General features: G+C 31.6%; 48 protein-coding genes (1 of these 48 running past the window's edge). 43 read left to right on the forward strand and 5 right to left on the reverse strand.

The genetic code is table 4. The annotated features are described in order from the left end of the window. The first annotated feature begins 133 nt into the window (after window positions 1-133). From QPK10_RS05155 to pflB, 13 genes are all read left to right on the forward strand, one after another. Window positions 134-1804, forward strand: a complete 1671-nt coding sequence (locus tag QPK10_RS05155; protein WP_368486937.1) for a PTS transporter subunit EIIC — start codon at window positions 134-136, stop codon at window positions 1802-1804. Between the two features lie 14 nt (window positions 1805-1818). Continuing rightward, window positions 1819-2688 carry a hypothetical protein gene (locus QPK10_RS05160; protein ID WP_368486938.1) on the forward strand — a complete coding sequence of 290 codons (870 nt, stop codon included), beginning with the start codon at window positions 1819-1821 and terminating at the stop codon, window positions 2686-2688. Next, on the forward strand, window positions 2666-3196 hold the full coding sequence (locus tag QPK10_RS05165; protein WP_368486939.1) for a hypothetical protein: 531 nt from the start codon (window positions 2666-2668) through the stop codon (window positions 3194-3196). The genes QPK10_RS05160 and QPK10_RS05165 overlap by 23 nt, the downstream gene beginning before the upstream one ends. Beyond that, window positions 3186-4244 carry a M24 family metallopeptidase gene (locus QPK10_RS05170; protein ID WP_368486940.1) on the forward strand — a complete coding sequence of 353 codons (1059 nt, stop codon included), beginning with the start codon at window positions 3186-3188 and terminating at the stop codon, window positions 4242-4244. Before QPK10_RS05165 ends, QPK10_RS05170 begins: the two co-directional genes overlap by 11 nt. A gap of 22 nt (window positions 4245-4266) precedes the next feature. Then, window positions 4267-5079 carry a MurR/RpiR family transcriptional regulator gene (locus QPK10_RS05175; protein WP_368486941.1) on the forward strand — a complete coding sequence of 271 codons (813 nt, stop codon included), beginning with the start codon at window positions 4267-4269 and terminating at the stop codon, window positions 5077-5079. 19 nt (window positions 5080-5098) lie between these two features. Further along, window positions 5099-6298 (forward strand): MalY/PatB family protein, encoded by a 1200-nt coding sequence (locus QPK10_RS05180; RefSeq protein WP_368486942.1) that lies wholly within the window; start codon window positions 5099-5101, stop codon window positions 6296-6298. 1 nt (window position 6299) lies between these two features. Beyond that, the gene (locus QPK10_RS05185; protein ID WP_368486943.1) at window positions 6300-7676 is read left to right on the forward strand and encodes a M17 family metallopeptidase; all 1377 of its coding nucleotides are present in this window, start codon (window positions 6300-6302) and stop codon (window positions 7674-7676) included. Between the two features lie 216 nt (window positions 7677-7892). Then, a complete protein-coding gene (locus QPK10_RS05190) occupies window positions 7893-8747 on the forward strand; it encodes a hypothetical protein (RefSeq protein WP_368486944.1) in 855 nt (284 codons plus the stop codon). A 100-nt stretch (window positions 8748-8847) separates the two neighbouring features. Beyond that, complete coding sequence (locus QPK10_RS05195) at window positions 8848-9546, forward strand: hypothetical protein (RefSeq protein WP_368486945.1); 699 nt, start codon at window positions 8848-8850, stop codon at window positions 9544-9546. Between the two features lie 17 nt (window positions 9547-9563). After that, window positions 9564-10355, forward strand: a complete 792-nt coding sequence (locus QPK10_RS05200) for a TrmH family RNA methyltransferase (protein ID WP_368486946.1) — start codon at window positions 9564-9566, stop codon at window positions 10353-10355. 2 nt (window positions 10356-10357) lie between these two features. Next, complete coding sequence (gene yihA, locus QPK10_RS05205) at window positions 10358-10951, forward strand: ribosome biogenesis GTP-binding protein YihA/YsxC (RefSeq protein ID WP_368486947.1); 594 nt, start codon at window positions 10358-10360, stop codon at window positions 10949-10951. A 115-nt stretch (window positions 10952-11066) separates the two neighbouring features. Further along, entirely contained in the window at window positions 11067-12221 is a 1155-nt protein-coding gene (locus QPK10_RS05210) for a formate/nitrite transporter family protein (protein WP_368486948.1), read from the forward strand. Between the two features lie 325 nt (window positions 12222-12546). Then, window positions 12547-14631, forward strand: a complete 2085-nt coding sequence (gene pflB, locus QPK10_RS05215) for a formate C-acetyltransferase (protein ID WP_368486949.1) — start codon at window positions 12547-12549, stop codon at window positions 14629-14631. 42 nt (window positions 14632-14673) lie between these two features. On the opposite strand, the gene QPK10_RS05220 is transcribed toward pflB, so the two are convergent. Further along, window positions 14674-15429 carry a hypothetical protein gene (locus QPK10_RS05220; protein WP_368486950.1) on the reverse strand — a complete coding sequence of 252 codons (756 nt, stop codon included), beginning with the start codon at window positions 15427-15429 and terminating at the stop codon, window positions 14674-14676. A gap of 223 nt (window positions 15430-15652) precedes the next feature. On the opposite strand from QPK10_RS05220, the gene QPK10_RS05225 reads away from it, so the two are divergent. From QPK10_RS05225 to QPK10_RS05300, 16 genes are all read left to right on the forward strand, one after another. Next, window positions 15653-17173, forward strand: coding sequence for a prolipoprotein diacylglyceryl transferase family protein (locus tag QPK10_RS05225; RefSeq protein WP_368486951.1), 1521 nt, complete (start codon window positions 15653-15655; stop codon window positions 17171-17173). A 29-nt stretch (window positions 17174-17202) separates the two neighbouring features. Continuing rightward, entirely contained in the window at window positions 17203-18333 is a 1131-nt protein-coding gene (locus tag QPK10_RS05230; RefSeq protein ID WP_368486952.1) for an NADH-dependent flavin oxidoreductase, read from the forward strand. Window positions 18334-18421: 88 nt separating this feature from the next. Further along, complete coding sequence (locus QPK10_RS05235; protein ID WP_368486953.1) at window positions 18422-18946, forward strand: ferritin-like domain-containing protein; 525 nt, start codon at window positions 18422-18424, stop codon at window positions 18944-18946. 125 nt (window positions 18947-19071) lie between these two features. Then, a complete protein-coding gene (locus QPK10_RS05240) occupies window positions 19072-20283 on the forward strand; it encodes a hypothetical protein (protein WP_368486954.1) in 1212 nt (403 codons plus the stop codon). Window positions 20284-20453: 170 nt separating this feature from the next. Then, entirely contained in the window at window positions 20454-21983 is a 1530-nt protein-coding gene (gene rny / locus QPK10_RS05245; protein ID WP_368486955.1) for a ribonuclease Y, read from the forward strand. Window positions 21984-22106: 123 nt separating this feature from the next. Beyond that, on the forward strand, window positions 22107-23786 hold the full coding sequence (locus tag QPK10_RS05250; protein ID WP_368486956.1) for a hypothetical protein: 1680 nt from the start codon (window positions 22107-22109) through the stop codon (window positions 23784-23786). A gap of 31 nt (window positions 23787-23817) precedes the next feature. Next, entirely contained in the window at window positions 23818-25254 is a 1437-nt protein-coding gene (locus QPK10_RS05255; protein WP_368486957.1) for a hypothetical protein, read from the forward strand. Window positions 25255-25429: 175 nt separating this feature from the next. Further along, complete coding sequence (gene ffh / locus QPK10_RS05260; protein ID WP_368486958.1) at window positions 25430-26779, forward strand: signal recognition particle protein; 1350 nt, start codon at window positions 25430-25432, stop codon at window positions 26777-26779. 144 nt (window positions 26780-26923) lie between these two features. Then, the gene (gene pyrH / locus QPK10_RS05265; RefSeq protein WP_368486959.1) at window positions 26924-27646 is read left to right on the forward strand and encodes a UMP kinase; all 723 of its coding nucleotides are present in this window, start codon (window positions 26924-26926) and stop codon (window positions 27644-27646) included. A gap of 4 nt (window positions 27647-27650) precedes the next feature. After that, window positions 27651-28199 (forward strand): ribosome recycling factor, encoded by a 549-nt coding sequence (frr, locus tag QPK10_RS05270; protein ID WP_368486960.1) that lies wholly within the window; start codon window positions 27651-27653, stop codon window positions 28197-28199. Window positions 28200-28301: 102 nt separating this feature from the next. Then, window positions 28302-29042, forward strand: coding sequence for a glycerol-3-phosphate acyltransferase (locus QPK10_RS05275; RefSeq protein WP_368486961.1), 741 nt, complete (start codon window positions 28302-28304; stop codon window positions 29040-29042). Between the two features lie 115 nt (window positions 29043-29157). Next, window positions 29158-29838 carry a polyprenyl diphosphate synthase gene (uppS, locus tag QPK10_RS05280; RefSeq protein WP_368487036.1) on the forward strand — a complete coding sequence of 227 codons (681 nt, stop codon included), beginning with the start codon at window positions 29158-29160 and terminating at the stop codon, window positions 29836-29838. Further along, window positions 29831-30913 (forward strand): phosphatidate cytidylyltransferase, encoded by a 1083-nt coding sequence (locus QPK10_RS05285; protein WP_368486962.1) that lies wholly within the window; start codon window positions 29831-29833, stop codon window positions 30911-30913. Before uppS ends, QPK10_RS05285 begins: the two co-directional genes overlap by 8 nt. Continuing rightward, window positions 30913-32058 carry a 1-deoxy-D-xylulose-5-phosphate reductoisomerase gene (gene dxr, locus QPK10_RS05290; RefSeq protein WP_368486963.1) on the forward strand — a complete coding sequence of 382 codons (1146 nt, stop codon included), beginning with the start codon at window positions 30913-30915 and terminating at the stop codon, window positions 32056-32058. Before QPK10_RS05285 ends, dxr begins: the two co-directional genes overlap by 1 nt. A gap of 36 nt (window positions 32059-32094) precedes the next feature. Further along, entirely contained in the window at window positions 32095-33414 is a 1320-nt protein-coding gene (locus tag QPK10_RS05295) for a site-2 protease family protein (RefSeq protein ID WP_368486964.1), read from the forward strand. 32 nt (window positions 33415-33446) lie between these two features. After that, complete coding sequence (locus tag QPK10_RS05300) at window positions 33447-37820, forward strand: PolC-type DNA polymerase III (RefSeq protein WP_368486965.1); 4374 nt, start codon at window positions 33447-33449, stop codon at window positions 37818-37820. A 25-nt stretch (window positions 37821-37845) separates the two neighbouring features. Here the strand turns inward: QPK10_RS05300 and QPK10_RS05305 are convergent, their stop codons facing one another. Both QPK10_RS05305 and QPK10_RS05310 read right to left on the reverse strand, forming a co-directional pair. Beyond that, complete coding sequence (locus QPK10_RS05305; RefSeq protein WP_368486966.1) at window positions 37846-38205, reverse strand: hypothetical protein; 360 nt, start codon at window positions 38203-38205, stop codon at window positions 37846-37848. Next, a complete protein-coding gene (locus tag QPK10_RS05310; protein WP_368486967.1) occupies window positions 38205-38993 on the reverse strand; it encodes a polysaccharide deacetylase family protein in 789 nt (262 codons plus the stop codon). The genes QPK10_RS05305 and QPK10_RS05310 overlap by 1 nt, the downstream gene beginning before the upstream one ends. Before the next feature lie 160 nt (window positions 38994-39153). Here QPK10_RS05310 and era point away from each other — a divergent pair, with 160 nt between their 5' ends. From era to QPK10_RS05345, 7 genes are all read left to right on the forward strand, one after another. Beyond that, window positions 39154-40050: a GTPase Era gene (gene era / locus QPK10_RS05315; protein ID WP_368486968.1), complete on the forward strand. Its 897-nt coding sequence runs from the start codon at window positions 39154-39156 to the stop codon at window positions 40048-40050. 6 nt (window positions 40051-40056) lie between these two features. Next, complete coding sequence (gene recO / locus QPK10_RS05320; RefSeq protein WP_368486969.1) at window positions 40057-40812, forward strand: DNA repair protein RecO; 756 nt, start codon at window positions 40057-40059, stop codon at window positions 40810-40812. 61 nt (window positions 40813-40873) lie between these two features. Continuing rightward, window positions 40874-42244 (forward strand): glycine--tRNA ligase, encoded by a 1371-nt coding sequence (locus QPK10_RS05325; protein ID WP_368486970.1) that lies wholly within the window; start codon window positions 40874-40876, stop codon window positions 42242-42244. A gap of 20 nt (window positions 42245-42264) precedes the next feature. Beyond that, a complete protein-coding gene (gene dnaG / locus QPK10_RS05330) occupies window positions 42265-44118 on the forward strand; it encodes a DNA primase (RefSeq protein WP_368486971.1) in 1854 nt (617 codons plus the stop codon). A gap of 6 nt (window positions 44119-44124) precedes the next feature. Further along, window positions 44125-45483 carry a sigma-70 family RNA polymerase sigma factor gene (locus QPK10_RS05335; protein WP_368486972.1) on the forward strand — a complete coding sequence of 453 codons (1359 nt, stop codon included), beginning with the start codon at window positions 44125-44127 and terminating at the stop codon, window positions 45481-45483. Between the two features lie 4 nt (window positions 45484-45487). Then, complete coding sequence (locus QPK10_RS05340; RefSeq protein WP_368486973.1) at window positions 45488-46150, forward strand: tRNA (adenine(22)-N(1))-methyltransferase TrmK; 663 nt, start codon at window positions 45488-45490, stop codon at window positions 46148-46150. Window position 46151: 1 nt separating this feature from the next. Further along, window positions 46152-46919: a Nif3-like dinuclear metal center hexameric protein gene (locus QPK10_RS05345; RefSeq protein WP_368486974.1), complete on the forward strand. Its 768-nt coding sequence runs from the start codon at window positions 46152-46154 to the stop codon at window positions 46917-46919. 10 nt (window positions 46920-46929) lie between these two features. Here the strand turns inward: QPK10_RS05345 and ispH are convergent, their stop codons facing one another. Together ispH and QPK10_RS05355 are read right to left on the reverse strand one after the other, a co-directional pair. Continuing rightward, complete coding sequence (gene ispH, locus QPK10_RS05350) at window positions 46930-47811, reverse strand: 4-hydroxy-3-methylbut-2-enyl diphosphate reductase (protein ID WP_368486975.1); 882 nt, start codon at window positions 47809-47811, stop codon at window positions 46930-46932. A gap of 135 nt (window positions 47812-47946) precedes the next feature. Further along, on the reverse strand, window positions 47947-48255 hold the full coding sequence (locus tag QPK10_RS05355; RefSeq protein ID WP_368486976.1) for a hypothetical protein: 309 nt from the start codon (window positions 48253-48255) through the stop codon (window positions 47947-47949). A 316-nt stretch (window positions 48256-48571) separates the two neighbouring features. On the opposite strand from QPK10_RS05355, the gene QPK10_RS05360 reads away from it, so the two are divergent. From QPK10_RS05360 to QPK10_RS05390, 7 genes are all read left to right on the forward strand, one after another. Next, window positions 48572-49756, forward strand: coding sequence for a hypothetical protein (locus QPK10_RS05360; protein WP_368486977.1), 1185 nt, complete (start codon window positions 48572-48574; stop codon window positions 49754-49756). A gap of 173 nt (window positions 49757-49929) precedes the next feature. After that, window positions 49930-52953, forward strand: a complete 3024-nt coding sequence (locus QPK10_RS05365; RefSeq protein WP_368486978.1) for a hypothetical protein — start codon at window positions 49930-49932, stop codon at window positions 52951-52953. 93 nt (window positions 52954-53046) lie between these two features. After that, window positions 53047-53628, forward strand: a complete 582-nt coding sequence (locus QPK10_RS05370) for a hypothetical protein (protein WP_368486979.1) — start codon at window positions 53047-53049, stop codon at window positions 53626-53628. Between the two features lie 141 nt (window positions 53629-53769). After that, complete coding sequence (locus QPK10_RS05375; RefSeq protein ID WP_368486980.1) at window positions 53770-54522, forward strand: hypothetical protein; 753 nt, start codon at window positions 53770-53772, stop codon at window positions 54520-54522. Window positions 54523-54551: 29 nt separating this feature from the next. Continuing rightward, window positions 54552-55259, forward strand: a complete 708-nt coding sequence (locus QPK10_RS05380) for an ATP-binding cassette domain-containing protein (protein WP_368486981.1) — start codon at window positions 54552-54554, stop codon at window positions 55257-55259. After that, on the forward strand, window positions 55249-56121 hold the full coding sequence (locus QPK10_RS05385) for a hypothetical protein (protein WP_368486982.1): 873 nt from the start codon (window positions 55249-55251) through the stop codon (window positions 56119-56121). Before QPK10_RS05380 ends, QPK10_RS05385 begins: the two co-directional genes overlap by 11 nt. 6 nt (window positions 56122-56127) lie before the next feature. Further along, on the forward strand, window positions 56128-57671 hold the 5' portion of the coding sequence (locus QPK10_RS05390) for a hypothetical protein (protein WP_368486983.1). Its footprint extends 1156 nt past the window's final position; only the first 1544 of its 2700 coding nucleotides appear in the window; its start codon is at window positions 56128-56130; its stop codon lies beyond the right edge, outside the window.

A 57671-nucleotide genomic window follows, 5' to 3' on the forward strand; every position in this document is an offset into this window, starting at 1 on the left:
ATAAAAAGAATACCTTTCAATAAAATTATTACACATAAACTTATTTTTTACGTGTCTATTTTATTTTAGATATTCAAAATCAGTTGGGGATTTCAAAAAAGTCAGTAATTTTTTGCAACGATGGTTTGCACCAATGCGTAATAAGAAACCCCGTACCGATAATAAATTTTTTGGTTTCATGCAGCAATTGGGTGGGACATTTATGTTACCAATTGCTGTATTATCAGTAGCCGGAATTTTCTTAGGAGTTGGGAGTGCTTTTGGAAGTGATGACTTTTTAAAAATGTGTAATGTTGCTGTTAATAGCGGCAGTTGAAAAGGATTAAAAGGCTTTTTTGGTTTTATTGAATTAATTGGGTCATTTTTCTTTGATATTTTACCATTAGCATTTTGTATGGCAATTCCAATTGGACTAGCTAGTGATAATAAAGGAACTGCTGCGTTTAGTGCTTTTTTAGCATATGTTGCAACCGAAGCTACTATTAATTGATTCTTAGGAGTGCTACCCCCAGAATTTAGTGACTGAATTTTAAACAGTGGGGGAATTAAAGCAAGTGATATTAAAATTGTTAAAAATGTTTTTGGTTATCCCAACGGAATGGACTTAAATGTTTTAGGGGCAATGATTATTGGAATTATTGTTTGAAAAATGCATGAACGTTTTCAATACCAAAAATTACCCTCAGGGATTGCATTCTTTAGTGGGAAACGTTTTACCCCTGTCTTATGTTTATTTGTTTTTACTGCTTTTGGGTTAGTCTTAACAATTATTTGACCATTTATTTGTAAAGGACTATATTACTTTGGCCGAGCGTTAAAACATTTAGGGGTGTTTGGACCGGGGATCTTCATTCTAATTAGTCGGTTGTTATGTCCAGCGGGACTCCACCATATGATAAATTCAATGTTTAATTATACTGCCGTGGGCGGAACATATGATTTACAACTATTAGATGGGACAATTAAAACAGTTTCAGGGAACTATTATGCAATGAAAGAATCGCTAGCGAATGGAATTCCGCTAAGTCCTGATATTGCAAAATGATTAACAGGATCTTATATTTTACCAATTGCCTTTGGATTACCAGCTGCTGGGATTGCCATGTATGTAACTGCTAAACCAGAACGCAAAGCATTTGTTAAAGGAGTTATTATTTCAGGAATTGTTGCTACTGCCGTGGGCGGAATTACTGAAACAATTGAATTCTTATTCTTATTTATTTGTCCGTGATTATATATTTTCCATGCTTTTATGGTAGCGGTGGGCTATGTCGTATGAGGAGCGATTGGAGCCTCAGTTGGGGTTGGTGGTGACTTGATTAGTTTTATAGTTTACGGACCATTACAAGGAATTGGCACAAAATGATGATTAGTCTTTCCATGCGGGGTAGTTGATGCCGCAATTTACTTTGCTGTCTTCTACTTTGCAATTAAAAAATTCAATATTAAAACAATTGGTCGCGAAGATGAAACCCAATCAACTAAAATGGGGGCAATTTTAGATACCGGAGCTAAAGATACTAATTCTAAAAAAAGAGACAAAGCAACCAATAGCCCTAACTATTTAATGGCGCAAAAAATTTTAAAACTATTAGGTGGCTGAGCTAACATTGCTAAGTTAGAAAATTGTTTTTCCCGATTACGGATCACTTTAAAAAACCCGTTAGAAATTTCAGATGCGGATGTTAAAGCGGTTGGTGCTGTGGGAGTAAAAACAATTTCGCCAACTAGTCATCAAATTATTGTCGGCATTCAAGTTGAAGATGTCAAACAGCAAATGATTAAGATGAAATCCGAAAGTTAGAAGGAGATGACATAATGATTTTTATTAATGATCAATCCCAAAAATATCAGGCAACATTAAAGTTTTTAGGAAAAGAAGACCCACAGTACAATAATATTTTTGTGGATAAAACACCAGGGGCTATTTCATTTTTAGATAGTACCCATACTTTTTACTTAGCAGGTAAACTTAGCGATCCGGATTGTTATCAAACCATGAGGGCAAGTTTAAAAAAATTTATTCAGCGTAATAATTTTAACTTATTAGTTGACATTGATTCTTTTACGCTTGATAACATCGAAATTATTAGTGCAATTATAGAAGCAATTTTAGAGGCTACCCATCCCGCCTGAACAATGCGATCAAATGTTCAACCAAAAACAGAACATTATCTGCTTAAAACAAGTTATCCTGAAATTGATAGTTTATATCAGCGTTTACTAGCTGAAATTACTAGTGTTAATTTAGCCCGGGATTTACAAGATGGAGCGCCCAATATTATTTATCCAGCTGCTTTTGTGGATATTATTACTAATAAGTACCATCCTCTTAAAAACTTAAAAATTTCAGTTTTAAATTTAGAAGATATTAAAAAGTTAAAAATGGGGTTATTCTTATCTGTTAACCAAGGGAGTGTGGATGAAGGAAAAATTCTAATTGTTGAATATCATAATGATCCCACAACCACTGAAAAAACAGCTTTTATTGGAAAAGGAATTACCTTTGATAGCGGGGGTTATGTCTTAAAACCACCAAGTGGTATGGTCAATATGCGCTATGACATGTCCGGCGCGGCCAGTGTGATTAGTGCAATGTATGGAGTTAGTCAACTAGCTCCTAAAATTAATGTCGTTGCCCTCGCACCCTTAACAGATAATCGGATTGGGGGGGGCAACTACTCTTAACACATCAATTGTGCGGGCAATGAATGGCAAAACAGTCCAAATCACTTCAACTGATGCCGAGGGACGGATGGTAATGGCGGATGCCATTACTTATGCAATTCAAAAATTGCAAGCAACAAAAATTATTGCTGTTGCTACTTTAACCGGGGCTATGATTAAAGGGCTGGGGAAATATGTAACGGGGGCGATGGCAACTAGCGATGAATTATTCAATCGCTTTTACCAAGCAACTCACCAAGCCCATGAAACATTTTGACGGATGCCAGTTACCAGTGAAAACTATCAAGCGATGAGTAATACTCAATATGCTGATTTAGTTAACCATTCTTATGATAAATATAATCCCACTGGTAATTCAATGGCATTTTTAGATAATTTTACAGAAGGGTTACCATTTCTCCACATTGATATTGCGGGAACCGCTTATATTGATGATCGGGGAAAAGGGACGATGGTTAAATCAATCATTGAATATTGTTTATTAGAAGGTCAATATTATGAAAAATAAGGTTGTTAATGATTTATTAGTTACCAATGATTTAGATGCGATTTTAATCACTTCAAAAGTAAACCGGTATTGATACACTAATTTCCCATCTTCGTCGGGTTATTTATTAATTACCCGTACCCAAGCATTTTTATTACTAGATGGAAGATATCTTACGGATGCTAAAACAAAAGTGCAGAATGCAAAAATTATTGCAATTAAAGATCTTTTTAAAGATCTAAAAGCCTTAATTACCACTACCAATATTAAAAAACTTGGGTTTGAAAATGAATATTTAACATATGATTTTTATTTAATGTATCAAGAAAATCTTGGTATTCCATTAATTCCAACTTCAGTCCGCCAATTACGAATGGTTAAAACCCCCGAAGAAATTAAATTATTACAACATTCAGCTTGAATTACAGACCAGGCCTTACAACAAGTCATTGATAATTTTAATGTTGGAATGACTGAAGATGACATTGAAAATATTATTTTTGCCACGTTTACCAATCTGGGAGCGGATAAAATTTATCCCCGGGCAATTGTTACCTCCGGAGTACGGGGATCCTTACCCCATGGTAAACCAACTACCAAGCCAATTAAGCAAGGTGAATTAGTAACTATTGATTTTGGCTGTGTTTACCAAGGGTATTATTCGGATATGACGCGAACATTAGCTGTTGGTGAGATTAGTTCGCAGTTACAAGAAATCTATGAAGTTGTGCAAACTGCGCAACGTTTAGGTGTTCAAGCAATTGCCCCGGGTGTTAAAGCAGCGGATATTCATCAAATATGTTATGATTATATTAATCAAAGGGGATATGGGGAATATTTTGTCCATCAAACTGGTCATGGGGTTGGTTTAGAGGTTCATGAAGCCCCGCGGCTTGCAACATATGATAATACGCCGTTACAAGCGGGAATGGTGGTTACTGTTGAACCAGGGATTTATTTACCCAACATTGGGGGAGTGCGGATTGAAGATGATATATTAGTTACTGCTAATGGTTTTGAATATTTAACTAAACATTCCCATGCTTTAATTAATTTATTGAAGCGTTAAGAACTTAAGGAAGCAACATATTATGGCAAAACAACAACTATTGAAACAAATTAAAGAGTTAGCAAAAGATGACAATCCAATTCGGAGCTCAATTGCAAGTGTTATTTTAGATAATTTAGACCATATTAGTAAATTATCAATTGTTGATATTGCAAAATTAAGTAATGTCTCTACTACTACTGTCATTCGTTTTTGTAATAGTTTAGGGTTAAGTGGCTTTAAAGAATTAAAAATGGTCTTGAAGTTTTTAAGTCTGTACCATATTAGTGATGATATGTCGTATGCGATTGATAATAGTTTATTAAATCAATCAATGAAGTTTTTAAATCAATACAATGCAATTAAATACCAAGCTAGTTTAGAATTAAGCAATTTATATGAAGACTTAACAATTTATAATTTAGCCAAAATAATTAATGAGCGAAAAAGGATTCATATTTTTGCTTTTTCGCTAGCTTATAAAATTGCCAGTATTTGAGCAACCCGGTTGGGATGACTAAACATTCAAACTTTTTGTTTGAATGATTATAATTTAATGGAAAACCAAATTAATTTAATTCACGATGAGGATATTTGTTTGTTTATTACCCTAAGTGGACAAAATAAACAGTTAGCAAATTTTTTAGCGACTGTCGAAGAAAATACTAATAATTTACAAATCTATGTAATTACGGGTCAGTATCCAACCCAGTTCTTTAATGATGTTAAAAACAAAATTATTATTCATTGTGATGAACAACAAATTTGAGATAGTTATTCTATCACAGCCCAAACTTTAATTCAGTTTTTAGATTTAGTCTATTATGAATTATTAAATAAGGTCATCAAAAAATAAATAGAAATAGGTGAAAAGAATGAAATATAATTTTGATGAAATTGTCGATCGTAGCGGAACATATGATCGCAAATGAAATATTGAATATTTAACGCAAACTTACCAGATTAATCCCCACCAAAAAATTTATTCCGCGTGAATTGGTGATACTGATTTTAAATGTCCAGTTGAGGTTGTCGATGTTATTAAAAAAAGAGTGGAAACTAATATTTATGGTTATAACTATGTCCCCGCCCAGTTTTATCAAAGTATTATTAAATGACACCAAGAACGGTTCAAGGTTAATCTCCAACCTTCATGAATTCATTTAACTTACGGAACAGTCGGAACTTTATATTATTTAATCCAAGAGTTTAGTAATCCCCAAGATCGTATTTTAGTACAAACACCTGTTTATGGTCCGTTTGGAGAAAGTATTATTGATAATAACCGGATCTTAGTTTGTAATAATTTGTTGTACCGGGATAATAGTTATCAAATTGATTTTACTGATTTTGAAAATCAAATTATTAATAACCAGGTTAAAATTTTTATTTTTTGTTCACCCCATAATCCGGGGGGAATTGTATGAAGTAAACAAGATTTGAAAAAAATGTTAACAATTTGTCAAAAGCACCAGGTATTAGTTATTGCTGATGAGGTTCACCGTGATTTAATTATCAACCAGGAAGTAACATTTACTAGTTGTTTAGCTTTTCCTGAACATTATTCTCATTTAATAGTTTGTACTAGTCCCAATAAAGCCTTTAATTTTGGTGGTTTTAAAACAAGTTATGTTGTCATACCCGATGAAACATTAACAACAAGATTTTTAAATTGTATGAAAGTTAACCGGGTTACTTCACCAAATACCTTTGGGGCAATTGCGCTAATGGCTGCTTATGATAAGGGTGCGGACTATCTAGCGCAGTTAAATGCGTATTTATGAAATAATTTTGTGATTGTTAAAGAGTTTTTTCAAACCGAACTTCCATTTTGTCAAGTAATGCATAGTGATGCTTCTTTTTTTGCTTGGATTAATTTTGCTGAAACCGGCTTAACTGCCGAGGAACTGGAGACACTCTTTTTAAAGAAAAATATTATTCTTTCATATGGAAAAGATTTTGTTCAAAATGGGGAATTTTTCTTTCGGTTAAATTTTGGTTGTTCACAAGTATTTTTAAAAGAATTATTACTCCAAATTAAAGCTGCTTTTATGGAATGAGAAGGGAAGCGATAGGATGCTAACAATTCAAGCAACTAGTCAGCAAAAAAGTCCAGGATATTTACCAATTATTTTTATTATTCAAAAAACAAGTAAGCAGAAAATTACCTTCCAAAATATTACCAACGACGATCAACCCTACATTGAATTAGCAGTTTCCGATGATTTATTAGGCGATTTATTTCATTATAAAAAAAAGTTAATTAATGTTTTAAGCGAGATTTCAACTTCCCAAATATTATTTGATTTTAGCAATTTTTCAGTCACCCTTCCTAATTGCCCAGAGTTATTAAAAACAAGTCTGAAAGCAATTTTATATGTTTTTAATCCCCAAAAATGTAAATTTAAAAAAAGCCTTCCAAATCAGGATTATAATCTTTTAGTTTACCACCCAGCTTATCCACACTGAGAAGAACTTATTACAACTACCCAGCACCTTATGCAATGGGTTAATACAGCGCGGTATTTACAAGATATGCCAGCTAATTTAATGACCCCGGTTTTATTTGCTAATTTTTGAAAAGACAAGTTAAAAAATGCCAAGAATTTAACAATGAAAATTTATGAAAATCAAGATTTAACAACAATGGGATTAAATTTATTATTAGCAGTAAACCAGGGTAGTAGCCACCCGGCTTGTATGATTGTTGTAGAGTATCAAGGTGATAAAACTACTAGTGAATACCAGACTGCTTTGATAGGCAAGGGAATAACTTTTGATAGTGGTGGTTATTGTTTAAAAAGTAGCAGTGGTCAGTTAGGGATGAAATTTGATATGTCAGGGGCTGCCATTGTGTTAGCTGCCATTAGTGCAATAGCCGAACAAGCAGTATCCGCTAATGTACTTGCAATTGCAATGTTAACCGAAAATGCCATTGGGGGTAATGCGATTTTAACTGAAAGTGTTGTTAAATCACACGCTGGGTGATATGTTGAAATTAATAACACCGATGCTGAAGGGCGGCTGGTGTTAGCCGATGGAATTAGTTATGCCAAACAAACTTATGATCCCACCACAATTATTGATGTTGCCACTTTAACTGGTTCGGTTAAAAATGCTTTGGGAGTTAACATTAGTGGACTATTTAGCAACAATGAAAAGTTAGGAAAGAATTTTATAAAGGTTACTAAGAATACCGGCGAACCAGCTTGATGATTACCAATTCAGTTAGAGAATTATGATAATCTAATTTCTGAAATTGCTGATTTTAAAAACGCGTCTACTAACCGTGAATATGGAGTAGGGAATGGTGCTGCTTTTATTAGTAAATTTGCCGCAGAAACCCCATGGTTACACTTAGATATTGCGGGAACTGCTGATTATCATGGTCGGGGAACCGGAGTGATGGTGGAAAGTTTAGTTGAATTTATTAAAACAAAGTATTTTAAATAGTAATTAACTTAATTACTATTTTTATTTAGAAAATTCAATTATTAACTGCTATTATTATTTTAATTAATATTAAATCGCAACAAACCAAAATTTTAAAAGTTAACATAAAAAAATCAGAAAATGGTTTGTTTTTATTTTAACAATGTTATACTTAACTCAGAGAGATGCCATTGGCTTTCTCTTTTTTTATTTTAAGGAGGTAATTAAAAAAAAATAATGATTGATTTGCTATCACTAACTACCAAACACAAGATTTTAATGGCCCAATTAGCCAAATTTCATCAGATCTTTCTAGATCACCCGGTTAAACAAGATTATTTATTTTTAATGGATAAAATTTTTGATCCCTTTTTAAATAACATTCTTACCTTGGAATTATTAGCTGATAATAAGATTGATAATTATTTAATTTTATTTCTACAATGAACCCAAGAAATTGTTGATAATAAAATTATTTTTCTAGCTAGTAATTCATCTCAACCACCAAATGCTAATTATAACCATAAAATTCAGCGCCAGATCTTAACTAATTTAAAAATTCAAATTACCCAAACAATTCCCTATTTAAAAAAGATTATTAGTAGTGATGATTTAAATTATTTAGAAACTGCTTTTAATTATTCAAACTTGGTTAATTGTATTAAAAAGCTATTTTTAACCTATTATTGTGATTGAAATAAAATAATTGGGTATTTAGATCAAATGAAAAAGGAACTAAAAAATTATGATGAAAAACTCTTTAATAATAAGAATGATATTTATAGTAAATATAGCAAAAAAGTTAATGAACTTTTGAATGAAAATTATCAAAAGAAAGAACAGCAATTTTTATTGGATTTTTTCATTAAAAAGTTAGAACCAGGTAATTTTGAATTGTGGTTAGAGTTATGACATGATGTGATTTATGTGCGCAATCGGATTACCCATTATCCAGATTCATTGGTTATTCATAATAGTCTGAATTTTTTGAAAAAAGATGAGTACATCTTAATTTTTGTTTATATTGATTTTTTACTATTTATTTTAGAAAAATATGAGAACGATTTTTATCAAAATCCGCTTGAAACCTAATACCAAGGTTTTCACGATTTACTTTGACTTAAACCCTAATAAAATATAAAATATATCATATAATAGAATAACGGAAAGTTAGCAAAAAGGTGGTGCATTAATGGTTTCCTATTATACGCAGCGGATTATTAATATGAAAGAAGCTAAGTTAAAAGCCCATTTGACCCAGGATGAAAAACAACAATTTATTGATGCCTTTAAAGATTTAGTAATTTTAATTAAAAAAGATTGTGTTGTTATTAAACATGAAAAATTTGGTTATGAATTATTTAAAAGTAAATCAGATGATAAGTATTGGTCATATGCGATTACTTTTACTGAACCAATGGATCCTGTCAAGCCAATTTATAAACACCATTGAGTTGGGAATGCTTTTGTTGGTTATGGTTTTGAAACAATTGACCAAACAATTGCCCGTACTTTTAAAATGATGGAACAAGGACCAACCGCAAATACCCAGATTCGGGATTATTTAGTGGGATGAGATGAAAAAAAAGACCGTATTATTTTAGGTTGAGAAGAAAAAGAATGGTCATACCATGATTATGTTCATTTTCAAAAATGATTTAAAAAAAATAAGGTGCGAATTATGGCCAAACAAGAGGGTGTTAAAGATACGGAGGACTATAATAAAGAAAATAATAAAACAGCGTTGACAGTGTTATTAGGCAAAATGCAAGATCCGCCGAAACGTCCCCGTTCAATGGTGACTATTATGCGTAAAACAAAAGCAACGAAAAAAGATTGGGCTAATCCAACAACAAAACGCTATATTGTTGGGTTTTTATATGTTGATTAAAAAGAAAAGAGAAAATTATGGGTTATCGTGAAATTAATTCAAGTCAAAATGAATACATTAAAGAATTAGGCAAATTAAAGCATAATAAAATTCGTCACGCCAAACAGTTAGCTTTGATTGAAGGTTTGCACTTAATTAGTAGTGCCTATGATAATAATTTATTAGTGGAGATTTTAGTAACACAAGATAATTTACATCTAGTTAACCAATACCAAAATGTAAATATTATTATAGTAACTAACCAAATTATTAAGAAACTATCAACAAGTGTTACAAGCCAACCAATCTTAGGAATTATTAACTTAGCCAAATATTTTGACCACCAAAAAATTGATTATCATCACAATGCTTTAATTTTGGAAAATATCCAAGACCCTGGAAACTTAGGAACATTATTACGAACTAGTTTGGGGTTTAATTTTCCCAATATTTTTTTAGTTCATAATGGGGTTGACTTATTTAATGATAAAGTTATTCGTGCTAGTCAAGGGGCCTTATTTTATTTGAATATTCATGTAATTTCTCACCCGGTGTCGGAATTTTTGACCCAGCTAAAAAAAGAACACTATCAAATTATTAGCACTAATCTTAGTGATAACTCGACATTTTTGGAAACAACCACTTTTGATCCTGACCAAAAATATGCCGTTTGCTTAGGCAACGAAGGTAGTGGATTATCACCAATAATCCTAGATAATAGTGATTTAAATGTTAAAATTAAAATTAATGCGCAGTTAGACTCGTTAAATGTTGCCCAGGCGGGAACAATTTTAATGTATGAAATTAATAAGCAGCAGAAAGGAGATTAGGGATGTTCACAGTTAAAACAGCAACCTACCTTACTTCGGCAGTTGATAAAAAAGGCTGAATTAATGATGAGGTCAAAGAAATTTGTTTCTTAGGAAAAAGTAATGTTGGTAAATCAAGCTTTATTAATATGTTAACTAATCGTCGTCAGCTCGCCAAGGTGTCGCAAACTCCTGGTAAAACAAGAATGCTAAATTTTTTTAGTATTAATAATAACCAGTTTCGAATTGTTGACGCCCCTGGTTATGGGTTTGCCAAAGTTAATAACCAACAAAAATTAGCATTTAGTACAATGATGGAAGAATATTTATCATCGCGTGCTAACTTAGTTTTTGTTTGTTTATTAGTTGATTTACGCCATAACCCCACCAGCGATGATATTACGATGTATGAGTATTTACAGCATTATCAAATTCCAACCGTTATTATTGGAACCAAATTAGATAAGTTAAAGAAAAATGATATTAAAAAAAATGAACAAAAAATTAAAACAATGTTAAATTTTAACCCCGCGGATTATTTTATTAAAACTTCTAGTGAGAAAAAACAAGGTTTAGAAGAGTGTTGGGACCTTTTTACAAAATTACTAAATTTGTAAATTTTTTATTTTTTATTGTATAATATTACCGGTATTTATTTATCTGAGGTGCAAATTCTTTTATTTGTAATTAGATAAGTACATACTAGCGTAATACAGAGAGGAAAATTATTGAATGGATAAGAAACTTACGCAGATTGTAAAATATCAACAACAACTAACTAAGTTGTCAACAGTTGATCTAAGTATTCTTGATGAACATCACTCTTATTCAGAACAAGCAATTATTGGTGCTTTTGAAGCATCAAATAAAAAGATTAATGCTAGTGTGATGAATACAATTATCAACGGAATCTTAGGTGGATTGTTTATTTCGTTGGGTTACATTGTGGCGTTGTTTGCAATGCAGGGTGTTACGACAACGGGAGTTAAACAATTAATTTTTGGAATTACCTTTCCAATTGGGCTAATTTTAGTGACCTTTTTAGGAGGAGGATTATATACTTCCCATTGTGTCGGATTTATTAATAGTAGCATTGGTGCTGCTAGTCCGTGAAAATTTTATCGCAACTTAATGCTAGTTTTTTTAGGAAACTTTTTAGGAAGTTTATTAGCCGCAGTTGTGATTTATTTTGCCGTTGTATATGGTCACATCTTAACTGGTGATAAAGCAGTGACTTTAAATACCCATGGTGATTCATGAAGTGCTGAAACAATGCAAATGATTGAACACAAAATGGGATTTGTCGGAAGTGCCCTGGCTGAGGGGTTAACGCCAACTGGTCAGCAAATTGGCCAAACCTTTTTAAATAATTTAATGTCGGGAATTTATTGTAATATTTTAGTGGGGGCCACTTTATATTTAACTTATTCTTCAAAAAATGCGGCCGCTTCATTTTTAGGAATTTTCTTAGCCCTGTTTGCTTTTTGTGTGGCGGGGTTCCAACATGTTGTGGCAAATACCTTTATTTTTTGAATGAATATTTTTATGGTTGGTGATCAGTTATCAGCCACCCATGTCCTACCAGCATCTTCTGTGGGATATTTTGTCCTAGTTAATTTAATTCCTGCTTTTATTGGTAATTTTATCGGGGGGGGATTATTAATCCCCGTACTATGTTATTTTATTGCCCGGAAAAAAATCAATGCTGTGGCGGTTAAGGGACAAAAAAAATACTTTAGTGAACAAATTAAGTTATTACAATTAAAAACAGGCTTTGCCCAAATTATTAATCATGAATTTGTGTTAGATGAAACCAAATTTAACCAAGCAATTCAGAATCTTGACAGTAAGCCCCATCGCCAATGATTTAAACGCCGTCAAAAATAAAAGACCAGAGTTTTTCTTGTTAAAAGGAAAATTTTCTTTTGGTAATTTTTGGTAATCTTTTGCTAGCAACTATTGCGAAAAAAGAATTATTAGGAGTATAATAAAAACAGATAGGTTTTTAAAACTTATTTGTTATTAAGCGATTACTTATAGTTAGAGATATAAACTATTAACTTAATGTGGGATTTCTGATGTGATAAAGTTATTTTCTGTTTGAAATAATGCATATTTTACAACCGTTATTTTTTTAATTTCAAAAGTAAATAATTTTGTCAAAACATTACTTTTAGTTTTATAACATATAGAGAAAAGAGGGGACAAAATAATGGGAAAAACATGATTTCCTGAGTGAGATGGTTTTACCGCTGGTAAATGAACAGATGAGGTAGACACTCGCGGATTTATTCAAAGTAACTATGTTCCATATACTGGTGATGATAGTTTTTTAGTAGGGCCAACTGATGCTACCAAAAAATTATGAGATAAAGTTATGGAATTAACAAAACAAGAACGTGAGAATGGGGGAGTGTTGGATGCTGATGAAGATTTACCAGCAACAATTACTTCCCATGCACCTGGTTACTTAGACAAAGACTTGGAAAAAGTAGTTGGAGTGCAAACTGAAAAACCGTTTAAAAGAGCTATGATGCCAAACGGAGGAGTTCGGATGGTCCAAGCTGCTAATGAAGCGTATGGTTTTAAAGTTTCTGACCGGGTAGTAGAAATTTTTACAAAATACCGTAAAACTCATAACCAAGGGGTTTTTGATGCTTATACAGAAGATATGCGTGCTTGTCGTAAGTCACATATTATTACTGGTCTTCCGGATGCTTATGGTCGCGGAAGAATTATTGGTGACTATCGCCGTTTAGCATTATATGGAGCAGATTATTTAATTGCCAAAAAAGAAGAAGATAAACGTAATACTTCCTTAGTAATGACAGAAGATGTTATTCGTTTACGAGAAGAATTATCTGAACAAATTTTAGCGTTAAAAGAAATTAAAAAAATGGCTGCTTCATATGGGTTTGATGTTTCGAAACCAGCTGCTAATGCGAAAGAAGCTTTCCAATGAACATATTTAGGATACTTAGCAGCGATTAAAGAAAACAACGGAGCAGCGATGAGTTTTGGAAGAACAAGTGGTTTCTTAGATGTTTACATTGAACGAGACTTAAAAAATGGAGTCTTAGCAGAAACGGATGTTCAAGAACTAGTTGACCATATGATTATGAAATTAAGAATTGTTAAATTTATGCGAACACCAGAATATAATCAATTATTCTCGGGGGATCCAATTTGGGCCACTGAATCAATTGGGGGAATGGGAATTGATGGGCGAACATTAGTTACTAAAACAGCGTTCCGTTATATTCATACGTTAGCAAACATGGGACCTTCGCCCGAACCAAACTTAACAATCTTATGATCACAACACTTACCAGAAGGATTTAAAGCTTTTTGTGCTAAATACTCAATTTTATATTCATCAATGCAATATGAAAATGATGATTTAATGCGCGCAACCCACGGGGATGACTATGCAATTGCTTGTTGTGTGTCACCAATGCGAGTAGGAAAACAAATGCAATTCTTTGGTGCTCGTTGTAATTTAGTAAAAACATTATTATATGCTATTAATGGTGGGGTTGATGAAATCCACAAAAACCAAGTGTCACCACGCTTTGAACCTTGTCATGGTGATGAAAATACACCATTAAATTATGAAGAAGTATGAGCAAAATTTGTGCAAATGGCGAAATGATTAGCAGGGGTATATTGTAACGCCTTAAATATTATTCATTATATGCATGACAAATACTTCTATGAAAGAAGTCAAATGTGTTTTATGGACACCAATGCTCACCGTTTCTTTGCCACTGGAATTGCCGGATTATCAGTTGTAACTGACTCGTTATCAGCAATTAAACATGCCAAAGTTTATCCATTAAAAGATAGTGACGGGGTGGTAACTGACTATCGCATTGAAGGAGACTTCCCAACTTATGGTAATAATGATGATCGTGCTGATGATATTGCAATTGAAGTTGTAAAAACTTTTATGAATGAAGTGCGTCGTCAACACCACTACCGTAATTCGGAACCAACAATGTCAGTGCTAACTATTACTTCAAATGTGGTATATGGAAAAGCAACTGGTAATTCTCCCGATGGAAGAAAAGCGGGGGTACCATTCTCACCAGGGGCCAACCCAATGAATGGGCGAGATAAAACCGGAGCAGTAAACTCCCTAGCCTCAGTCGCTAAAATTCCATTCAAACATGCCGCGGATGGTATTTCAAACACCTTTACAATTATTCCGAATGCCTTAGGAAAAGACCAAGACTTAATTATTCATGGTGATTTAAATATTAGTAGTATTGATCCCCATGATCAACATAAAAAATAACGAGTAAACAAAAATGAATTCATTTATGAATTCATTTTTTCTTTACCGAATTGATTCTGTACCTTGATTAATTTCTGAGAATGATATATCAAGGGGTGAATTTTCTTCGTATACGCTGGGACTTTCGTAATTAAACCCCGCCAGATTAGCTTGATAAAATTTAAATTGGGTAGTAATTTCTTGTGATATTGTTGGGATGTTAAATTGCTCTTTGTAACTAAGGATAAAATCATTTATTTCAGTAAATTGGAATTGTTCAGCATCCGGAAGTTTGAGATAAGCGGTTAGTAAATCAGTAATTTTAGTTAAATTTTTCTTTTTCTCTTTTTCTCAGCATTTGGTAGTTTTTTTCATGATGTTTTCATTATTTTTGATAAAATTATTAATTCTTCCAATTATTTTTTTCTCTTCTGTTGGGATTCGAGACTTACCAGGAATTTTTTGAAAATTATGGTATGTTATCTTTTTCCAAATATCATTATTAATAATTTTTAACATCGCAATATTTGTGCTAGATTGGATGGTAGTAATATTTTTAACTAATTGTTCACATATTTTGGGGACTATAGCGCTTGATTCTTCACCATTTTGCATTTTTTCTTTCACAATTTTAATTGCTAGTTGAAATTGGTCTTGAATTAATTTAACACTTTGGGTAAAAAAGATCGAGAAAATATCATTCGGATCATCAGAGACAGTGTCTCTTTGACATTTTTCCCAAGTTGCTATTAACTTATTGTCTTTAAATTCAGGAAATACAAAATTATAAAACTCTTGGTGGTTAGTATCATTGTTCATTAAAAAGACCTCCTTTTTGTGGATGATTAATAAAAAAACACCAACAAAATAATTGTTGGTGTTTTAAACAGTCTCGGTTATTAACCTCCTTTTAAATATTATCATAATCGAGATTTTAAAAACTAAAATATTTTGTTTTTTTCCGCACTTAAAATCTTTATCATATATAATAAAAGAAACAATTAAAATTGTGGGAAAAGATATCTTAAGAAAGGATGACAAAATGTTAAATCAGTTGTTATTAGCCGAACCTTCTCCAGGTTGAATTAATCCGGATAATACTCCCCATAATATTATTGCAACATATGGTGGTTGAGTTCATATGTATGCGGTATTTATTACGACCGGGATGATTTTAGCGGTTTTTGCTAGTTATGTCCGGTTGAAGACTAAGAATGTCCCTGTGGAGCCCTTAATTTGAGCAGTGTTTATTATTATTCCGTTTTCATTATTTGGCGCTAGTTTTTTTGGAAAATATAACGAGGATCCTAGTCAGCCCTTAATTGGTTATGATGGGGGGGCACCCTTCTGATCATTATTTGCCTTTTGAAAAGCCGGAATGAGTATTCACGGTGGAGTGTTATTTGGGGTTGTGGTTGGAATTATTGTCTTTGCCTTTGTCGCACGAAAATCACGAGTTTCAATGTGAGTATATATTGACTGTATTGTACCTAATATTTTATTAGGGCAGGTATTAGGAAGATGAGGAAACTTCTTTAACCATGAATTATTAGGAGATCCTGTTTCTTATGAATCATTAAAATGATTACCAGCTTTTATTCGAGATAATTGTTTCCAATGGGTCGGTGATCATCCTGAGTTAGTTCCCGGAGGGGGAACTATTCAGTGAAGAGCGCCAATCTTTTTATATGAATCATTCTGAAACTTCATTTTATGAGTAATCTTAACTTTTGTGGTTCCTAATTTTGGGAAAGTTTTAGGACCAAAACCATGAAAAAAAGATCCCCAAAAATACCCGTTTGATTTTAAGTATAGTGTTCGTCATTTCTTTAACCGGAAAATTGAAGAACCTGATAAATTAACTTGAAAAGAAGTATGGGATAAAGCTTTTTACTATAATAATCCTACCCAAAAACAGTTAGAACAAATTAAATCAAAAAAATTTAAAGAGACTTCTTCGCCAACCATTAACCGTTTAAAAAATTGGTGGGTAAATGATGCGAAAGAACTAACCCGTTTAAATAACCCGGAAGGTTACTGAATTACCCGCTCGGGAGTCCAGGCTGGTTTATATTTCTTTGGTTGAAACTTAATTCGCTTTGTTCTAGAAACACAGCGGGAAAATGGCGCCGATTTATTTGTGATGAATAACCGCCCATTAGATTATGCGATGTTATGAATGATTGCCATTTTTGGTTTACTAATGGCCGCTTATGCCCAATGATTTGCTCCAATTAAATTGCGAAAAAATGGACATTTGTATGAAAAAGAATATGTTGATTATACTAACTTGGCAAACTGAAAATTAGAGTATTATCTCCAACACCAAATTAACTATAATCAAATTTCCCAACAGCAAGAATTAGAAACCTTAATTAAAACAAAAGTAATGACATACTTAGGATATGAAAACAAAAGCTTTGAGGAATACTTTAGTTTAACTGATTTTAAAGTTTTTAGTCACCAGAACCACATTACTAGTTTTACCTTTAAGATTATGACCCACAACCAACCATCAAATATTTTTACTGATGAAATTAGTTGTGAAGTAGTAGTAGCTTAATTATTAATAAATTGAAGGAGAAATTTATTATGAATCACAAATATGAAAAATTATTTAGTCCCTTTACATTTCCAAACCAGGTTACCATTAAAAATCGAATTGTAATGTCACCAATGACAACTTTTTCTGGTTTTGAAAACGGAAAATATACCTTAGATGAATTAAATTATTACCAAGCGCGGATTGCGGGAGTCGGAATGGTAATTACTGGGTGTGCTTATGTTAACCGAAACGGCAAGGCATTTATTGGCCAACCAGCTATTGATGATGATAAGTACATTCCTAATTTAAAAAAATTAGCTGATTTAATTCACGAGAAACAAGGAGTTGCTATTATGCAACTTCATCACGGAGGGCGTGAATGTCACCGTGAAACTTTATTATTACCAGAACCATTATCGGCAAGTGCTGTTATTTCGTTACGCGAATGGGCAATAACTCCCCGTGCCATGACAACAGAAGAAATTTTGGATACCATTGAAGATTTTGGGGCAGCGACATTACGCGCCATTAAAGCCGGTTATGATGGGGTTGAAATTCATGGGGCCAATACCTATTTATTACAACAGTTTTTTTCTCCCCATGCTAACCAACGGAAAGATGAATGAGGAGGAACCCTTAAAAAACGAATGAAATTTCCTTTAGCAGTTGTGGAAAAGGTGTTAGCTGTTGTGAAAGAACATAGTACCAAACCATTTATTGTTGGGTATCGGATTTCTCCCGAAGAAATCGAAAATCCCGGTATTACTTTAGAAGACACTTGTGCTTTAATGGATCACTTAGTTAAATATCCATTAGATTATATTCACATTTCAAATTCATGAGTATGGCGCAAAAGTTTACGAAATAAAGAAAATCCAACCCCAGTTATTAATGAAATTATCAACAGATTTCATGATAAAATCCCGCTAATTGCCGTGGGGGGTGTGAAAACTCCAGATGATGCCTTAAAAGTCCTTGATAGTAACATTCCGCTAGTGGCGATGGGGCGGGAATTAATTGCAGAACCCCAATGAGTACAAAAAGTCGAAAGTGGACAGGAGTTAGTAATTCGCACTAGCATCAAATTAGCTGATTTAGCAGAATTACAAATTCCCCAGCCATTATTAGATTTATTTATTGAAGATAATAAAAATTGAAAAATGAGTATTGAAGATTAATATTATTTATAAAAATTATAAATAATATTTAAGAAAAATAAAATAAAAGTGCTATAATTGTGGCAGATAGAAAGAGAGGCTAGATAAAATGCTAACAAAAGAAATGCAAAAAGATCTGCAAGAATATTTAGATGAACATGCGAAGATGCAATTTATTTGTTATAACTTAAGTACTAATGCTGATCGCTTAGGTTATCCCGGGTTTGCTCACTATTATCAAGTTCAAGCGCAAGATGAAGTTTTACATCAACGCCGGATTATGAACTTTATAATGGATCGCGATGGTACTTTTGAAATGACAAAAGTAGAACCTGTCTTTAAAGAATTAAAATCAATTAAAGAAGTTGTGGAAGAATATGCTCATCATCGTAAGCACTTTGCGGAAATTACTAATCACTTTGCAGCAAGATCACGCGAACTAGGTGATTTAGTTACTAATAAATTCTATGATTGATTTATCATTGATTTTTATGAAGAACTAGCTGAAGTTAAAGATATCTTGGATTGAATTAACATCTCAAATGGTGATTATTATAAACTAGATCGCAAAATGGCAAAACGCGAAGAACCAGATACAAAAACAGTAATTGATCCGTTTAGTCCACATAATTAAAAAAACTGAGTAATCAGTTTTTTAATTCGGGAATAAATAATAATTCAGAAAAATTAAAACCATTTGTTTTTTTAAATTATTAAGGTATAATTTTAAAATAAAAAGGAGATTTAAAAGGGACATTTATGGAAACTAAAAATTTAGCACAATCAAAAAGTCATATGTTTGTAGCAAGTATTTTTGGTGTTACTTCGGCAATTTTTTATTCATTAACACCGTTATTTGTGTTCTTTTTTGCGGGAGATAACTCAACTAAAATTACTTATGCGATATTTTTAGCAACAATTCAAGAACTAATGTCCTTTCTGTTAGTAGCATTTGCCACTGGATTTTTAGAATGAAAAAACCTTGTGCATAATAATCATAAGTTTAAAAATTTAACTTATACCTTAATCCTTCCGTTTGGTTATATGTGTGGGATTGGTCTATACTCTTCAATTAAAAACTTAATTTTAAAATTAAAACATTTGCGAGTGTGAATTATGGCGGGTGTTGGCTTACTAGCGGGCCCAATTTCGATGGCGTTATTAATGATTGCGGCGTTATTTTTAAATGATGGAACCCTAGGAAATGTCATTTTAAACACGGCACCAATTTATTGTATGATTATTAGCCGGGTTGTGTTAAAAGAAAAAATTAACCGTTTTGGCCTAGTGGGGATTTTAATAACCACTTTATTTACCTTTGGAATGTTATTTAACTACTTCTTTATTAAAGAACATATTGATTGAAAATTAATTGCCGGAGTCTTATTATCTTTTGTTGCGGCGTTATGTTATGCTTTTGAAGGAACGATTAGTGATTATTTTCTTCATAGTAATAAAATTCAACTATCTAACTATGAAGTGGTATCGGTTAAATCATTTATTAGTTTTTGAACAATGTTAATTATTGCGTTACCAATTGCTTCTGCCATTGATAACCAACCTGGTTACCAAGGATGAGTAGTATTTAAATCCAGTTTTGATTTATATGGTTGACAAGCAATTTTAGTGTATGTATCAGGAATTGTGATGGGGACCGGTCGTTTAATGTACTTTGAAACTGTTAAATTATCAAACGGTACTTATGCTTTAGCAACCCAGTTGACAATGTTAATTTGAACTCCTGTTTTACAAATCTTAGGAAATACCTTTATTAGTGAAATTAATGTTGATAAATTACAATGATACTATTGAGTATGATCAGCGTTTATTTTACTAGGATTAGTTATTATTACCTTTAATGAAAATTTAAATAGTTATTATAACCGTTGGAAGCAAAAGCGGTTAGCCCAACGAACGCTGAATAGTTCGGCTGAACCAATCAAAAACCCCAACAAAAGAATTGATAATTAAAATTACCGAATTATGACAAAGTGCTTGACCGCACTTTTTTATTATTTTGTTTTACCTTTTCTTTTTTAAATAAAATAGTAAAATATATATTGGTAGTTAAATACTATCTTATTCCACTTATTAAAAATAAAATATTTCTTTTCTTAATTAATATTAAGAAAGGAGCTATCATGCCAGTTTATGGATGAGTAATATTATTAGGCGCTTGTGCCTTAATATTTTATTTAATTGGATATTTAGTTGAAAAATATCTACGTTTTAAATTAATTAAAAATACTGAGAAAAAAATTAAAGAAGCAGAACTAACTGCTAAAAAAATTATTAATGCGGCCAAAGCAGATGCTAAAGTTGAAGCCGCCCAAATTAGACAAGATGTACGCGAAGAAGTCGCACAAAAACGAGCAGAAATTTTAGAAAACGAAAAATTTTTTAAAGAACGTGAAAAGAATATTATTATAAGAGAAGAAGTATTGACGCAAAAAGAGCAGGAGTTATTTTATAAAAGAGAGGAATTACAAGAGTTATTAGCTAAATATGATGGTTTAATCAATAATACAATCCAGCAATTAGAACAAATTGCGGGGTTTTCGCAAGATCAGGCAAAAGATATTTTATTTAAAGAAATTAATGATAAATATCAAAAACAAATTGGGGAATTTTTAAAGAATGCCGAAGTAAATGCCCGGTTAGCAGCAAAAGAAACGGCTGTTAATATTATTACCCAGGCAATTGAACGATATTCTGCGGATGTTGTTGTTGAAAAAACAACAGCGGTTATTAATTTAGCTGATGATAATATGAAGGGAAGAATTATTGGAAAAGATGGTAGAAACATTAAAACCTTTGAAACAACTGCGGGTGTTGATTTAATTATTGATGATACTCCTAATATTGTTCAGGTGTCTTCTTTCAATCCCATTCGCCGTGAAATTGCCAAAAAAGCCTTGGAACGGTTAATTACGGATGGGCGGATTCAACCCAATAAAATTGAAGAAGCAATTCGCTTAGAAAAAACTGATCTTGATACAACAATTTTACAAACTGGAAAAGATACTATTTCAGAGCTAGGAATTTATAATATTGATTTAGAACTAATTCGTTATATTGGAATGTTAAAATACCGTACTAGTTATGGGCAAAATGTTTTAATGCATTCAATTGAAGTCGCGAAACTAGCTGGTATTATGGCAAGCGAATTAGGACTTGACCCGGAAATTGCCATTCGCGCGGGATTATTGCATGATATTGGAAAAGCAGTGGATTTTGAAAATGAAGGTAGCCATGTAACCCTAGGGGTTCAGTTAGCAACTAAATATAAAGAAAGCCCAATTGTTATTAATGCCATTCATTCCCACCATGGGGAAGTTCCGATGGATAATCCATATTCACCATTAGTAGCCGCTGCTGATACTTTATCAGCTGCTCGCCCTGGTGGTCGTAATAATACTGTGGAAAATTATATTAGCCGGATGAAAGAATTAGAACAAATGTGTATGGAAGTTCGGGGTGTGGCCAAAGCTTATGCTTTACAAGCAGGACGTCAAATTCGGGTAATTGTTAATCCTGAACGAACAACTGATATTCAAGCCCAAAAAATTGCCTTTGATATTCGTGAAAAAATTAGTCATAATAAAATTGTCCCCGGGGATATTGTAATTACAGTAATTCGGGAATTACGCTTTATTGAAACCGTAATTTAGAAAAAATTATTAACTTAAATAATAATTTTTTCTTTTATTTTACATAAAAAAAGAATAAAATAATAATATCCGAGAAGATTTTATCCAATCTAATTGTGACCGTGAACGAAGGGAGACATATTAATGAAAACACTTTTATTAATATTATCAACTTTAACAGCCGTAACTAGTTCAACACCAGTTGCTGTCGCTGTTAATAGTAATAAACAACTAAATATAAATGATAACACCAATAACCGAGAAATTATTAATCTCGAAAAACAATTTCAAGGTTATTTTAATTGGGGAACTGATCAAGTTCCTAGTGAATTTCAATTTGAAATAACTACTAATTTTAATTTAGCAAAGGTCGATGACCATGTTGATGCTCTTTTAATTAGTGAAAAAGCTGTTGGCAATGGGATTTTGTTTGGGGGATTTATTAGTAATTATGTTCAAGCTGGCTATTTAACTCGGACAGTTTATGACTACCAAACAGGAGAAACGAGCATCCATATTACACCCCATGGTAAAGATGAAAATGCTTTTTATCAAATTATTTATACAGCCAGTGAAAATCCTTATGGAATTGAACCAGGATCACAAATCAAAGTTAATATTGAATCAGGACATGGTAGTTTAATTAATATTGCAAAAATACAGCAATATATTGATGCCTTAACCAACCATAATGCCCAACCAATCCGATTTAACAATGTTGTTGATGAATATGCTTTAGCGAAAGAAGACATTGCTCGCAGAATTGACCAACAATTAATTGAATTAGGAATTGAAGGGGATGTTAGTGTTGCTAAATATGAATCTAATTTTTTATTTAACCTAATGAAAAAAGATAACATTGACACATATTTTGTCCAAGGAGTTAAAACCGCCCACCATCCTTTTATCCCGCACCGGGGAGAAACTTTACAGTATAAAATGATTATTGAAGTTTTGCAGAGTCCAAATGATAATTATGTTGATCATGCCAAAATCGAAATTCCGTTGATAGTAACTAACCCCCATGGGTATGATATTTCCTTAATGCAAAAATCATTTAATAATTTGCCAACAACAATTGAATATGGTATTGATTCGTTAGATGATTTTAAAATTAATGATTTAATGATTCACCTGGATAATGCTGCCAAAGCAATTGGTTTAGAATCAATGTATGGTGACTTTCCTCTTAACTTTTTCCAAGAAATTGTTGGAGAACCGGGATTAGCATATTATTTCAATGATAAGGGTCCGGATACAAATAGCATTACATTTCCGAATGTTCAAAAAATAGCTAAAAATAAAATTACTTTTAAAACCACTGACCCTAACCCATATAGTGATTTGGTTAGTGGTAAGGAGTTAAGTATTTATTTTAATATTAGAAATACTACTAAAACAAAAGTAATTACCCAAGCTGATACTTGAAAATCTGGATATGAATATAATACTGGATATTTACATGTTGATTTTAATGAAAATGATATGATTAATTCATTACTTCAGACAATTGATGAAGTTACTAAGCCAGAAAATACCGATTATATTGAAGGAAGTTTTCAGATTAAAGAATTTTATTTAACAAGAAATGGTGGTGATCCAATTAAATCATTTAATCCAGTTTTGGAAGCTTTAAATAATTACGTTAATGACCGGACAGTTGAAATCTCATTAACTGGGTATGAAACATACTGGTTATTTGTTGGCTATGCTTATACATGATACTTAAATGGTCAAGAAATTTATTATTCAGGAAAACATTGAGATAAAAATCCTAATTTAACTTTTCATGTTGAATGAACTTATTTAATAAAGAATAACTAAATTTAAACATACACTTAAATGGAGGATGAAAATGAAAAAAATTTTAAGTTTATTGGGTCTCGTTGTTTTAACAACTCCAGTAGTTTCGCAACTTAATGCTTGTGCTTATACTCAAGACAATAAAGATTATTTGAAACCAGCTGAAGAACCTACGTTAGGACGATTTTTTGGCCAGTGGTTAGCAACTACTTATCATAATTTTCAAATCAAAGATAATGAATTTACTTTTCGTGTTGATAAAGGAAAACTTTTTATTACGAATGAACAATTACATAATAATATTAGTAATATAGATGAACTTTTAAAAAATTTAACACCAAAATTACTTTATCAAATTATTTCACACCAAATTAAAACAAATGAAGAAGTTGTCAAAGACATCCAACATTTTCTTTTAATAGCCCGTATTTCTCTTGATAATAATGGAATTACTTTGTATGGAAATAGAAAATATCATTATGAAGATCTTAAATTTATTTTTTATAAAAATGATTTTGGCTGACATCGTGAAAGTATAGATACAATAGTTTTAAATGAGGAGGAAAATCCTAATTCTTTTGGTTCAAAAATTGTACGCCGGACAGTTAAAAATATAAGTGGTTTTGCTTCTGGTGAATATCAAGACAAAAATAGTTATCATTATAAGTTTTATCAGAATTATTATTTAACTTTGGCAATAAATAATAAAATTATTGATTATACTAATTATAATGACGAAAACATTAATATTGAGAGCACGCGTCATAATTATTACCATGGTAAAATAGATTTAACATTACCTTTTTGTCCAAAATTAATAAATAATAAGGTATTAGAAATTGATACACCCGATCGTGCTTTACCTAAATATTATTTTGAACAATTTGAAGGTAACGATCCTGATAACATCCCACTATTTTTTCGCAAGGAAGGTTTTGAAAAAATGAAAAACTTAGGAAAAATAGGTGTTGATGATAACCCTTATGATGATGGTTCAAGTCGTGGTTTCGCTGGGTGAAATATGTTTCAGGACTTTGTGAATTTATATGATTCAAATGAACTTTTAGTTAGACCTTTCATTTCAAATACAAATAGTAATCAAATTGAGATTGAAAAGGCTTGCCCCCGAGATTTAACATCTGAGCAAGTAGCAGATATAATTTATCGAAGACAATTTTTTAAATTTTATAATTATGCCTATCAAACAATTCCAGAACCCTTAAGACATACAGAATATCGTTATGTTGCATTATTTTTAATAAGTACAGAAGGGTTAACAACAATTTGAGATTTTTTTAATTATTCACCGTGATATACATCACAAGATACTGGCATTTTTCCATTTAATTTTACCAATTTAAGATGATTGACAGATTATCAAAATGATAATACGATTGTTAATCAAGTGATTGATGCCCATTATTTTAAAGTCCATTTAAATTTAGTTAATATTGATATGGATATTTGATTTCCAATAAGGATAGTATAACATTATAAAATAAAATTAATTAGTACATAATCTTGTTAAAAAATTATAAGATATGTACTATTTTTTATCCTTGTTTCACTCTTTAAAATATCTTTAAAAAGATTTTAAATTCCATTGTTTTATGTATAATTATAAAGAGTTTGATTACATTAAAAATACTAGAGGAGTTGAAAACATGATTGGTGACTTTTTAGCTGGGAAATTGAAAAAATCAATTGAAAAAAATTTAAAAAAATCAACATTAACAGAAGAAACTGTTAAAGAAACTTTACGCGAAATTCGTTTGGCATTATTAGAAGCGGATGTTAATAATGAAGTTGTTAAGGATTTTATTAAAAATGTTGAACAAAAAGCTAAAGGCGAATATATTAGTGAAGGTTTAAATGCTTCCCAAATGATGATTAAAATTGTCCATGAAGAGTTAGTTAATATTTTTGGAAAAACTGCCAAAGAAATTTCCTTAACTTCGAAACCAACAATTATTATGATGGTTGGTTTACAAGGAAGTGGGAAAACAACAACAACTGGGAAAATTTCAAAATTATTAGAAAAAAAATATCATAAAAAACCATTATTAGTAGCTTGTGATATTTATCGTCCGGCGGCGATTGATCAGTTAAAAACATTAGGAAAAAATTTAAACATTGATGTTTTTGAAAAAGGAACCCAAAACCCGGTGTTAACTGCTCAGCAAGCAATTGAATATGCCAAAACTAATAAAAATGATGTTATTTTATTAGATACCGCCGGTCGTTTGCATATTGATAACGAATTAATGACCGAGTTAAAAGAAATTAAAAAAGCAGTTAGTCCAGATGAAATTTTAATTGTTGTTGATGGAATGACTGGGCAAGATATTATTAATGTTGCTGAAAAATTTGATGACTTGTTAAAACTAACCGGAGTTGTTGTTACAAAATTAGATGGTGATGCCCGTGGGGGAGCAGCCTTATCAATTACCCATTTAACAAAATTACCAATTAAATTTATTGGAACCGGAGAAGGAATGAGTAATTTGCAAATTTTCTATCCTGACCGGATGGCTGATCGTATTTTAGGAATGGGAGATGTCCAAACCTTATTTGAAAAAGCGAAAGATGTCCTAGATGAACGTGACATTAAAAAAACCATGAACCGGATGATGATGGGACAATTTGATTTACAAGATTTATTAAACCAAATGCGCCAACTTTCGAAAATGGGAAAAATGGGCGGAATTATGAAATTAATTCCGGGAATGCCAAAAATTAGTGAAGAAAAAATCATCGAAGCTGAACGTAAATTAAAAGTTACCGAAGTCTTATTATCGTCAATGACAGTTAAAGAACGACGAGAACCACGATTATTAAAACATATCTCTCGTAAAACAAGAATTATTAAAGGTTCAGGGCGAAGCGAAAAAGAATATAATGAATTAATTAACCAGTTTGAAAAAACTAAAAAACAAGTTGATGAAATGGCTAAACAAATCAAATCTGGGCGAATGCCAACAAAAGGTTTTGGTGGTTTTGGTGGTTTTAATTAAAAAATTTTCTAAAAACTTAGAAAGTTTTTTTATGGAAAAATTGCTAATTTCCCAACAATTTTTAACCAAAAACTTTTATTCTGAAAATAAATCATTATAATATTATAGAACAAGATATTTTTTGGAAAGGAACTTATTAAGATTATGGGTTTAAAATATAAAAGAGTTTTATTAAAATTATCTGGTGAAGCTTTAGGAGATCATCAAGAACCATATGATCCCCAAAAACTCCATGAAATTGCTAAACAAATTGTCGCTTTGCAAAAAGAAGGTTTAGAAATTGCAATTGTTGTTGGTGGGGGTAATATTTGGCGTGGTAATCGGGCTGAAACAATTAATATGGACCCGATTAGTGCTGATTATATGGGAATGTTGGCAACAGTGATGAATGCCTTAGCATTAGAATCAGTGTTAAAATACGAAGGTAGTGACCAAGTGGTTGTGATGTCTAAAATTCAAGTTCCCGAAGTTTCGTCACCATATTTATTTAAAAAGGCAAAGTCACAATTAGAAAAAGGATTTATTGTGATTATGGCGGGGGGAACTGGCCAACCTAAATTTACAACTGATACAGCAGCGACTATCAGAGCAATTGAAATTGAAGCTGATGTTTTATTAATGGCTAAAAATGGGGTTGATGGTATTTACGATAAGGATCCCAAAACACATAAAGATGCCATTCGTTTCGAAAATATTAGTTTAAATGAATTACAAAACAAACAATTAAAAGTAATGGATTTAACCGCTAGTAGTTTAGCAATGGAAGATGAACTTGATATTGTTGTCTTTGATATTAATGAACCCAATAATATTTATAAAGCAGCACATGGGAGTGCTCGTTCAACATTAGTTACAGGAGGAAAGTAAAGAAATGACAAACCAAATGGTGGAAACAACCAAGTCCAAAATGGATAAGGTAATTAATAGTTTTGAAAATGAATTAATTAAAATTAGAACCGGAAGAGCTAATCCTAACATGTTAGCCCATATTATGATTGATTATTATGGAACCTTAACCCCAATTCAACAAACTGCTAATATTATGGTTCCCGAAGCGCGCCAATTAGTTATTAAACCATATGATAAGTCATTAGTTAGTGTGATTGTGGGGGCTATTAATAAATCAGATTTAGGATTAGCCCCAATTGCCGAAGGGGACTTAGTGCGCTTAAACATCCCCCCTTTAACAGAGGATCGTCGCAAAGTTTTAGTGAAAGAAATGTGAAAAGAAGCAGAACATTTCAAAGTGACAATTCGTAATGAACGCCGGGATGCCAATGACCACATTAAAAAAAGTAGTGATTTATCAGAAGATGATAAAAAATACTATGAAGCAGAAATCCAAAAATTAACTGATAATTATATTAAAATAATTGATGAAAAAGGGAAAACTAAAGAAAAAGAATTAATGGAAGTATAGTAATATACTTTTCTTTTTTTGGGAGTTTTATAATAAGCTCTTTTCTTTTCCAGGAAAAAATATTAAAATTAATACTAGAATAATTTATTAGAGGGAAGTACAATGAATGGTTATGGAATTTTAGGAACAATAATTGCCGTTATAATTGGTTATTTATTAGGATCAATTAATTTTAGTATTTTAATTGCAAAATATTTTCATAAGGTTGATATTCAAAAAGTTAACACCGGGAATCCCGGGGCAACAAATATAACAATTACCTTAGGTAAAAAATGAGGATTATTAGTTGTTTTTCTTGATGGGATTAAAACTATTATTGTAATGTTCATCACTTTTGGAATTAGTTGTATTGCCATTCCCGGGACAAGTTTTAACCTGGGTCAAACAAGTTATTATATTCCCGCGGTAGTTACAATTTTAGGTCATTGTTTTCCAATATACCATCGTTTTAAAGGGGGCAAAGGAGTAGCTTGTTTCTTAGGGTTCTTATTAATGATTAATCCGTTTTATTTTATTATCTGTGTGGGGTTATGATGAATTATTTATCCGATTACTAAACGGGTAACTTTTTCTTCCGGACTTAGTATGCTAACAATTGCCCTAGTTTGTTGGTTACCCTGAATTAGTATGATTACAACTGTTAGTGGTGACTACCATGTGATGATGACGAGCAAAGTAGTATGGTTTAATCATTTTCACCAATATAATGACATTGGGTACTGAGATAATTTTATCTTAATTAATGTTTGTTTAGATCTCGCCGCCTTATTAATTGGGATTGTGACCTATGCCAAAAGTAAAGTAAAACAAAAACAACTCCCTAATTCATCCAACATTAAATAATTATTTAATGTTTTTCTTTTGGAAAAATACGAAGTCCCCCGGCAATATATAGTATAATTTTGGTAAGTAAAATTTAGAAAAGAGGAATGATATTATTAATAAGATTCCACAACATATTGCTATTATTCTTGATGGTAATGGGCGGTGAGCCACTGCCCGAGGATTAAGTCGAACAAAAGGCCATGAAGAGGGTGCCCGCCGAATTAAAGATGTCGCATTAAAAGCTAATGAAATGGGGGTTAAATACTTAACAATTTATTGTTTTTCCACTGAAAATTGAAAACGAAATTTAGCTGAAGTTAATTATTTGATGGCAATGCCCGAACGGTTATTAAATGATGAGCAAGTTAAAAAATTTCAGAATGAAAATATTAAATTAAATTGAATTGGCAGACGAACAAAAGTTCCGGTTTCGACAGCTAATGCTTTTTTAAAAGCAATTAATGACACTAAAAATAATTCGGGCTTGGTGTTGACCTTTGCCTTTGATTATGGTTCGTTAGAAGAAATTACCCAGGCGGTTAGCACAATTAAAAACGATCCGAGCATTACGACCATTAGCGAAGAAGTTATTTTCAACCATTTATATACTAAAGATCTCCCCCCTGTTGATTTACTAATCCGTACCGGGGGTGAGCAACGGTTAAGTAATTTTTTATTACTCCAAAATTATTATGCTGAGTTTTATTTTACAAAAAAATATTGACCAGATTTTGACGGAAATGCTTTAATTGAAGCAATAATAGATTATAATAATAGAGATAGAAGATTTGGGGGAATTAAACTTGATGAATAATATTAAACCAAAAACACCAGATAATACTCAACCACCAGCAAGTGATAATCAACCACCGGTTGAGAATAACACACCAGCACCAAACCAGAAACACGTCATGTTTCAAAAAAAATATCGCCAGCGCTATATTACGTTTGGGGTGCTATTATGTTTTTTAGTGTTATATATGTTTACCGGAGCAATTACTACCGAGTGACAAACAATGGCCCACATTGATGTTGCTAATTATGTTTTTATTATTTTAAATTGTTTAATTTTATGTTTAGTTAACTATGAAATTTTAAAATTAAACGGGGGCGATAAGTGACCAATTTATACCCAAGTTATTACTTACCTGTTAATTGTATTCTTATATATTTTACCAGTGGAAAGAGTTAGCGAAGGATATGCCCCAATTAATTTTCCTTTTTATACTTATGCTAATTGAGGATGATTACAAAACTGACTAATTTTTGTAATTTACTTCTTTGTTTTCCTAGTTTATATGGTTTTAATATTAAGTGGAAAAGATATTACCTTTGGAAAAATGTTTATTACTTTTGCCTTTAGTATTTATATGATTTTTGCTTTTAAAGCAATGACCAAATTTATGTTGAATCCTAATTTTGGGTGAAGTAGTGTCTTATGGCTAGCCTTAATTATTATTTTAACTGATACTTTTGCTTTTGTGGGGGGTGTTAGTTATGGAAAACATAAGTTAGCACCAAATGTTTCACCCAATAAAACTTGGGAAGGGGCGATTACTGGTACCCTAGTTGCTAGTGCAATTGCAATTGCCTATGCAATTTTAATGTTTAAATTTACCGACCAGGCGGATGGTAAATGAGTATTTGATTTCTTTTCCAATGATAATAGTCAAAATACCATGCGCTATATTATCTATGTGCTATTAGCAATTATTTTATCAATTTTATCGCAATTAGGTGACTTGTCATTCTCATGAATTAAACGGAAATATAATATTAAAGATTTTAGTAATTTACTACCTGGGCACGGGGGAGTCTTAGACCGTCTTGATTCATTTTCACTAGTGTTTGTTGTTATGTTTATTATTAGTGCAATTTTAATGAAGTAATGCGAGAAATTATTCTTTTTGGTGCTAGTGGAAATATTGGGAGTCAGACGTTAAGGATTTTAAAAAATAATCCGCAGGATTTTTCCCTGGTTGCGATTAGTGTTGGTCAGAATGTTACTAACCTTGCCACAATAATTGCGGATTTTCCTAGTATTAAACAAGTTTGAGTTTTACCAACTGGCAAGATTGACCAGTTGCAACAACAATATCCGCACCTTGAATTTTTCAGCAATGAGCCTGGTTTTGATGAAATCTTAGCAAGTTATCCCCAGGCGCTAGTGGTGAACGCGATTTCTGGGTTTGGTGGGTTATACCCAACCTTAGCTAGTTTACAGACTAAAAACCGCCAGTTATTATTAGCTAATAAAGAATCGTTAGTTTTAGCGGGGGATTTGATTAACCAATTAATTACAACCAATAATTGTACGTTGTATCCTGTTGATTCAGAGCACTGTGCAATTTTTCAATGTTTGGAAACAAATAATCACCTTAATAAAATTCTCTTGACTGCTTCGGGAGGAATGTTTGCCAACCTTTCATTAGCAAAGTTAGCGACAATTGATGATACGGCGGCCTTTTCTCATCCCACTTGGAAAATGGGTGCCAAGATTACAATTGATTCTTCTAGTATGATGAATAAAGCATTAGAAATTCTGGAAGTTTATCATCTATTCAAGACTAAAAACATTGAGGTTTTAATTCATCCCCAATCAATTGTTCATTCTGCTGTTCAGTATGATGACTATTCAATTATTGCCCAACTATCAGTTCCTAATATGGAACAGGTTATTAGTTATTTTTTATATTATCCAATTCGGAAAAGCCAGGTTACTTTGCAACCCCTTGATTTTAGTAATTTAACCTTAACTTTTCAACCAGCCGATCCTAACCGGTGGGTAGCAATTAAATTAGCATTCCAATGCTTATCACAGCCAAACTCTCTGGCTGTTGTTATGAATGCTGCCAATGAAACGTTACGGGCATTATTTATTGCTAAAAAAATTCGGTTTTACGAGATTGTTCCGTACGTTGAATATTTTATGCAACAACATCAACCCCGAAATCTGACAAATTATCAAGAAATTAAAGAATTAAATGATATTATTAAAAGGGAAGTTAATAATTTTTTTGAAAAATCTGATTAACAGAAGCAGTTAGACAAATTGGAAATGGGTGAATAAATGTCAGCAGGAATGATTATTTTAGGGTTGTTTTTAGGAATCTTAATATTATTAATCTTAGTAACAATTCATGAATTTGCTCATTTTATTGTGGCAAAATTAGCCGGAGCCTATGTTTATGAATTTGCAATTGGTTTTGGTCCCAAAATTATTTCTTGGGGAAAGAAAGAAACCAAATATTCAATTCGAATTTTTCCCTTTGGGGGTTATGTTTACATTGCGAGTGAATTAACTGATCCTCCTAAGGGAAGAGAAGATGAAGTTGTTCCGAAAGCCCGTAAAATGGAAAATATTGCTCGCTGAAAACGCCTAATTTTTATTGTTGCTGGAGCCTTAATGAATTTTTTCATTGCGGTTTTTATTTTTACAACTATGTTTGCGGCAACTGGAATGAAAACCAATGACATGACTTATTGGGGTGCCCATTATGATGTTAATCAACCATTGTATAATGCATTAAAAGAAACAGAACCCGCAGTTAGTCAAGAAATGGTTATTTTAAATTATTGACTAGGGCCAGATGAAGCAAAGTTAAAAGCAGCTGCCCAAGAATATAAAGCTAGTGGAAAAGATACTCCTGATGTTCCCCGCGTTGATATTGGAACGGTTAATAATATTCCTAATTATTACACAACAGTTTATAGTTTTTTAGATCATTTAAAAACCCAATACGATAATAATAAAAAACATAATGATTTGATTTTACTTAATTATGTCTTAGTTAATAAATACCATGAGGTTTATCAATATCAGAACACTGGTGGTAGATTAACAGAAGCTGTTGACCTAAAACAAGGAAACAATACTTATGTGGTGGGAATTGCTCCGCCGAATCGGATTTATCAATCAACCGCGCAAGCATATGGGGCCGGATGAACAGAAACCTTTAATGAGTCAGTAACTATTTTAAAATCATTTGGGTTATTATTTACTGGTCAGTGACAACAATTATCCGGGCCAGTGGGAATTGCGAAGACAATGTCGACAATTGTTTCCCAAGGTCCAGCGCCATTCTTTATGTATGTGGCGATGTTATCTGCGAACTTATTTGTTTTAAACTTAATTCCAATCCCCCCGTTAGATGGTTTCAAATTCTTAGAAACAATTGTTGAATCATTCGGGAATGGTTATTTCCGGATTCGCCAACGAATTTTACTATTAAAATATCGTGATGATAGTGATAAAATAAAAGCAATTAAGGAAGAGCCAATTGGGAATTGACAATTACCTCATAAATGAAAGATAGTTATTAATGTCACGGGGGCAGTATTATTTATTGGGTTATTTATTGGTATTACCATTAAAGATGTCTTTTTTTAAAATCTTAATTTAATAACAAGGAGAGGAAGACGATGGATCAACAATTAATTAAACTATTTATTGCTAATGATTTAGAAGTTGACAATGCTTATTTTCAAGATGCCAAAGTAGTTAAAAGTGAATATAGTACTACAGATAGTATTTTTCGGATTGTTATTGCGGTTAATGAGTTACTACCAATTAATATTTTAGCGCACGTGGAATCAACATTACGACACAATAAAAAAATCCCCACTAAGATTGCGTTAGAAATTAATAATCTCAACTATAATATTAGTAATATTTTTGAATATATTGAATATATTCGGGCTCATAAATCAGAAGTTAAACAAAGTTATTTTAATAAGTTAAGTGCTGATAGTTTTCAGTTAGCTGATAATAAATTAATTGTGCGGGTTACTTCCGAAAGTGAACGTAAATTAGTTAATGAACATTGTTTATACTACCAAAATCATTTACGCCGCTATGGTTTTAAAGATTTGACGTTAATTGTTAAAGTTGAAGCGGTTGAAAATGATATTTTAGCAATTAACCAAGAAGAGATTGATAAAATTCGCGAAAATGTTCATCGCCAGTTAAGTGAGCAGCCCTCAGTTTCCCCAACTGCCATTAAAAGAGACAGTAATCCTAATGGGACAAAACCCCGGAATTTTTATGGCAAAGTTAATTTAGAAGTTCCCACTTATAATAAGATTAAGGACATTGACCATGATGAACCTAATGTTATTATTCATGGGAAAATCTTTGCGAAGGATCGGGTTGCAACAACAACTAAAAAATTTATTTATGTTCTAACAATTACCGATGGTAGTGATTCAATTTCAATTAAGTATTTTACCCGGGATGAAAATCCGGATGAAAATTTAGAGACCCTTAATATTAATGATTGAATCAGTGTGTATGGTGATATTCGTTATGATACTTATGCCAGTGAGCAGGTTATTTTTTCTAAAAAAATTATTAAAATTGAAAAAGAAGAAATTACCCGTTTGGATAATGCACCCGTCAAACGAGTTGAACTTCATACCCATACTAAAATGAGTACGATGGATGGGGTTGTTAACGTTCCCGATTTGTTTAAATTATTATCAAAATGAAATCACCAGGCAATTGCTATTACTGACCACTTAAACATTCAAGTTTTTCCCGAGGTTTATAATACTAGTTTAAAATACCCCGATTTAAAAGTTATTTATGGACTAGAAGCAGATGTTTTAGATGATGTTGTGTGGTATGTTAAAAACCCTCATCAACATAATTTGCGAACAGCAAAATATGTTATTTTTGACTTGGAAACAACTGGGTTAAGTAATGAATATGATGAGATTATTGAATTTGGGGCAGTCATTATGGATGGGATTAGTGGTGAACGAGAAACTGTTAACCACTTGTTTAAACCAAGTATAAAATTATCTTCGTTTACAACTGAACTTACTGGGATTACCGATGATATGTTACAAGACAAGCCAACTTTCTTAGAGTCAGTAGATAAGATTTTAGGTTATTTTCAAGATGCAATTTTAGTCGCCCATAATGCTGAGTTTGATATTGGTTTTATTCAGTCCTGAATTCAAAAAGCTGGGCATCCAAAAATCAATAATACCATCATTGATACCTTACAATTATCACGGGCTTTAGAAAGCGGGTTAAAAAATTATCGGTTAGGAAGTATTGCTCGGCGTTATAATGTTATTTATAATGAAGAAGTTGCCCACCGTGCGGATTATGACGCGATTGTCTTAGCTGACATTTATGAGCACCAACTTCGTAAAATGATTAACGAATTTAATGTAGAAATTGATGATGACTTAAATAAAATTCATAATGACCAAGTTTATCAAAAAATGCGGGCTAAACATTTAACTATTTTAGCAAAAAACCAAGCGGGGATTTTAGACTTGTTTACTTTAGTTACTAAATCACATACCGATTACTTTTATTCTTTGCCAAAATTATTGAAAAGTGTTATTAATCAACATCGCGAAAATTTATTAATTGGTTCTTCTTGTGTGAATGGGGAAATTTTTGAGTTAGCGCGAAATAAATCAAATGAAGAATTAGAAGAAGCAATGGCCTTTTATGATTATATTGAAGTCCAACCACCAAGTGTTTACAAACACTTAGTCCAACTAGGAGATTTAACACAGGAGCGGTTATTAACTGTCATCAGTAATATTATTCATATTGCTAAAAAGTTAAATAAACTAGTGGTGGCCACGGGGGATGTTCACTATTTAAACCCCGAAGACAAAATCTTCCGCGAAGTTTATATTCATTCAAAAGGAATCGGGGGAAAACCACACCCCTTATTTGACTATAAAAATCGGATTAGTGAGTATCCAGAACAATTTTTACGAACAACCAATGAAATGCTGGCAGAATTTAATTTCTTAAATGATGAAAAATTAGCATATGAAATTGTGGTGGAAAATACTAATAAGATTGCTGATCAAATTGAAAAAGTTCAAATTATTAAAGATAAACTATATACGCCCTCAATTGAAGGTAGTGATCAGTTGTTAAAAGAATTATGTTATAAAAATGCTTATGAAAAATATGGGAACCCGCTCCCAAAAATTGTCGCTGATCGTTTAGAAAGTGAATTAACTGCAATTATTAAACATGGATTTGGAGTTATTTATTGAATTGCGCATAAACTAGTTGATAAATCATTACGCGATGGTTATTTAGTTGGATCACGGGGAAGTGTTGGAAGTAGTTTTGTTGCTACAATGAGTGCTATTACCGAAGTTAACCCTTTACAACCGCATTATATTTGTGCGAACTGTCGTTATAGTGAATTTATTACCGATGGAAGTGTGCGGTGTGGTTATGACTTGGTGGATAAACCATGTCCCCAATGTCAAAATATTATGCATGGTGAAGGGCATGATATTCCGTTTGAAACATTCCTTGGCTTTGAAGCAGATAAGGTTCCTGATATTGATTTAAACTTTTCAGGAGAATACCAACCAGTGGCCCATGATTTCACCAAAGAAATGTTTGGGGAACGCAGTGTTTATCGTGCCGGAACAATTTCAACAGTGGCCCAAAAAACAGCGTTTGGGTATGTTCGCGGTTATTTTGAAACTAAAAATATCCTCCATTTAAAACGAAAAAGTGAAATTGAACGGATTACAAAAGCTTGTGAAGGGGTTAAAAGAACCACCGGTCAACACCCCGGGGGAATTGTTGTTATTCCTAACGAGTACCAAGTAGAAGCATTTACGCCGGTTAACTTTCCCGCAGATGATACAACATCTAGTTGGCTAACTACTCACTTTGATTTCCACGCTATTCATGATAATGTCTTAAAACTTGACATTTTAGGGCATGTTGATCCGACTGTTTTAAAAATGTTACAAGACTTAACTGGAGTTGATCCCAAAACGATTCCAACAAATGACCCCGCGGTGCTAAGCCTCTTTCAAAATTTAGATAGTTTAAAAATTAGTCCCGAAGATATTAATAATGAAAAAACCGGGGCGATTGGAATACCGGAATTTGGGACTGGTTTTGTTCGCAAGATGTTATTAGATACGAAACCATCATCGTTTGCAGACTTAGTCCAAGTTTCGGGGTTATCCCATGGGACTGATGTTTGAATTGGTAATGCCCAAGATTTAATTAAAAACCATAATATTACAATTTCCCAAGTTATTGGTTGTCGGGATGACATTATGGTTAACTTAATTTATAAAGGGTTACCCGCAAAAAGTGCTTTTAAAATTATGGAAGATGTCCGCAAAGGTCGTGGCTTAACTCCGGAGCACGTTGCGTTAATGAAAGAACATAATGTTGAACAATGATATATTGATTCATGTAATAAAATTAAGTACATGTTCCCCAAAGCACATGCCACAGCGTATGTTTTAATGGCGTGAAGAATTGCCTGGTTTAAAATTAATTACCCAGTTGAATATTATGCCACTTATTTTTCAACCCGCCCGGATGTGTTTGACATTAAAACAATTTTAAAAGGAAAAGCTACCATCCAAAATGTTTTACGCGACATTCAAACGCGCTTAGAATCAAAAGACTTTAATATGGTTAATAAACCTTCGCAAAAAGAAAAAGATCTAATTCCTGTTTATGAGGTTGCCTTAGAAATGTATGCCCGGGGCATTAAAATGAAAAATATTGATTTACAAACTAGTGATGTAAAGAATTTCAAAGTTATTGTTGAAAATGGTGAGAAAATAATTTTACCACCATTTGCGGCAATTGATGGTTTGGGTGAAGCAGTTGGCGAAAGTATTGTTTCAGCTCGCAATACTAAACAATTTATTTCAATTAATGATTTACAAAAACGAACTAATATTACCAAAGCCCATATGCAAGCTTTTGAAGAACTAGGAATCTTAAATCATCTCTCAGAGGATGATCAAATAACATTTAATTTTTAAAAATAAAAAAGTACTTCTCAAATTATTAGGAAGTACTTTTTAGATTATGATTGTCAGTTTGTTTTAGTTTAATTTTTCGTTTGGGAATTATGAGTACCGATGCTAAACTAACCACTAAACTACTAAAAGTTAATCAATTAGTGGTTGTTACTTCTAATTGGTAGGAACTAGTAAAGATAGTAAAGGAAACTATTTTAAAAATGACGGCGGGTATAATGAGAATTTCACTTATTATAATACTAACTAGTAAACTTCAAAAGTGAATTTTTTTCAGGGGTCTATTTTTAATTAAAAGATAAAGCAAATAACTATTTAAACTAGTAATTAAGATAAAGAATAAAAATATTAAAGTGGTATATAAAATTTCTCAATTTGAAATAATCATTAGTTCACCAACTTTCCATATTTTTGGTAGTAATGTGGACTATTAGGATTAAAGGATGCAAATTGATAACCTTTTTCTTTTAAAATCCGAACTAATTCGGGAAGCCATAATTTTGCATAGTTACGAGTATGGCAGACAAAAATCTGACCTGGGCGGAGATGCGATAAATATTCTTGCAAGATTTTATTTTTTCCTGAACGTTCTTCATTATAATCAGTTCCTAAATAGCCGCGAATGAAATACTTATTGTTAGTTTTTTGTCCGATATAATCCATCCCATTAAAATATTGTAAATATGCAAATCGTGTAGGGACTAGTTCAGGAGTAATTGTCATCTTTAAAATATTTTGATAGATTTTTTGTAATAACTTATATGTATGGTTTAGTTCTTGGACCGCTAATTTTTGGCGGTTAAGATAATTAAGATGGGAATAAGTATGACTCCCAATCCACGAATAACTTGGTCCAGTTAAAATTCTTCGTTGGAGTGCTAAATATTTATTCGCAATGTTGGGGTCTTTATTATAAAGACGGTGATCAATATTCTGTCCAATTTGAAAAAACATCCCACTAACTTTTTCTTTTTCTAAAATATCAAGAATTGCATTGTCGGCACTAGCTTCAGGCCCATCATCAAAGGTTAACATTACTACTTTTTGTTTAGTATTAACCCGATTTACCTCGTAATTATATATTTTGTGAGTGTTAACTAAAATATTTAAAATTAAGATAAATATTGTTAAAGTACTAATAGTTAAAAGTAGTAAAATTTTAATTTTTACTTTCATTGAATTTTCCTCTCGTTTTTTCTTTGTGAAAGTATTATATATGATTTTTCGATAATAATTAATTATTTAATGCTAATTTTAATAAAAAAGATGACTTATTAACGCCACAAATTATTGGGATCTAAGATATAATTAATGTAAAGAAACTGGAAGTGATCAAATGAAAGAAATTAAATCAGGTTTTGTCGCAATTGTTGGTCGCCCCAATGTTGGGAAGTCAACTTTATTAAATACCATCTTACATAATAAAGTAGCAATTGTTACTCCCAAAGCACAAACAACAAGAAACCGAATTCAAGGGATTTATAATGATAAGGACAGTCAAATTGTTTTTATGGATACCCCCGGGGTTCATAAGGCAAAACATGAAATGGGTAAGTTTATGAATAAAGTAGCCTTATCATCAACTAAATCAGCGGATATTATTTTATTTTTATCTCCTGCCAATGAAAGAATTGGTGATAATGACCAGTATATTTTAAAAGCAATTCAAGAACGGAATGTGCCAATAATTTTAGTTATTACCAAATCAGATTTAGTTAAAAAAGATGACTTGGTTCTTAAAATTGCCGAATGAAATAAGTTAGCTAAATTTCATGAAGTAATCCCCATTTCTAGTCTCCAAAATGAAAATATTCCCCAATTATTAACCTTAATTAAATCTAATTTACAACCAGGTCCGCAATATTATCCCGATGATGTTTTAACCGACCAACCCGAAAAATTCTTAATCCGAGAAATTATTCGTGAAAAGATTTTGTTATTAACTGAAGAAGAAATTCCCCATAGTGTTGCAATCTTAATCGATCAGTTGGAAGAACAAGATAATTTATTAAAAATTATGGCATCAATTTGTGTTGAAAGAACTTCCCAAAAGGGAATTATTATTGGGAAACAAGGTAAAATGATTAAAGAAATTGGCACTAAAGCGCGCTTAGAATTAGAACAAATTTTAAATACCAAAATCTTTTTGGAATTATTTGTGAAAGTGGTGGAAAAATGGCGGGAAAAAGCATCAATGATAGCCAAATTAGGGTATAACAAAGAAAGTTATTAGGTTTGAATGGTTAGTCAAACTGTTGGCATTGTTATTAATACGCGGGATTATCATGATTTTGACCAAATTATCACCATTTTTTCCTTAGGTTATGGGAAGATCTCTTTTTATGCCCCAGGCGTAAAAAAGAATAATTCAAAAAATAAATATTCTTTACAATTATTTTGTGAGTCAGAATTTGAATTATTCTTAAGTTATCACGATGATAAATTAAGTAAATTAAAAACCGGGAATTTATTAACATCTCGTTTATTCCTCGCTAATAATTATAATGATTATTTATTAGGAGTATTAGTCTGTGAAATTACGGACCAGGCTTTTGAACCCCGGGATAGTAATCCTCAATATTATTATCTTCTAAAACAAACATTAAATTATTTAACTTCTGCTGAGGATAATTTAATTGCTGTGGTGATGTTAATGTTTTATAGTTTCCGCTTTTTTGGGGTGCAATGGAAGTTATTAGCTTGTGCTCGCTGTTTTAGTAAAAAAAATATTAAAACAATTAGTTTTAGTGAAGAGGGTTTAATTTGTAAAAACTGCTGGCGCCCTGGTGAAGTGGTGTTGCAAGTCGATTTAATTAAAGATATTATGCAATGACAAACTTTTGAACAGATTAATTTTAATACCTTAGTTAAGTATAAAACTAATAATGAAATTCTTCTTTTGTTTCGGATGCTTTGTGAATACTACCAAGATAAAATTGGTTTATTTTCTTACAGTATTTTCGAAATGAAGAAAAAATCGATTTATTTTAAATAATAACATAGTATAATAATTTTTAGAGTAATACTTTATATAACAGAGAGGAAAAGAAAAATTAATGAAATATTCTTTAGAAGAAGTTGTTAATCATTTAAAAACCCAAGGATTTGTTTTTCAAGGGAGCGAAATTTATGGTGGTTTAGCAAACACCTGAGATTTTGGACCATTAGGAGTTGAAGTTGAACGGAATTTAAAAAGTCTATGGTGAGATTTTTTTATTACAAAATCAAAATTTAATGTTGGTTTAGATAGCGCAATTTTAATGAATAATAATGTCTGAAAAGCATCGGGACATTTAGGGCATTTTTCTGATCCATTATTAGATTGTAAAAATTGTAAAGCCCGTATGCGCGCTGACAAATTAATTGAGGAAGCCTATCCGGAGATTAATCCCGGGGGGTGAACTAATGAGGAATTATCTGCTTTTATTGAAGAAAAACAGATTTTATGCCCGATTTGTCATGCCCATGATTTTACTCCCATTCGTCAGTTTGAATTAATGTTTAAAACTAATCAGGGTGTGTTACAAGATGAAAAATCAGTTGTTTATTTACGCCCCGAAACCGCTCAGGGGATTTTTGTTAACTTTAAAAATATTCAGCGTTCTTTACGCAAGAAATTACCCTTTGGGGTTGGTCAAATTGGGAAGTCATTTCGGAATGAAATTACCCCTGGAAACTTCATTTTCCGGACTCGTGAATTTGAACAAATGGAATTAGAATTTTTCTTTGATCCGCAGGATAAAACTGACTGGTTTGAATATTGACTAAACCAAGTTAAATTATTCTTGCAAAAAATTGGTTTACAACAACAAAACTATGTTTTGCGTGAACATGATCCTAAAGAATTAGCTCATTATGCAAAACGAACAGTTGATGTTGAATATAAGTTTCCTTTTGGTCAAGGGGAATTATGAGGAATTGCCAACCGAACTGATTTTGACTTAAAACGTCATAGTGAATTTTCAAAACAAGATTTATCATATTTAAACCAAGAAACTAATACCAAGGTATTTCCTTATGTAATTGAACCATCAGTTGGGGTTGGCCGTTTAATGTTAGCCTTATTATATGATGCTTATTGTGTGGAAACCATTAATGATAATGATACCCGGGTGGTATTAAAATTAAATCCCCATTTAGCACCATATCAAATTGCGGTTATTCCGTTAAGTAAGCAATTAAATGACCATGCTTACCAATTATATGAAGAATTATTACAAAAATATCATTGTATTTATGATGAAACGGGAAATATTGGGAAGCGTTATCGCCGCCAGGATGCGATTGGAACACCATATTGTGTTACTTTTGATTTTGATAGTTTAGAAGATCAGAAAGTTACGGTCCGTGATCGTGATACAACAGAACAAACAAGAATTGAGATTAGTAAATTATCAGCATATTTCGATAAGTTATTAAAGAAATAATTTTAAAAGGAGGGATGCTTATGGCGTTAGTCAGTAATGAAAAAATTGATTTAATTCGCTCAAAAGTTGATATTGTGGCAATTATTTCGCAATATTTAAAACTAGAAAAGCGGGGACGAAATTACTGAGCAGTATGTCCTTTTCACCAAGATTCACATCCTTCGATGAGTATTTCTCCCGAAAAGCAAATTTATCGTTGTTTTGCTTGTTCTGCGGGGGGGAATGTCTTTACTTTTTTACAAGAATATAAAAATATTCCTTTTGTTGAGGTTTTAAAAGAATTAACCGCTGTGGCTGGAGTTTCTTTAACAGAACTTGATAACTATCAAGTTAAATCACGTTATGATGACCTTGACAAAAAAATTTTTGCTTTGAATGAAGTTGTTAAAACTTATTTTATTAATAATTTAAATACTAAAAAAGGGCAACCGGCGCGCGAATACTTAACAAATCGCCATATTGATCACCACCAAATTGAAGAATTTATGATTGGTTATGCGGACAACACGCCTGATAGTTTGTACCAATTCTTGCTACAAAAAGGTTATCATATTAATGATATGGAAGCTGCTGGAGTAGTTACCATTAAAAATGGCAAAGTTTATGATTATTTTAATAACCGGGTGATGTTTCCGATTTTAGATGATGAAAGTAATTTGATTGGTTTTTCGGGACGAGTTTTAACAAATACTGATAATCAAGTGAAGTATTTGAATACCCCCGAAACAAAAGTTTTTAAAAAAGAACAATTAATGTATAACATTCAAAGGGCAAAACTAGAAGCCCGGAAATTAGGTTATATGATTTTATTAGAAGGCTATATGGATGTTATTAGTTTAACCAAGATCGATATTAAAAATACCGTGGCTTTAATGGGAACTAATTTAAGTTCATATCATCTGCAAGCCTTAAAGAAAATTACCAATGAATGTTTAATCTTTTTAGATGGTGATACTCCGGGGGTAAAGGCAAGTTTAAAAGCCGCGGGTAAATTATTAGCTAATAATTTTAAGGTTAAGATTGTTAATAATGAAACCAACCAGGATCCCGATGAATTAGTTAATAGTGGGCAGGCTGCTGTTATTAGTACTATGATTGCAAAAGCAACCCACCCAGTTAGTTTCGCAATTAATTATTATCATTCGCGTTTCAATTTAACTGATGGTAATGAACTCCAAGAATTTATTAATATTGTGGGGCCTTTGATTAAAGCAACCGATAATGCGCTTGAACAAGAATTATATATTAATAATTTAGCCCAAGTCACTAACATTGGCAAAGAAACTTTAATTAGTCAAATTAATAATCTTAAAGCTCCTCAGCCAGCAAAGGTTCCTAAACAAACCACCACAGATTTCCCATCTCCTCAAACAATTAAGAAAACAGCCACCATACCAAAAACAGCAACTCAAAATGCGTTAGCTTATAAAATTAAAACTTTAAAACGATATTTATTAGCTGAACAACAAATGATTTTGCAATTATTAAATTCTCGAAAGGCAGCTGATTTTTATGAAAAGAAAATTAGTATTTTAAATGATAATGATAATCGGTTAATTGCTAATTATATTATTGACTATTACCATAGACATTTGGACCAAGAAAGTGTTAATATTAATATGTTGTGTGGTGAAATTAATGAGGAAAAGTTAATTAACCAATTAACAGCTATCCTCAATAGTTCACCATTTAAAACTGAATATAATACAAAAGCATTAGAAGACTATGCCATTTTAATAAATGATTTTGCAACGGAAAAAGAGATTGCAATGCTAAGGGCTAAATTAACAAAAACAACTGATATTATGGAACAACAAGTAATATCAACTGAAATTGATAAAATGAATTTAAGATTAAAATTTAAGAAGGGGTAAAAAATTATGATGTTATCAAAAAAAGAAGTTAAAAATATGAAATCATTTGAAGAATTTAAGGAATATATTAATAAATTTCTTGAAGAAAATAACAATGAAATTGAACAAGAAAAAGTATTAGAGTTAATTAATGAACATTTTGAACTAGAAGATAATGATGTCGATGAATATTTTGAAGAATTATTAGCTAATGGGGTTGAATTTAGTGATGTAAATTTAGATCCCGAAGATTTAACAGAAGATTTAGAAGATGACACACCTGTAATTAGTGATGAAAAAAGCACCAAAAAACCACGGGAAGATCGCATTAAATATAAAGTTGGCGGAATTTCTAACGAAACAAAAATTCAAGATATTATTAAAGCTTATTTCAATGTGTTAGGAACAAGCAAAATTTTAACGCGTGATGAAGAAATTAAATATGCTAAAATGCTAGAATCAAGTGATCCAGAAGAAAAAAAATATGGGCGAGAAAAACTAATTACTTCTAACTTAAAACTTGTTGTTTCTGTGGCACGAAAACATTTAAATCGTGGTTTAGATTTTTCGGATTTAATTGAAGAAGGTAATATTGGCTTAATGAAAGCAGTTGATAAGTTTGATTATACGAGAGGATTTAAATTCTCAACTTATGCCACATGATGAATTCGTCAAGCCATTACGAGAGCCATCGCTGATCAGGGTCGCACAATCCGCATTCCTGTTCATATGGTTGAAACAATTAACAAGTTAACAAGAATTGAACGCCAACTAACCCAAGAATTAGGAAGAGAACCTACTTTTGATGAAATTGCGGACCGAATGGGGCAAGGAATGACTGGGGAAAAAGTTCGCGAAATTAAACGATTATCAATTGAACCAGTGTCGTTAGAAAAACCAATTGGGGATGAAGATGATACTCATTTTGGAGATTTTGTTGATGATAAAGATATTTTTACTCCCGATGAATATGCGGAAAAAGAATCATTACGCGAAGTTATTGATGAAGTTTTTCATGAAATTTTATCAGCCCGGGAAGAAAAGGTAATTCGTATGCGCTTTGGAATTTTACCAACAAAATTACGAACTGTGCTACGCTTAGCAAAAGAATGTGAGGATGAATCATTCCCCGAACTTGTCCAAACTGTTAAAAGTTTAGATATTCATTATGATACTCCGATTGAAAAAGTCCAAAGTCGTAAAAATAAAATTATTGATAAGCACTTATCAAAATATGATTCACCAAAAACATTAGAAGAGGTTGGAAAAGAGTTTAAAGTTACCCGTGAACGGATTCGTCAAATTGAAGCCAAAACAATTCGTAAGTTTAAACCTAATCAGTCAAATTCAAAAGCAAAAGTTTTGAAGGATTTCTTTAAGGGCTAACGCAATGGAAATCTTATCAGAACGCTTATTGCTAATTGCTAAACAAGTTAATCATAATGATGTTATTTGTGATATTGGAACGGACCATGCGTTAATTCCAATTTATTTAGCAAGAGGTAATTTAATTACTAAAGCATATGCTTGTGATATTGCTGAACAACCTCTTGAGCAAGCAAAAAAAAATATTGCTAAATATAAAGTTGGTGAAGTAATTACTCCCGTGTTGGCAGATGGTTTAACGGGAGTCGTGGGCATTGCCATTGATAGTTGTATTATTTCGGGATTAGGAAGTAACACAATTTTAACAATTTTAGAACAAGATGCTGATAATATTGAGCGTTATATTCTTTGTCCCAATGATGATGCCAATTTACTTCGCCAGTGGGTCAAAACCCAGCATTACTTTTTAGAACAAGAATTAATCATGAAAGAAAATGATCTTATTTATGAAATTCTTGTTATTAATAAATCCGCTGGAAAAAAAGTTAAAAACCAAAAAGATATCATGTTTGGACCAATTTTACGTAAAGAAAATAGTGCCATTTTTAAAGAAAAGTGATTATTAAAAGTGGTTCATTTTCAAAGTTTATTGGAAAAGGTTCCTGCCAAATCAGCGAAAGCTAAAGAATTAGCCCAAAAAATTAAATTAATTAATAAGGTGATTTAAAATGCAAGCCAAAGAAATTTTTAAGATAATTGAAAAAGATTTTTCAAAAAAACTCGCTTGTAAATGAGATCCAACAGGTTATCAGTATGGCAAACCAACAACCCAAGTTAGTAAAATTTTAGTGGCCTTAGATTTAACAACCACTGTTATTAAAAAAGCGATTGCGGAAAATGTCAACTTAATAATTACCCATCATCCTTTTGTTTTTAATAAATTAAAACAAGAAAAACAAGATATTACTAAAAAACCAATTTTTCAATTGCTCGATCAATACCAAATTGTAGTTTATGCAACGCATACTAATTATGATAGTCAATTAGCAACCGGGATGAATAGTTTAATTCTCCAAAATCTAGGGTGTCAAAATATTACTAACCTAACCCATGATAATGTTACTAAACAAGGAAGATTACCAACCCCATTAAGTTACCAAGATATTATTACTAAGTTAAAAAATATTTTTCAAATTCCGGTGGTTCAACATAATATTAATGATTTGACCACAAAAATTACGACCATTGCCATTTGTACCGGGGCTGGTGGTAGTGTTATCCAGCGGTTAACTGATAAGATTGACTTGTTTATTACTGGGGAAATTAAATGAAATGAATGGTTAAAATTTGATGAACAACAAATTCCGGTTGCTTGTTTTAACCATTATATGGAAGATTATTATACTAACCATTTTAGTGAATATTTAATGGGAAAATTACCAAAAACAATTGAGATTATTCCATATCATATTAAAAACATTATTAACTATTATTAATAATGTTTTTTTATGGTAAATTTTCTAAATATTTAATAACTTCTAATTGTAGTAAGCTAGGAGTGGAAGCACCCGCGGTAACGGCCACCGTAGTAACATTTGTTAACCAGGCGGGATTAATATCATTTTTATCATTAATCCGATATGACTTAATATTAATACTTTCACCCATTTCCACTAATTTATTAGTATTATTGCTTCGTTCATCGCCAACAACTAGTAACAATTGAACTTCATTGGGATTCAGGTTTAAAACAGCGTTTTGACGTTCTAAGGTTGCATTACATAAATCATTTTTAAAAAGAATCCGCTCTTTAAAGATATTTTTTAACTTGTCAACAATTTCTTCAATATCAATTTTGGAAAGGGTGGTTTGATTAGTAACTAAAATTGGTTTAGTAGGGTCAACTTTGTTAATTATCTTATCAACATTAGCCAGGGTGGTTACCAAATGGATGCGCGGGTCAATTGACATTATTGCATTGGTTTCGGGGTGATAATCTTTCCCAATAAAAATTATTTCATAATCTTTAACCAGATATTCTTTAATTAAATCTTTGGTTGCCGTTACTCATTCACACTCAGTATCAACTAGGGTAATATTTTTGGCTTGGGCGACATCCTTAATTTTTTCATGACTACCATGTGCACTTAATACCACGACTGAATTATTAGGCAGGGTTTCTAGAATTGCCAAACGGTCTTGTTTAAAGTCATTAATCGGAATAATTCCTAAGTTGATAATTTCATTCACAACATGGTGATTATGAACTAAAAACCCCAGCATATAAATTTGTTGTCCGGGATAATTCTTGATGGCATCCTTTGCCATTTTAATTGATTTAACAACCCCAAAGCAATATCCCCGGGGCGTTACTTTAATGACATTCACTGTTTTTCACCTACTTATATATAAATTAATCATAATATAAAAAATTATAATTTAAACTTTTTTATGTTATTTTTCAAAGGAAAATTATTTAAAAAGTAAATTTTTTGTAAATTGTTTTAAAAAAAACAACTCATTTTAAGAGTTGGATTCTGATTGTTCTTTACAAAAATATAATAATTCTTCGCCTTTTCATATCGCATAGCGGTCATTTTTCTGGGAAAGATTATTTCATTTTCAAATTAAATAGTTATAATGTTTATTAATTTTAATTTCATAATGGTGAGTTACTGGTGAGAAAACAACATCTTTTTTGGCAATTAAAACTCGTAAATACTGGTTATTTGGTTCGGGAATTCTAAATAAAATTAAGCGGTCATCTTCATAATCATATTTATGATGGGGCAAAACCCGAATTGTTACTCAAGAATTATTTTTTTGTTCCATGGTTTTCCTACTCCTTTGGGTGCTGGTTCACATTCAAAAGTTCAATAATGAATAGATCGATAAAACTTTTGATAAGAAATACTAGAAAGAGTCATTGTTCATTTATATATTATGAATAAGCATTGATTTGAGTATTGAGCGCCTGATCTTATCTTTATCATTATCTATCTACATTATATGCTAAAACTAACATAAATTACTAATTTTTATCATAAATTTATTGAATGTTAAAGGTACTGGCTATTTTCTATGTTATAATAATAGCAATTAAATGAGTTGCGAACGGTTAAAATTAATAATGTAAAGGAAATTTTCAATGAAGAAGTTATTTACTGATAAGATGCTACTAATCTATCGGATTATAGGAGTTATTTTAATTTTTATTTTTTTAGTTCTTGATTTTATTTTAGTGTTAAGCACGCCGGGTGCTGACCACTTAAATTCGTATGGGGAACGCTTAAGCCATTATTATGCTTATTTTACAACCCAGTCAAATTATTTGGTTTTTGGGTATTTTGTGTTTTATTTATTTCATAAAAAGTTTAAAAATACCAAACCTGATTTTATTATCCGCTTGATGGTGACCGTCTATATTACAATGACGATGTTAGTTTTTTGATTAGGATTATTTACCCAGGGCGATATTGTCCGGGGGATGTCGGTATATGAATGAATTTCAACCGTTATTTTGCATACTGTTATTCCGGTGGCAATGATTTTAAGTTTCTGTATGACAGCTGGGGATGCTTTTTATAAATTTAGTAATCATCATAAAGCAAACTACTGAATAATTTGTTTATATCCTTTTTTATATTTAATTTGTGTGTTAGTGCGTGGCTATATTCGTCATTTAGACCACAAACCAGAAAACACTTTATTTCCCTATTTCTTTTTAGATTTTTATGCAACTAATGGGGTGGTAATGCTAGCCACTGGGAGTGTTTTAGTTTTTGTTTTATGTACATCATTTCAATACTTTTTTATTTGGGTCAATAATTTATTTTATTTTAAAAGACAAATTAAAGAACACCATCCAGAAAAAGTTAAGGAAATTAAAACAATTATTGATATTAAAAAATATCAAAAACTTGATCATAAGGGGAAAATTGCGTTAATTTTAGCGATTGTTGTTGCTTGTTTTAATATTATTTTTTCAGGTTTATACTATACCTTACGTGATGTGTGATCAAAAGTTTTAAACTATCCTTATAATAATAGTATTGTGCTAGCCTTTAGTATTATCATTATTGTTTTTAGTACCATTACGATTGTCTTTAGTATCTTGGGTTTTGCTAATTTCTATTGGGCACGGATTATTGTCGGATTCTTATCCGTTGCCTTAATTTGTTTTAACTGAATTTGAATTGTGGGACCAATTTTTGATATTGTTATTGCGTTTATTTGTTTTAATAACCCAAAATATTCCCAAGCTGATTTAGATTTATACCAAATGAAAAAGAAAACTAAAGTTGATTTAGAAAAAATTAAGTTGGATGAGTAAATTATTCCAATCTTTGACATTTTAAATGTTCAAAAAATAATAATTATAATAATTAATTGTTGATTAATTTTTCGTTATAATGAACTTGTTAATAGAGTACGAAAAGTACCTAACAAAATAATCTTTTGTTAGGTACTTTTTTATGGAAAACAAGTTTGAAGGGAACGCCAACAATGAAAAAAGATATTATATGCAATAGTTGCTGTAAAAAAATTTTAAGTTATCTCAAAAAGACTGGGCAAGAAAGTACTATCATTCTCAATAATTATGATGTTTATAAAATTAGTATTAATCAAGATTTAGATGAAACTAATTTTGATCCATTAATTATTTTTAAGTGTCGAAAAGTTTTTTTTGGTCTATTTTTAAAAGAAAATATCATCAATAATCCCCAAGATGTTGATAAAGAAACCCGTACCATTACCCTCCCAACGGGAATAGTTGTTAAAAAATTCAAAGCAAGTAATCAAATTTTACGAAAAAAACATCATCGCTTTTTATTAGCAAATTTACCTGCTTTATCTTTAACCGGGGTTAAAACTCATCTTAATTCAATAACAACCCTAGACCATAAAATTATACCTAATCCGAAAAACGAAGTGAGTTATTACCAAAAAACTATTTTAAATCAGCATAAACATTTTTTTAGAACCTTATTTTTAAAATCAAATTTACGGTTTAAAATTAGTTTTGTATTAATAATTATTTTAATAATAGGACTAGTAATTGGTGGGTGACAAATTTTTACTAGTTTAAAATCTCCGCGACCATTAGTTGACCACCGAATTAATATTTCCCAAGATGGGGGCGATTATTATAAATTAACAGCTAGCATTCAGAATACCTCATCAAAAGAATTATTATCTGCCGCTCAACATATTAATAATTTAAAACCTGAGTTGCAAAGTGCGATTAATGATACGACAACTATTTTAACAACTAGCGATTCTCTTCAATATGATGGGGGATATCACTTAATGAAAATTAATATTAATGCTAATCATTCTGAAATTTTTAAGGGAACAACTAGCATTACCATGAATATTAAAGCTACTAAGTTTGACATTTCCCAGTTAAGCGGTGACTTTACTCATGATAATCCGCTTCATATTGCTAATATTGATAATACTAGTTTATTAAATGCTCTTAAATTATTACCAAACTTAAATTCTAATTTAGCCAGTGTATTACTTGCCCAAGGGGTTCAAATTCTTAATATTAAAGGGCTAATAATTCCTGATGGGTTTGCCCACCGGATTAGTTTTACCTTGGATGCTAATAACACTAATAATTTTAAAGGACAGCTTAATTGTCAACTAAATTTAATTTCGGATAAATTTGATATTTCGCATTTAAAAAATGATTATACAACTTCTTCACCAGTTACAATTCGGGATACTAGTTTTAATAGTTTGGTATATTTAATAACTTCAATAGCAGGGATGGATCATCATTTAATTGCCGCCGCCCAGGATTCAAATATTATTTTAACTACTAAATCATCTTTGCCTGATGATGGTCAAAGTCACTTATTAAAAGTGACAATTGATGCCACAAACACTTTGGCATATAGTGGTCAGTTAACAATTATGTTAAAAGCCCAAGCTGGAAAAATGAATATCAGTAGTTTAAACCAAGATTTGATTTCTTATCCAGCTGTTAGCGAACAAAATGCTAGTCCTGAAAGTTTGCGTGATGCATTACAAAAAGTCCAGGGAATTAACCAAACAACTTTAAATGTTTTAAAAGAAAGTAACTTATTAATAACAACCTATTCTAAATTACCTAATGATGGGGCTGCTCACGAACTTGATATTACTTTAAATGCTTATCGAACTTTGGACTATACCGGAATTGCAACAATTAAACTAATGGCGAAAACAAGTAAAACTGATATTACTAATGATGGGGGAAACTATACAAATTATGGTAACATTATTAGCACGAGTGTTAATTCATCAGCGTTAATTAAGGCGTTAAAACAAATTAAACAAACTAATCCGGTAATTCTAAGTGCGATTAATGATCCTCGGGTAATTGTGAGCACAACTTCAAAACTACCCCAAGATGATCTAGCCCATGATATTGCAATTACAGTTAATGCTAACGGATCACAAGATTATATGGGAACTGCGAATATTTTAGTGTCAATGCTGGATCCCAAACCAGATATTACCAACTGAAGTCAAGACTTGACCAGTTCTCCTGTTGTGGTCGAACCAGATGTTAATCCGAAAGAACTATTTGATGCTTTAAAAAATGTGGATGGGCTAAATCCTCATTTAAAAAATATTTTAAGTTTACCAGGAATTACAATAGCAACAGAATCAAAACTAATTAATGATAATCAACCCCATAAAATTAATATTATTATTGATGCAAATAATGCTGCTAATTATAAAGGAAAAGCAACTGTAACCTTATTACTTAAAGCTAGTACAATTGACTTAAGCTATTTTAGTGGTAATTATTCGCAAGATGGTGCCTTTACCATTAAAAATACTAATCAAGATCAATTAGTGGCAGCAATCCGGGCCGATTCCAATATTAATCCAGTTTTAAAAAATGCGGTACGCGAAAAGGGGATTATTGTTTCAACCTCTAATAAGGTCCTTGCTACTGGACAAGGGATTTTGATAACTATTAAAATTGATGGAACTAATACAATTAATTATTTCAATAGTGCTATTATTAAATTAATGGTAATAATTCCTAAAAATACTTTAGTTGTTAATGTTCCCCCTGGAATGCTATCAGTAGCAAGTAAAGTTGATGAGTGGGGTATTGTTGCAGAGTATAGTAGTGAATCACCACCTTTTGCAATGATTGACTGAACTAAATATGCTGATAATTGAGATGATTTTATTCTTCAATATCCAACGATTACTGTTAGCAAAATGGTTGGTAAAATTCACGCAGATGATTTTAGTTATGACCAAACAATAACTGCTTTTGGTCCCTTGGCGGTTGATCGTGTTATTCCCCAAGATGGTAGCCAAACTTATCAAAAGATTGCTGGGTTCTATACAACTCCTTATTCAACTGGCTGTGTTGGTGCTGATATTTACATTCAATTTTGAAAAGCTGGGAATTTCATTTATGTCCAAGTTAAGTCGTATGTTATTGGTGGGGGTGCTTCTTTTTTCCATAAATATTCAACAAGTGCTCTTGATGTTAGTCAAATTAAATTTAATTAAAAGCAAGATTATTAAATTTATCTTGACTTTTTTTCTGATTTTTTGTTATTATCACTGTGAAGTAATATTAGATTATTACCCTGAGGACCGTTTATGAAATCACAAAAAACATTTATAACATACAACTCAGTTTTACAAGCCGGTTTATGCTGGAATTTCATTTTTGTCATTGCTAGTTTTTTGGTGTCCCTAATTTTTGGGGTTTTATTATTAATTAATTTTAATAATCATTTTGGAACCACGGGGCAGATTATTACAACAGGCATTATCTTGCTAATCCTAGCAATCGGTTGTTTGTTATTATTAATTTTTCCAAGTTTAATGGTAGGAATCACCACAACCTTACCCCACTGGTTAAAGATTTTAACGGGGGTTATTGCTCTGCTATGAGTAGTATTTCCCGGAGTGATGATTTTAACAGGCAAAGTTAATCCTGATAGTAGTAACTATAATAAACAACAACAAAACTTTAAAAAAGCACGCACGTGAATGATCGCAACAACACCAATTATTACTTTGGTTACTGTTAGTTTAGGGTTAACATGATGTTTACCAATGATTGAAAATTTAAAACTTAAAATTATTAGTCAGGACTATGTTAGTGATACCTTTGGGATGCTTACTTTTCTTTTAATTAATCCAATTGCGGGATGGTTAATATTAGCGAATAATTAAATTAACTATTTTTCAAAAAAAGTGTTAAAAAAAATATTTTTTTGCACATAACACTTTTTTTTTTTTTTTTAGTCTATATAATGATACTTGTTTAGTAAAAATGGACAGCATTTTTCTAATTTAAACAAAAGGAGAAAAAACATGAAGAAATCAATTTGAGCTTTATTTTTTAGTTCATTTTTAGTTTTACCATTAGCTAGTATTATTAACTTTTTTGTTAATGCTGATCTTAATAATACTAATGATTTAAGCCAAATTGTTAACCCTAGTCGGGGATGACCAGCAAAAAATAAAAATCAACTTCGAATTTGAGAGTTTTTATATGATGATACCCAGCAAAAGATTGTAGCAGTTAATAATAAGATTTTAAATAATTTTTATGCTTTCTATAATAATGAATACCAAAAGTATAAACCAACTGCTCCTGAACATGCTGGACAACCAGGTTATGATGAAATTGGGATTCCCAATGATGTTATTAATAATTATATTAAAAATAAAATTATTTTGTCGTATGATATGCAAGTTTTTAGTGCCCTAAGTTTGCGCTCGTATTACATTGAATTATCAATTAATAAAATTAACGACCCCACAAATAATACTATTAATCCAAATGAATATTTAAGTTTATGAGTGATGAAGTATTTTACGGCCGGGATTTATTATCAATGAGCAAAAATTTGGGTGCCTGATTTAGGGCGAACTGTTGAAAAGCCAATTGATATTGATTTCTATACTTTTGGTTCATTAGTCAAACAAGACAGCGATGGTAATCCAATCTGAAGTGAGGGACCAGATGAAGCTGCTGCTGCGAAGGTTAAACCGTTATTAAAATTAGACCCTATTATGAATAAACTAATTAATACTATCTATGATGAATTATTTTTGAACTAATAAAAGATGTTAATAGGAGCGACAATTAGATGATTATTTTAGAGAATATTAGTAAAAGTTATGGTAAGAATGAAGTCTTGAAAAATATTAATTTAAAAATTGCTGATTCCGAATCAGTTGCCATTTTAGGATCAAATGGGAGTGGAAAAACCACTCTTGTTGAAATTATTTCTGGGGTTTTAAAACCTAATAATGGTCAAGTTTATTTTGTTGATCAGAATAATGAGAAAGTCCATAAAAAAATCGGGGTTCAATTTCAAGATGGTTATTGACCAGCGGGGACAACACCACTAGATTTAATTAAATTTTATAAAGGGCGGGGTTATTTAACCACAACGGAAGGACAACAGTTAATTGATGCTTTTGAATTAAAAAATATTTTAAAAAAAGATATTGCTTCCTTATCCGGAGGACAACGCCAACGTTTTAATTGTTTTTTATCAATTTTAAATGATCCCGAAATTTTAGTGTTAGATGAATTAATTACGGGACTAGATTTAAAGATGCAAATTAAACTTGTTAATTTTTTCAAAGAATGGAAACAATTAAAGAAGATTAATTTATTAATTGTTTCGCATACTCCTGAAGAAGTTGAGATGTTGTGTGACCGGGTAATAATTTTAAAAGATGGCCTTGTTTATCTCGACCAAAATATTACCACGATTTTACAAGAATTTGGGACCTTGCGGAAAATGTTAATTAAATATTTTGAAGAAGAGGTTGGCTATGAAGATTAATTTTCTTGAACATTGAAAACCAACATTTTCAAAACTTAATAAAACAGCTAGTTTACTCTTCAAAGTAATTTTTACTAATCCGCGTACCTATATTTTTGTTTTTATTTTTTCTGGTCTATTGTCAATTCTATGTTCATGGTTATGAAATACTTACAGTTTTTTTGTCATTCTGCCACCCATTTTAATTAACTTTTTATCAATCTCAGTTTTTGTTGCTAGTTTTTACTTAGGATTATATTTAGTGGAATGACGAAGAAAGCAGTTTTTAAAAAAAATTAAATTAATTAATTTACATCAATATCATATTATTATAGTAGTCTTTCTATTAAATGTTGCGTTAACTAGTATCTCGGTTTTAATTAATATTATTTTATATAATATTTATTCGTTAATTCCAATTTTTAATTTCCATTTACCATTGCTTTCTAATATTAGAGCATTTGTGTGGGTTCTTTATATTATCGGAATGATAATGTTAACTTTTTTCTTAACCTTATTATATGTGTGAATGGCCACCGCTATTTCCAACCGAAATTGGTCATTTGCCACCCTAACTATTGTCACTTTATTTTTATTAATCTTTTCAGATGTTATTTTACAACCAACAATTACGAATAAGATGTGGCCATTTATTATTCTGGGCTATCTATGTCCAACCAAATATTTTATTTGATTTAACATGTTATTTACTTCCTACCAATTTTTAGACCCGCTTGGAATTAGCCAAATTATTCAAGATTTTAATCAAGTCTCGTTTATTGTTTTTAACCAAGTGTGAGAACCCTTTCTGGGGATTGTTGTTTTTATTGGTATTTTTAGTTATTTAGCACCCAAATATTTTACCTGGGGAATGAAAGGATAAGAGTAGATGCGAAAATTATGAATTTGTTTAAGTTTAACAACAATAATTACCTTACCATCAATGTTATTAACATCATGTTCAATTGGTAGTGTTAGTGGTAACCAATATCTAAATAGTCTGCCAAATTTTGACTGGGCTAGTGATGAGTATGGGGATGGAATTGCTTTTAATAATATTGATCAACATAATATGTTAGCTAATTCTCCGCACCAAGTACCACTTGGTAATATTACTCCTATGCACGAGGGGCGATATTTGGATTATTCCAAATTTAGTACTGGTTTTCAGTGAAACCAAAATATTAAAAAACAAGCAGTAACCGGGGTGCCACTTAATAAAGGGTTTATGCCAAATGGGAACTATGCCCAAGATTTTGGTGTTACTTCTTTAGCACAAAGATATTTACGTCTTAATTCAATTTTGGATTGAAACCCTGCCACTGACTATGATGCCAAATATAATCGGAGTGTTATTCCTTTGCAACCGCGAAAATACGTGGCGACTTATAATTCCTCAGAACAAAATGAAAATATTAAGTATAACCAATTAGGCTTTTCATCGCGTAAACACCGTACTTTTGACAACACCATTGTGGGAACCAAAAATCCGTTTGAAAATACTAATTTAAATTGACAGTATATTAATGAATATGTTAACTGGTCGGGATCATGGTTTGAAGGACCAATTGTGCCACCACCTGCTGATGTAATTGATGCGGCCCATGTTAACGGGACACCTATTTTTGGAAATGTTTTTTTAGATGGTTATCACGGGTTAACAAGAGAAATGCTGAAAGATTTTTTAGCGCAAAATAGTGATGGTAGTTATAAAATTGTTGATATTTTAATTAACTTAGCCAAATATAATGGCTTTGATGGGTGGTTTATTAATAATGAAGCAAATGGGGCTGCGCCGAATGGTTCAATTTTAGACTATAATACAATGTATGAAATTATCAAAGAATTTAATTATAAAGTTGCTACTGCTAGTGATCCAAATATTAAAAAATTAAAAGTAATTTATTATCGTAATGATGCCACTGTGTCAAAGGGGAGTCATGGTTATGATGACCAAGAAACAATTAAAATGACAACGAGTGGTTATCAAAAACCAAATGGTGAAATTACTCCAACTGAAATTCAATTAAATTTTGGGGAGATCCCTGATAAAACAGTTGATTTCTTAAAAGACAATCCTAATTATCATCCTAGTGATTTACACACTATGGTTGATGAAGGGGCTAATCCAAAATATTTTGGGACCTATAATTTTCGTCAATTAGCTTACCAAGAACAGTTACGTCCCCCGGGAAAACCTTCTTATAATAAGGATGTCTATACTAGTTTTTCAACTTATTTAGATGCGGGGGCAGGAACTTTTGGGACAGATGCTTATAATTGAGCAAAGGCCAACGGTGTTAATAATCCTATCCGAGCCTATTTATTTGCTACTCAAGTTACTAACTTATTTAATACCATTCAATTTTCCGGAACTAACACTTTTATTAGTAGTAATGATGAAGGTTTACAATCAAACCGGTTTTTAAATGA

Origin of the sequence: Spiroplasma sp. DGKH1 (assembly GCF_040940205.1) — a bacterium.
GTDB lineage: Bacteria > Bacillota_I > Bacilli_A > Mycoplasmatales > Mycoplasmataceae > Spiroplasma.